This window comes from Paenibacillus sp. 01T424 (assembly GCF_056398745.1).
Genome location: NZ_JBFTPZ010000010.1, coordinates 1 through 57,671, shown reverse-complemented (window position 1 = coordinate 57,671; position 57,671 = coordinate 1). Strand labels below are relative to the sequence as shown.

Annotated in this window: 50 protein-coding genes (1 of these 50 running past the window's edge); 41 read left to right on the top strand and 9 right to left on the bottom strand. The window is 45.6% G+C overall.

What is annotated here, in order from left to right; translation table 11 throughout:
* The 5 genes from AC1DPK_RS10605 to AC1DPK_RS10585 form a co-directional block, all read left to right on the top strand.
* Window positions 1-129, top strand: the 3' end of a protein-coding gene (locus AC1DPK_RS10605; protein WP_477510263.1) for a HEAT repeat domain-containing protein. Its footprint begins 921 nt before the window's first position; only the last 129 of its 1,050 coding nucleotides appear in the window; its start codon lies beyond the left edge, outside the window; the stop codon is at window positions 127-129.
* 36 nt (window positions 130-165) lie between these two features.
* On the top strand, window positions 166-1,596 hold the full coding sequence (locus AC1DPK_RS10600) for a glycosyltransferase family 2 protein (protein ID WP_477510262.1): 1,431 nt from the start codon (window positions 166-168) through the stop codon (window positions 1,594-1,596).
* A 501-nt stretch (window positions 1,597-2,097) separates the two neighbouring features.
* Window positions 2,098-3,027: an ABC transporter permease gene (locus tag AC1DPK_RS10595; protein ID WP_372239018.1), complete on the top strand. Its 930-nt coding sequence runs from the start codon at window positions 2,098-2,100 to the stop codon at window positions 3,025-3,027.
* Window positions 3,028-3,045: 18 nt separating this feature from the next.
* On the top strand, window positions 3,046-3,954 hold the full coding sequence (locus AC1DPK_RS10590) for a carbohydrate ABC transporter permease (RefSeq protein ID WP_477510261.1): 909 nt from the start codon (window positions 3,046-3,048) through the stop codon (window positions 3,952-3,954).
* Window positions 3,955-3,995: 41 nt separating this feature from the next.
* Entirely contained in the window at window positions 3,996-5,609 is a 1,614-nt protein-coding gene (locus tag AC1DPK_RS10585; protein ID WP_477510260.1) for an extracellular solute-binding protein, read from the top strand.
* Between the two features lie 84 nt (window positions 5,610-5,693).
* Here AC1DPK_RS10585 and AC1DPK_RS10580 read toward each other — a convergent pair whose 3' ends face one another.
* A complete protein-coding gene (locus AC1DPK_RS10580) occupies window positions 5,694-7,994 on the bottom strand; it encodes a helix-turn-helix domain-containing protein (protein WP_477510259.1) in 2,301 nt (766 codons plus the stop codon).
* 135 nt (window positions 7,995-8,129) lie between these two features.
* On the opposite strand from AC1DPK_RS10580, the gene AC1DPK_RS10575 reads away from it, so the two are divergent.
* Genes AC1DPK_RS10575 through AC1DPK_RS10550 form a run of 6 tightly spaced genes read left to right on the top strand, consistent with a single transcriptional unit; the run spans window position 8,130 to window position 16,499 of the window.
* Window positions 8,130-9,515, top strand: a complete 1,386-nt coding sequence (locus AC1DPK_RS10575; protein ID WP_477510258.1) for an alpha-L-fucosidase — start codon at window positions 8,130-8,132, stop codon at window positions 9,513-9,515.
* A gap of 19 nt (window positions 9,516-9,534) precedes the next feature.
* Window positions 9,535-10,821, top strand: a complete 1,287-nt coding sequence (locus AC1DPK_RS10570) for an alpha-L-fucosidase (protein ID WP_477510257.1) — start codon at window positions 9,535-9,537, stop codon at window positions 10,819-10,821.
* 33 nt (window positions 10,822-10,854) lie between these two features.
* Window positions 10,855-11,733, top strand: coding sequence for a sugar phosphate isomerase/epimerase family protein (locus AC1DPK_RS10565; protein ID WP_477510256.1), 879 nt, complete (start codon window positions 10,855-10,857; stop codon window positions 11,731-11,733).
* Window positions 11,734-11,784: 51 nt separating this feature from the next.
* Window positions 11,785-12,810 (top strand): carbohydrate-binding family 9-like protein, encoded by a 1,026-nt coding sequence (locus tag AC1DPK_RS10560; RefSeq protein ID WP_477510255.1) that lies wholly within the window; start codon window positions 11,785-11,787, stop codon window positions 12,808-12,810.
* A gap of 6 nt (window positions 12,811-12,816) precedes the next feature.
* Window positions 12,817-15,462 carry a transglutaminase domain-containing protein gene (locus tag AC1DPK_RS10555; protein ID WP_477510254.1) on the top strand — a complete coding sequence of 882 codons (2,646 nt, stop codon included), beginning with the start codon at window positions 12,817-12,819 and terminating at the stop codon, window positions 15,460-15,462.
* Window positions 15,462-16,499, top strand: coding sequence for a glycoside hydrolase family 18 protein (locus AC1DPK_RS10550; protein WP_477510253.1), 1,038 nt, complete (start codon window positions 15,462-15,464; stop codon window positions 16,497-16,499). Before AC1DPK_RS10555 ends, AC1DPK_RS10550 begins: the two co-directional genes overlap by 1 nt.
* A gap of 794 nt (window positions 16,500-17,293) precedes the next feature.
* Here AC1DPK_RS10550 and AC1DPK_RS10545 read toward each other — a convergent pair.
* The 4 genes from AC1DPK_RS10545 to AC1DPK_RS10530 form a co-directional block, all read right to left on the bottom strand.
* Entirely contained in the window at window positions 17,294-18,199 is a 906-nt protein-coding gene (locus AC1DPK_RS10545) for an ATP-dependent DNA ligase (protein WP_477510252.1), read from the bottom strand.
* Window positions 18,199-19,032 (bottom strand): non-homologous end joining protein Ku, encoded by an 834-nt coding sequence (ku, locus tag AC1DPK_RS10540; RefSeq protein ID WP_477510251.1) that lies wholly within the window; start codon window positions 19,030-19,032, stop codon window positions 18,199-18,201. The genes AC1DPK_RS10545 and ku overlap by 1 nt, the downstream gene beginning before the upstream one ends.
* A gap of 144 nt (window positions 19,033-19,176) precedes the next feature.
* Window positions 19,177-19,485: a hypothetical protein gene (locus AC1DPK_RS10535; RefSeq protein ID WP_441877200.1), complete on the bottom strand. Its 309-nt coding sequence runs from the start codon at window positions 19,483-19,485 to the stop codon at window positions 19,177-19,179.
* A gap of 150 nt (window positions 19,486-19,635) precedes the next feature.
* Window positions 19,636-19,878 (bottom strand): hypothetical protein, encoded by a 243-nt coding sequence (locus tag AC1DPK_RS10530; RefSeq protein ID WP_339207313.1) that lies wholly within the window; start codon window positions 19,876-19,878, stop codon window positions 19,636-19,638.
* A gap of 106 nt (window positions 19,879-19,984) precedes the next feature.
* On the opposite strand from AC1DPK_RS10530, the gene AC1DPK_RS10525 reads away from it, so the two are divergent.
* The 10 genes from AC1DPK_RS10525 to AC1DPK_RS10480 all read left to right on the top strand — a co-directional run bounded on the left by AC1DPK_RS10525 (window position 19,985) and on the right by AC1DPK_RS10480 (window position 36,242).
* Window positions 19,985-21,904 carry a sensor histidine kinase gene (locus tag AC1DPK_RS10525; protein WP_477510250.1) on the top strand — a complete coding sequence of 640 codons (1,920 nt, stop codon included), beginning with the start codon at window positions 19,985-19,987 and terminating at the stop codon, window positions 21,902-21,904.
* On the top strand, window positions 21,897-23,417 hold the full coding sequence (locus AC1DPK_RS10520) for a response regulator (RefSeq protein ID WP_477510249.1): 1,521 nt from the start codon (window positions 21,897-21,899) through the stop codon (window positions 23,415-23,417). The genes AC1DPK_RS10525 and AC1DPK_RS10520 overlap by 8 nt, the downstream gene beginning before the upstream one ends.
* Window positions 23,418-23,612: 195 nt before the next feature.
* Window positions 23,613-25,079, top strand: coding sequence for an ABC transporter substrate-binding protein (locus AC1DPK_RS10515; protein WP_076269713.1), 1,467 nt, complete (start codon window positions 23,613-23,615; stop codon window positions 25,077-25,079).
* 80 nt (window positions 25,080-25,159) lie between these two features.
* Entirely contained in the window at window positions 25,160-26,098 is a 939-nt protein-coding gene (locus AC1DPK_RS10510; protein ID WP_179089866.1) for an ABC transporter permease, read from the top strand.
* Between the two features lie 50 nt (window positions 26,099-26,148).
* Complete coding sequence (locus AC1DPK_RS10505) at window positions 26,149-27,063, top strand: carbohydrate ABC transporter permease (protein WP_076269714.1); 915 nt, start codon at window positions 26,149-26,151, stop codon at window positions 27,061-27,063.
* A 32-nt stretch (window positions 27,064-27,095) separates the two neighbouring features.
* Window positions 27,096-28,415: a glycoside hydrolase family 125 protein gene (locus AC1DPK_RS10500; protein ID WP_076269715.1), complete on the top strand. Its 1,320-nt coding sequence runs from the start codon at window positions 27,096-27,098 to the stop codon at window positions 28,413-28,415.
* Window positions 28,412-31,543: a beta-galactosidase gene (locus AC1DPK_RS10495; RefSeq protein WP_477510248.1), complete on the top strand. Its 3,132-nt coding sequence runs from the start codon at window positions 28,412-28,414 to the stop codon at window positions 31,541-31,543. Before AC1DPK_RS10500 ends, AC1DPK_RS10495 begins: the two co-directional genes overlap by 4 nt.
* Window positions 31,544-31,563: 20 nt before the next feature.
* Window positions 31,564-34,302, top strand: a complete 2,739-nt coding sequence (locus tag AC1DPK_RS10490) for an alpha-mannosidase (protein ID WP_477510247.1) — start codon at window positions 31,564-31,566, stop codon at window positions 34,300-34,302.
* Between the two features lie 252 nt (window positions 34,303-34,554).
* Entirely contained in the window at window positions 34,555-34,794 is a 240-nt protein-coding gene (locus tag AC1DPK_RS10485) for a YolD-like family protein (RefSeq protein WP_076269718.1), read from the top strand.
* Window positions 34,795-35,009: 215 nt separating this feature from the next.
* A complete protein-coding gene (locus tag AC1DPK_RS10480) occupies window positions 35,010-36,242 on the top strand; it encodes an aminopeptidase (RefSeq protein ID WP_477510246.1) in 1,233 nt (410 codons plus the stop codon).
* A 357-nt stretch (window positions 36,243-36,599) separates the two neighbouring features.
* Here the strand turns inward: AC1DPK_RS10480 and AC1DPK_RS10475 are convergent, their stop codons facing one another.
* Window positions 36,600-37,010: an ImmA/IrrE family metallo-endopeptidase gene (locus AC1DPK_RS10475; protein ID WP_339207322.1), complete on the bottom strand. Its 411-nt coding sequence runs from the start codon at window positions 37,008-37,010 to the stop codon at window positions 36,600-36,602.
* A gap of 8 nt (window positions 37,011-37,018) precedes the next feature.
* The gene (locus tag AC1DPK_RS10470; protein WP_076269721.1) at window positions 37,019-37,444 is read right to left on the bottom strand and encodes a helix-turn-helix domain-containing protein; all 426 of its coding nucleotides are present in this window, start codon (window positions 37,442-37,444) and stop codon (window positions 37,019-37,021) included.
* Between the two features lie 256 nt (window positions 37,445-37,700).
* On the opposite strand from AC1DPK_RS10470, the gene AC1DPK_RS10465 reads away from it, so the two are divergent.
* The 19 genes from AC1DPK_RS10465 to AC1DPK_RS10375 all read left to right on the top strand — a co-directional run bounded on the left by AC1DPK_RS10465 (window position 37,701) and on the right by AC1DPK_RS10375 (window position 53,325).
* Window positions 37,701-38,321, top strand: coding sequence for an ECF-type sigma factor (locus tag AC1DPK_RS10465; RefSeq protein ID WP_339207323.1), 621 nt, complete (start codon window positions 37,701-37,703; stop codon window positions 38,319-38,321).
* Window positions 38,322-38,499: 178 nt separating this feature from the next.
* Window positions 38,500-38,688, top strand: coding sequence for a hypothetical protein (locus AC1DPK_RS10460; RefSeq protein ID WP_339207325.1), 189 nt, complete (start codon window positions 38,500-38,502; stop codon window positions 38,686-38,688).
* A 3-nt stretch (window positions 38,689-38,691) separates the two neighbouring features.
* Window positions 38,692-40,008: a phage tail sheath family protein gene (locus tag AC1DPK_RS10455; protein ID WP_477510245.1), complete on the top strand. Its 1,317-nt coding sequence runs from the start codon at window positions 38,692-38,694 to the stop codon at window positions 40,006-40,008.
* 1 nt (window position 40,009) lies between these two features.
* On the top strand, window positions 40,010-40,468 hold the full coding sequence (locus AC1DPK_RS10450) for a phage tail tube protein (RefSeq protein WP_076269725.1): 459 nt from the start codon (window positions 40,010-40,012) through the stop codon (window positions 40,466-40,468).
* Window positions 40,469-40,500: 32 nt separating this feature from the next.
* Complete coding sequence (locus AC1DPK_RS10445) at window positions 40,501-40,923, top strand: phage tail assembly chaperone (protein ID WP_076269726.1); 423 nt, start codon at window positions 40,501-40,503, stop codon at window positions 40,921-40,923.
* A 229-nt stretch (window positions 40,924-41,152) separates the two neighbouring features.
* Window positions 41,153-43,366 carry a phage tail family protein gene (locus AC1DPK_RS10440; RefSeq protein ID WP_477510244.1) on the top strand — a complete coding sequence of 738 codons (2,214 nt, stop codon included), beginning with the start codon at window positions 41,153-41,155 and terminating at the stop codon, window positions 43,364-43,366.
* Window positions 43,363-44,028 (top strand): LysM peptidoglycan-binding domain-containing protein, encoded by a 666-nt coding sequence (locus AC1DPK_RS10435; protein WP_477510243.1) that lies wholly within the window; start codon window positions 43,363-43,365, stop codon window positions 44,026-44,028. Before AC1DPK_RS10440 ends, AC1DPK_RS10435 begins: the two co-directional genes overlap by 4 nt.
* A 4-nt stretch (window positions 44,029-44,032) precedes the next feature.
* The gene (locus AC1DPK_RS10430) at window positions 44,033-45,001 is read left to right on the top strand and encodes an XkdQ/YqbQ family protein (RefSeq protein WP_477510242.1); all 969 of its coding nucleotides are present in this window, start codon (window positions 44,033-44,035) and stop codon (window positions 44,999-45,001) included.
* A complete protein-coding gene (locus AC1DPK_RS10425; RefSeq protein ID WP_477510241.1) occupies window positions 45,001-45,303 on the top strand; it encodes a DUF2577 domain-containing protein in 303 nt (100 codons plus the stop codon). The genes AC1DPK_RS10430 and AC1DPK_RS10425 overlap by 1 nt, the downstream gene beginning before the upstream one ends.
* Window positions 45,300-45,701, top strand: a complete 402-nt coding sequence (locus tag AC1DPK_RS10420; RefSeq protein WP_477510240.1) for a DUF2634 domain-containing protein — start codon at window positions 45,300-45,302, stop codon at window positions 45,699-45,701. The genes AC1DPK_RS10425 and AC1DPK_RS10420 overlap by 4 nt, the downstream gene beginning before the upstream one ends.
* Window positions 45,694-46,731, top strand: a complete 1,038-nt coding sequence (locus tag AC1DPK_RS10415) for a baseplate J/gp47 family protein (RefSeq protein WP_477510239.1) — start codon at window positions 45,694-45,696, stop codon at window positions 46,729-46,731. The genes AC1DPK_RS10420 and AC1DPK_RS10415 overlap by 8 nt, the downstream gene beginning before the upstream one ends.
* A gap of 3 nt (window positions 46,732-46,734) precedes the next feature.
* Entirely contained in the window at window positions 46,735-47,148 is a 414-nt protein-coding gene (locus AC1DPK_RS10410; protein ID WP_477510238.1) for a phosphoglucomutase, read from the top strand.
* Entirely contained in the window at window positions 47,149-48,171 is a 1,023-nt protein-coding gene (locus tag AC1DPK_RS10405) for a DUF2793 domain-containing protein (RefSeq protein ID WP_477510237.1), read from the top strand.
* Window positions 48,172-48,183: 12 nt separating this feature from the next.
* On the top strand, window positions 48,184-48,678 hold the full coding sequence (locus AC1DPK_RS10400) for a tail fiber protein (protein ID WP_477510236.1): 495 nt from the start codon (window positions 48,184-48,186) through the stop codon (window positions 48,676-48,678).
* Window positions 48,679-48,681: 3 nt separating this feature from the next.
* Window positions 48,682-49,299, top strand: a complete 618-nt coding sequence (locus AC1DPK_RS10395; protein ID WP_477510235.1) for a putative phage tail protein — start codon at window positions 48,682-48,684, stop codon at window positions 49,297-49,299.
* Between the two features lie 28 nt (window positions 49,300-49,327).
* The gene (locus tag AC1DPK_RS10390; protein WP_477510234.1) at window positions 49,328-50,341 is read left to right on the top strand and encodes a hypothetical protein; all 1,014 of its coding nucleotides are present in this window, start codon (window positions 49,328-49,330) and stop codon (window positions 50,339-50,341) included.
* Window positions 50,342-50,344: 3 nt separating this feature from the next.
* A complete protein-coding gene (locus tag AC1DPK_RS10385; RefSeq protein WP_477510233.1) occupies window positions 50,345-51,826 on the top strand; it encodes a hypothetical protein in 1,482 nt (493 codons plus the stop codon).
* Between the two features lie 334 nt (window positions 51,827-52,160).
* A complete protein-coding gene (locus AC1DPK_RS10380; RefSeq protein WP_477510232.1) occupies window positions 52,161-52,646 on the top strand; it encodes a phage holin family protein in 486 nt (161 codons plus the stop codon).
* A 55-nt stretch (window positions 52,647-52,701) separates the two neighbouring features.
* On the top strand, window positions 52,702-53,325 hold the full coding sequence (locus AC1DPK_RS10375; RefSeq protein ID WP_477510231.1) for a peptidoglycan recognition protein family protein: 624 nt from the start codon (window positions 52,702-52,704) through the stop codon (window positions 53,323-53,325).
* A gap of 40 nt (window positions 53,326-53,365) precedes the next feature.
* On the opposite strand, the gene AC1DPK_RS10370 is transcribed toward AC1DPK_RS10375, so the two are convergent.
* Window positions 53,366-53,743: a PH domain-containing protein gene (locus AC1DPK_RS10370; protein ID WP_076269741.1), complete on the bottom strand. Its 378-nt coding sequence runs from the start codon at window positions 53,741-53,743 to the stop codon at window positions 53,366-53,368.
* Window positions 53,744-53,922: 179 nt separating this feature from the next.
* Between AC1DPK_RS10370 and AC1DPK_RS10365 the strand changes: the two genes are divergently transcribed.
* A complete protein-coding gene (locus AC1DPK_RS10365) occupies window positions 53,923-54,084 on the top strand; it encodes a sporulation protein YjcZ (RefSeq protein ID WP_179089868.1) in 162 nt (53 codons plus the stop codon).
* A 137-nt stretch (window positions 54,085-54,221) separates the two neighbouring features.
* Here AC1DPK_RS10365 and AC1DPK_RS10360 read toward each other — a convergent pair whose 3' ends face one another.
* A complete protein-coding gene (locus tag AC1DPK_RS10360) occupies window positions 54,222-57,467 on the bottom strand; it encodes a LamG-like jellyroll fold domain-containing protein (RefSeq protein ID WP_477510230.1) in 3,246 nt (1,081 codons plus the stop codon).
* Window positions 57,468-57,671: the final 204 nt, after the last annotated feature.

Sequence of the window (57,671 nt, the reverse complement as noted above, 5' to 3'; positions counted from 1 at the left end):
GTAAGACATCATGCCGCCAGTGCACTTGTTCTCATTCCTGGAGGTATTGCTTACGCTTCAAGGATCATCGATGGAGACGATAAATTTGCTCGGGATGCCGTGATTAGTGTGATCGAAATGACTTCCTAATGACAACTTAGAAAAACGAGGATGGTTTTTAACAACATGTATATTCTCAGAATGTTTATTATTTATTTCAGCGAGTTTTGTATGCTGTATACGATTGGAATAAACATCTTTTATAATGGGCAAATGCTGATCGCTTCGCTAGATATGTTTAGTTATTTACGAAAAATGAAAGCTTCGGATTATAAAAGATACATTGATTCAAAAAATATGATCCCGATTTCTATCATTGTCCCTGCGTACAACGAGGAGAAAACGATAGTTGATAATATTAAATCGCTGCTCGCTTTAAATTATTTTGAGTATGAGATTATTATTGTGAATGACGGCTCTACCGATTTCACAAAAGAAAAGATCATAAACGAGTTCAATTTAAAAAAGGTAAACCAGCCCATTATGCAGAGCTTGCCTACGAATGAAGTAGCTGGCATTTACCGGAGCAACCAGTACGAGCGATTAATATTTGTCGATAAAATAAACGGCGGCAAAGCGGACGCTCTTAATGCGGGCATTAATGTGTCTGTCTATCCTATTTTTGCATGCATCGATGCCGATTCCATCTTGGAAAATGATGCCCTTATCAAGCTCACGATGTTATTTGTGGAAAATCCCGAAACGATTGCTGTTGGAGGGATCGTCAGAATTGCCAATGGCTCGATCATTAAAGACGGCAAGCTTATGGAGATGAATATTCCGAAAAGCAATATGGCGAAATTTCAGATTATAGAGTATTTCCGAGCTTTCTTGACTGGCCGTACGAGCTTCAGCAAGCTTAATTCCATACTCATTATTTCCGGTGCATTCGGTGCGTTTAATAAGAGGGTCGTTATTGAGTGCGGCGGGTACAAAGTGAATACGATCGGTGAAGACATGGATATTATCGTTAGACTTCATAAGGCGATGAAAGACCAGAAGAGAAAGTACAAAATACAATTTCTAGCGGACCCGATTTGCTGGACTCAAGCTCCAGAAACAATGAAGGATCTAAGAAGCCAGCGGAGAAGATGGCAAATTGGTCTTTTTGATACGCTGATAAGCTATAGGAGAATGCTCTTTAATCCGAAATACGGCAAGATTGGCATGGTGACACTGCCTTATTATTGGATATTCGAATTAATCGGGCCAATTGTTGAGGCACTCGGCTATATCTTTATCCCACTTGCCTATTTATTTGGCTTGCTTGCATTTGACAGCTTTATTACTTTTTTTGTTATCGCGTTTTTACTCGGTACTACTTTATCAATGGGCAGCATCTTACTTGAGCAAATTACATTTCGCAAATACAGCTCGCTTAAAGAAACTTTGCTGCTTGTGCTGTTCGGCGTGTTGGAGAACTTAGGTTATCGTCAGCTTACTGTTCTGTTCCGTGTTGAAGGTATTTTTAATTTTAGAAGAGGCCGTCATTCATGGGGAGCAATGAACAGAAAGAAATTTGTTTCAAGCAATGAGAAAAAAGATAACGATAAGTGATGCTGAAATGGCAATGGAAGAGTAGCTGCGTGCAGATGCGGATGCTCTTTTTTTTTGCAATTGAACGATAGGAAATTCTCTAAATCGGCAACTGCAATAAGAAAAAGGATCAATGGGCTTAGAAACAATGAAAACGCATACATGTTATTCTTGAATAGACCACTCTTTGAGGGGGTTTGGGCTTGTATGGGGGGCGAAAATCGATTGGTAAATCTTGCGGTTGCCGATAAATAGGCGATTTATCAACAAAAATGACACATTTGAGAAGTTATCTGAATAGTCGCAGTAGTTCGCGAATTGATGTTTCCTCATAAATATAAAGCGCTATCATGCGATACGGGAAATGACATATTTACGAGAATTGTTATGTTCCGTATTGTTGTGAATGTAAGCGATAGCATTTCCGAAATTCCTGTCGCTAATCACCAAACAAAAGCAATTATAACGAAACGGGAAAGGAGTGATTTTATGCAGGAAGCAAGTCCAATGAACGCACCAAATATGCTTCCGGAACCGACGAAAGAGAAGAGCAGAATGTGGAAAAGACTCCTTCAAAATTGGGAATTGTACTTATTCATTGCACCCGCATTTTTCTACTTTCTAATCTTCTCTTACGGTCCGATGTACGGCATACAAATCGCATTTAAGAACTTCATACCAACGAAAGGGATTTTCGGAAGCCCTTGGGTCGGTTTCGACCATTTTGTCCGATTTTTTCATTCTTATTACTTTTGGGACTTGATATGGAACACGTTAAGTATTAGCCTGTATGAACTCGCTATTGGGTTTCCGATACCGATTATACTGGCGCTTGCCTTCAATGAGCTGAAGGGTGGTTCCTTCAAGAAAATGGCTCAGACCGTCACTTATGCGCCGCATTTCATTTCAGTCGTTGTTATGGCAGGCATGATCATTACGTTCTTGTCGCCTTCATCGGGAATAGTGACACATCTTATTGAGTGGCTTGGATTTGATGCTCCAGATTTCTTGACGGACCCGAAGTGGTTTAAGACGATGTACGTATTCTCTGGTGTTTGGCAAAGCGCAGGATGGGGAACAATCATATATTTGGCTGCGCTTTCAGGAGTAGACCCGGGTCTGCATGAGGCAGCCATTATAGACGGAGCTTCACGCTTCCAACGGGTGCTTCATATTAACATTCCGACGATTATCCCTACGATGACCATTCTTTTAATTCTGAACATGGGAAGCTTGCTTGGGGTTGGATTTGAGAAGATATTGCTGCTCCAAAACTCGCTTAACATGGGAGCATCCGATGTCATTTCAACCTTCGTATACCGATCAGGGCTTGTCGATGCCCAGTATAGCTTCTCGACGGCGATCGGCCTGTTCAATTCCGTCATTAACGCCATTATTTTAGTGCTTGTCAATCAGATCGTAAGACGCACCAACGAAAACAGCCTGTGGTAGAAGAAGGGGGTATGACCGATGATTTCCGCCGTTAAAGAGTCCGGAAGAGATAAAGTGTTTCTGATATGCAACTATATTTATGTATTTCTCGCTTTTATTGTAGTCGCCTATCCTGTCATTTATATGATTAGCGCTTCGATAAGCGATCCGAAATTGGTGGGTTCCGGCGAGATGTGGCTGTGGCCAAAAGGCATTACGTTTGAAGGTTATAAGAGGGTGTTCCAAAACTCCAGCATATGGACAGGTTACGGCAACACCATTCTTTATACGGTAGTAGGTACGTCGATCAATTTATTCGTTACGCTGCCTGCTGCCTACGCTCTAAGCCGCAAAGACTTTATGGGACGAAACTTTTTTATGGGGATGTTCCTCGTCACGATGTTTTTTGGAGGAGGGCTCGTACCAAGTTACTTGCTCATCAAGGAACTCGGAATGGTGAATACGATATGGGCGATCGTCATTCCTTCGGCCGCTTCAATCTGGAACATCATTGTAGCGCGCACGTTTTTTCAATCCTCTATACCAAAAGAACTGCAAGAGGCTGCCCAAATTGACGGGTGCACCAACCTGCGGCTGTTCGTCAAAATCATTTTGCCGCTGTCAATGCCAATCATTGCCGTTATGGCTTTGTTCTATGGTGTTGGCAACTGGAACAGCTACTTCTCGGCACTCATCTATTTGAATGATGCCGCAAAATATCCTTTGCAGCTCGTGCTGCGGCAAATTCTTGTGTTGCAGGAGATGTCGGCTCAGGGCGGGGGCGTAATTGATGCTTCATCAGCATCAGCTCTTAATAACAAAGCTGAAATCGCTGCGCTGGTCAAATACGCTGTTATTATCGTTGCGACAGCACCGATTATCGCCGTTTATCCATTTCTTCAGCGTTACTTTGTGCAAGGTGTCATGATTGGTTCCGTTAAGGGCTGATTTTGCTCATAAATAATTTTAAAAAAGGGAGAGGGTTTAGGATGAAAAAGCTAAAAAAAGCATCATCTTTGTTACTCAGCATTACGCTACTTGCTTCCGTATTAGCGGCATGTGGTTCGCCGAACAATGAGGAGAAAACGAATAGCAGCAATACAGGTTCCAAAACGTCCGCGTCCAATACGGCTGACGGGGTTAACAAAGAAGGGTTTCCGGTTGTCAGTAAACCGATTACCTTGAAGATGATGTCACAGGACGTTGGCGTTGCTGACTGGAACAAAATGCCTGTACTACAAGAGATGGAGAAACTGACAGGCATTAAGCTGGAATACCAGAACGCCCCGATCGACAGCTTTGCGACCAAGAAAAATCTAGTATTTGCAAGCGGAGATTTGCCGGATATGTTCTATGCAGCGGATCTGAAACCTGCAGAACAAGTCACTTACGGAACTCAAGGTGTTCTTATTCCTCTTGAAAAATATATTGATGAAGGCTACGCGCCAAATATTAAAAAGATCTTTGATGATAATCCGGACATCCGCAAGTCGTTCACCACGCCAGATGGACATATTTATGCGCTGCCGAACGTTGACTTAGCAGCAGTCTGGTACCGCGGTCCGATGTGGTACAACGGCAAGTTCTTGAAAACTCTTGGGGCAACAGAGCCTAAGACAACAGAAGAGCTGTACGCCTATCTGAAGCGTGTTAAGACTGAAGACCCGAATGGAAACGGTAAGCAGGATGAAATTCCGCTCACATCCGACAAACTGAACGATTTGCGCATGTACTTCCTCGGTTTCTGGGGCATTTATGATGAGGTCGTTTATGCCGATAAGGATGGCAAAGTACATTACACGCCACAAGAAGAGGGTTACAAAGGATATTTAACGTTCCTCAACCGTCTATGGAAAGAGGAATTGCTGGACCACGAGACCTTCTCGCAAACAGGTGAACAGAAGAAAGCAAAAGGGAAAAACAATCAAATTGCTTTGTTCAACGACTATTACCCTTACTTTACGCTAGGCGGCGAACCAAGCGAAGACAACCCGTTGATGACGCCAGTGAAAAGTGAAATTGCTGATTCTCCTGTCTATGGCAAGCACCCTGGTATTTCAGCGAATGGTACCTTCGCCATCACAAGCAGCAATCCGGCTCCAGAGGCAACTATGCGTTGGGTAGATTACCTATACAGCTATGAGGGCGCTACCTTGTTCAATCAAGGTCCTGAGAACCTTCTGTGGAAATATAAAAACAAGGAAACGCATGAAAAGGAATGGCTTCCTGTTCCAGGCGGCATCGACCGTGAAGAATACCGCGGAACGATGACACCAAACTATGGTATTCTAACGCCGGGTATGAACTCAAGCGATGTTGCCGTAGGCCTTCGTAGCGAATTCGATCTATGGATCGATAAGCAAAATGCAGAGAAACTTACACCAATCGCAAAACCGCCTTACCCTAACGTTTATTTGACAAATGAAGAGCAAACTGAGGCTTCTGCTTTGTTATCTGATCTGAACACTTACGTTACACAGATGGAAGCGAAGTTCGTAACGGGCCAGGAGCCGCTCTCCAATTGGGACAAGTATTTAGAGCAAATTAAAAAAATGGGCGGAAATCGGATTGCTGAGCTTTACCAAAGCGCATACGACAGATAATTGACAGATAAATAAACGAACAAGAGCATGAACCCAGAAACAGCAAAAACCCGGTCATGCGAAATGCTGACCGGGTTTTGTTTATTATTCATCATCTGAATCAGAAAGCAATTGCGCCTGTTCGTTCTCCCAGAATTGCTTGCGATATTGACCAGGCGTATAGCCGGTTTCTTTCTTAAATTTGCGTATAAAGTTAGGCGTATCCAAATAGCCGACTTGAATAATGATGTCCTTAAGCGGTGCGTTTGTCGTTTTCAGATGATGCATAACCTCTTCCATTCTTTTTTGCCAAATGTATTGGATGAAGTTAAGTCCCATCTTTTCCTTAAATGAACGGCTCACATGTGATGGCGAGATGGCATACTCATATGCAATCGTTTCTAGACTGAGCGTATGATCTCTAAAATGCTCATCGATGTAGGAGACGATCCGATCAATCTGTGATTGCTCCTCCTTCTGATTGTTGCGCTCCACTTGATTGCAGATTCGGGAGGCGAGATTCAGAAAGCCAGTCTCAATTTCATCCAAGGAATGGCTGTAAATCATATTAGGAGCCATGTCTTGAATCACATTTTGAATGCCAAGCTCGGATGCGGTTTTTAGCATCGTATTCAAAATGTCAAAGCATATGCAGCGTTTGAGCAGGGCAGACAGCTCGGATGATTGCAGGCTGCGGATCGATGGGCTGATCATTTGTGCAGCTACATCATAGCTTCCTTGCTTTAAGCTTTGAGAAAGCTTGAGCAATGAATTATTCGGTATCCAAAAGGTATGATCCGGTGTATCTTGCAGCTTCTCGAAATAAGTGATCGTGCCATGACCGCTTGTCGCTTGCAGTTCAAAAGCTGAGCAAGCTTCAATAAAGGACTGATTCAGCTGGTCAGGGCTTGAATAGCAGGTTCCAACGCCAATCGTAGGCGTAACATCAAACGTCTCTAGTATCGTGTAGAGCACCGCTTCAGCAATGTGGCGCACAGGAACCAATTCCTGCTCGGCTTGATCCCTATTAAAGCTGATAATGAGTGCAAGCTGATCCAGCTGAGGGAGCTCTACGCCATAGGCATGAGCAGCCAGCTCCGGGAATTCGATTTGGGAGAGCAGCTCTATCATTTCTTGCCGCTCCTGTCGTTCTTCTTGCGTATCTTCGATTTCATCCCATCCAATCACCATAACAAAGTGATGAGATTGGTCGAAATGAAGATCGAAGGCCTCTTGCAGCTCTGGTGAAAGACTTTGCGCATTCCCATATTTCAGGAGCATGGACAAAAAGTGATTGCGAGCGTATGGCTCTTGAAGATCAACTCGCGAGCTGTATTGCTGCAGCGCTGTTCGTATTCGATCAAGCTCGTTCCCGTTTTCGGTTGATTGATCAGCGGAATGCTTCGGCTTGGATTTGGAATTTGCGAACTCTACAAGCGTAGAAATCGGCAGGTATTGCATTCTAGCAAGCACGAGGGCAATCGCCGCTCCAACGACCACAACGATGAGGAACAGCATGACGATGAAGCTGCGGACATGCACTACGCTGCTAAGAAACTGGGAACTTGGCATGACGGTGACATAAGTCCATCCATTATTTTCCGATTTTACGGATACGATGGAATGCGGCTTGCCATTTAAGGTTTTATCGTGAATGCCTGGCGCGAGACTATATAGAGACTGCGCCTCTGCATTCGTTAAGGCTTCTCCCTGGCGATTGTCTACTAGAATTTGACCTTTGTTGTCCAAAATATAAGTCAAGCCTTGATAATTGCCTAGAATAGAATCAATTAAACTCGTAAGCTCTGATTCTTTAATTAGATACATAATCGTTCCATGTGGATTAGGGTTGTACGGCGTAATGGGAACAAGATAAGCGAGCATAGAATCCTGCAAATTAGCGCTTAGGACTACGGTGTCAGCTGGACGCATCGTTGGATATTTAACCATATTCAAATCTTGAAAAATAGTGTCTTTGCTCCAATTGTGAAAGGTAAAGGTGTTTGYGAATACATCCATGCTCGATAGACCCTTCGCGGAATAAATATTTTCATCCTTGTGAAAATACAAGAACATCTCGCTAATGATAGAGCTGGTCGCTTTGTATTGATCCAGTGCTTGTATCGCTTCACCGCTGTAATAAGAATCGTGAACCCGAAACGGAGTCAGCCTCTTGTCATACGAGACGCGTGAAGCAATTTCACTTAGCTCCTTCATCCGGCCGTCAACAATAACTTTGGCTTGCGTGAGCTGGCCGAGGCGAGATTGCTCAATTTCAGTACGTAGATTGGACACTGCGTTTTGATAGATAAATATCGTCATAAGTACTAATGGGATAAGCAAAATAAACAAGTAGRACCAGATGTATTTTAAAAACAGTTTGGATTTGAAGTAGTTTCGTTTCATATCGTCTGCCCCCTATGATCGATCAATCCTTTTCGTCGCTACTAATCATAGCAACAAATTTACAATTTGGACATAGAGCAGAAGAAGGCAATGAACGTACCGCTTACAAAAGTCCTACTATACTTGGAGGTAACCATGAGCGAAATAAAGACGACAGAAGAACTAGAGCAAGTTGTTGAGCAGGGTGTCCACAATTACAGCAGTGAAGAGCAATGGGTGAAGCCAGAGGACCCGCTTCTGCAGGAGCGGCTAGAGTGGTTCAAGGATCAGAAGCTGGGCCTTATGATGCACTGGGGGCCTTATTCACAGTTAGGTGTAGTTGAATCATGGGCGCTGAGTGACAAGGATGAGGAATGGTCACGCGATGGCATCGATTGGAATGTAGACGCAGAGGAATTGAAGCGGCAGTATTTTGGGCTAAACAAAACCTTTAACCCGCTTCGCTTTCAGCCTGAGCTATGGGCAGATCTTGCTGCGGAGAATGGCTTTAAGTATTTGAATTTTACAACCAAGCATCATGATGGCTTCTGCATGTGGGATACCCATACGACGGATTACCGGATTACGAGCCCTGATTGTCCTTTCCATTCGCATAAGTACGCCGATATTTGCAAGCAGCTGTTTGATGCTTTCCGCGCAAAGGGCTTAGCTATATCAGCATACTTCTCGAAGGCAGATTGGCATACGCCATATTACTGGGCGCCAGGCATGGAGCGTGGGTCGTTTACCGCGCGGGGGCCTTCCTATGACCCGAAGCAATATCCACATTTGTGGGAGCAATTCGTGCAGTTCACCCATGCGCAAATTATGGAGTTGATGACGAAATATGGCCGCATCGATATGTTATGGCTCGATGCAGGTTGGGTTAACGATTACCGCGATCAAAACATCCGATTAGGCGAGGTGGTTGAGAAGGCGCGGGAAATTCAGCCTTGGCTGCTCTCGGCTGACCGCACGGTCGGCGGCCCTTATGAAAATGTCATAACACCAGAGCAGACATTGCCTGAGCGTCCGCTTAACGTGCCTTGGGAGAGCTGTATTACAATGGGCACCTCATTCTCCTTCCGTTATGAGGACAAGTACAAGACGGTTCGACAGCTGATCCATCTGCTCGTTGAAATCGTTGCGAAAGGCGGAAACCTGGCATTGAATGTTGGTCCACAGCCTGACGGCAGGTTGTCGACTACAGCCATTAGCCGTATCAAAGGGATGGGCGATTGGTTGAAGGTTTATGGTGAGGCAATCTATGGAACACGAATTTGTGAGCCTTTTTCTGCTGACAATTGCCACTTTACGAGAAAAGGAGATACGGCTTATGCCTTTTATTTGTACAAGGATGAAAAAGAAGCTGTGAAAGAGGAATTATACCTCCCTATACAGAAGTCTTTCAGCCAGATTGATCTCGTAGGTGGACAAGACCATTTGCAGTACAGCCAAGCAGAAAACGGCATTATTGTCCGTTTGCCAGTGAATGAATACTCAGAACAAGCACCAATCGCGCATGTGTTTCGGATTCGTTAATCGAGAGGGGTAGTCTGCTATGCAGCAATGGTTTAAGGAAGCTAAGCTAGGTATTTTTATACATTATGGTATTTATGCAGTAGATGGTGTATCGGAGTCATGGTCGTTCTATAACGGAAGAATGAGCTATGACGATTATATGAAACAATTGGACGGCTTTACGGCTTCGAAGTTCGATGCGGACAAATGGGCTGATTTAATTGAGCAATCGGGAGCGAAGTACGCAGTGCTTACGACCAAGCACCACGATGGCGTAGCATTGTTTGATACACAGTACAGTGACCTTAGCGTTGTGAAAAAAACGCCGGCAAAGCGGGATCTGATCAAGGAATATGCGGAAGCCGTCACGAAAAGAGGGATTCGACTTGGGATGTATTATTCACTTATCGACTGGTCGCATCCCGATTATCCATCTGTGTTTGAAGGCGGCAAGGTGCCGGATGACTTGTCTAAGGTTAACAAATTTTCGAGCCCGATAGATGGTGTTCAGGATGAAGAAAAGTGGAATGCTTTTCTGAAGTTTAACAATGATCAGCTGCGGGAGGTTTTAACGAACTATGGGAAGGTTGATCTTCTTTGGTTCGACGGCGATTGGGAACGCAGCGCTGAGCAGTGGAATTTGCCCGAATTCAAGCAATATCTGCAATCGTTTAACCCAGACATTATTATCAACTCGCGCCTGCAAGGTTACGGGGATTACAAGACACCGGAGCAAGGGATTCCGATAACGCGGCCGGAGGGGCCTTGGGAGTTTTGCACAACCATTAATAGTTCGTGGGGGTATGTGCCGACGGACGATAAATATAAATCATTAAATCAAATCATTCGAATGTTCTGTGATTGCATTACCTTGGGAGGCAACATGCTGCTTGATATCGGGCCGATGGAGGATGGAACGGTAGATAAACGGCAAGAGGATATTTTGCTGGGATTAGGCGAATGGATTCGAACGCACGAAGAAGCGGTGTTTGGGACTGATGAAGGCATTATGACCCGCTATTATTTGGGCGGCAGCACCATATCCAAAGATAAAAAGTCATTGTATCTGTTTGTGTATGATGATCCGAAAGAGAATGTATGCCTAAAGGGATTATGCAACAAGGTCAAAAAGATTACGGTGCTGCATTCCGGCAAAGAGCTTACGCATGAAATTCATGGCGGGGTGCCGTGGTTCAATATTCCGGGGACGACATGGATTCATCTGACAGCGGAAGACACTCACAAGCAAGTGACCGTGCTTAAGCTGGAATTTGATGAGGAGCTTGATATGTATGGTGGTTCAGGCGCAGTTGTAACGCATAACTAATCAAGTGATCTGTCTACTTAGGAGGAAGAAACGATGAAAATTGGATTAAGTTCTTACAGCTTGCTAAGCGCCATAAAATCGGGAGAGATGAGCATTCTTGATGCCATCTCTTGGATAGCCGATAACGGCGGCGAGCATATGGAGATTGTTCCATATGGCTATACGCTCGTTGACAACCCTGAGCTGGCGGATGCTGTACGCGAGAAAGCAAAGGAGGTTGGCATTGCCCTCTCCAACTATTCGATGCCGGCGAACTTCGTGCAGGATACGGAGCAATTGTTTGAAGAGGAGGTCGCGCGGGTCAAGCTGCATGTTGATCTTGTGCATCGACTCGGCATGAATCATATGCGGCATGATGTAACCGCCTTCACCATTCCGCCGGAGAAGATGACGATTCAGTGGTTCGAGGAGAACCTTCATCTCATGGTGAAGGGCAGCCAGCTCATCGCGGACTATGCCGCGCAATACGGCATTACAACGACGATAGAGAATCATGGCTTCAGCGTACAGTCCAGCGACCGGGTTCAACGTGTTCTTTATGCGGTAGACCGGCCGAATTTCAAGACGACTCTCGATATTGGCAACTTTATGTGCGTAGATGAGAATTCGATCATCGGCGTTAAGAAAAACTTGCCTTATGCATCGCTTATCCATTTCAAAGATTTCTACTTCCGTCCATATGATCAGCATCCGGGTGACGGTGATTGGTTTTTGACCTCGAACGGCAACTACCTGCGCGGGGCGATTGTAGGTCAAGGGGATATTGAGATCCGTAAAATCGTCAAGCTTATTAAGGAATCGGGTTACGATGGTTATATGACGATCGAATTCGAAGGCATGGAAGAGTGCAAATCCGCCTCCCGCATTGCGATGGACAACCTGCGCCGCTTCTGGCATGAATGTGTACTTTAAGCGAGCTTCATCGTTTTCAAAGATTCATAGTAATTCAAACGGAGGGATAACATGAATTTAAGCGGATTGCAGGAGCCGAACATCGAATATGCACCCAAACATTATGTATGTCGCCGCGCGGCGGAGCCGCTCATTCTTGACGGGCGAGTAGATAAGCCGTTCTGGGCAGCAGCGGACTGGACGGACGATTTTGTAGATATCGAAGGCGATCTTCGGCCAAAACCTGCGAAGCAGACCCGCGTGAAAATGCTGTGGGATGACGACTATTTCTATTTTGCGGCAGAATTGATTGAAGACGAGATTTGGGCGACATTGACGGAGCGGGATTCGGTCATTTTTTATGATAATGATTTTGAAATATTTATTGATCCCGATGGCGACAGCCACAATTATTATGAGTTTGAAATTAACGCGCTGAACACCGTGTGGGATCTGCTGCTGGTTAAGCCATACCGTGACGGTGGTCCGCCGATTAACGGCTGGGACATTAGCGGGCTTCAGACAGCTGTACATATTGACGGCGAGCTGAATCGGCCGGAAGCAGCGAATCGGAAGTGGAGCATTGAAGTAGCGATGCCTTGGAAAAGCTTGCGCGAATGCGCGCCTGAAGGCAGAGCGCCAGTAAATGGCGAGTTTTGGCGCGTCAATTTCTCCCGCGTTGAATGGCGCGTTGAAGTGAAGGATGGCGAATACCGCAAGATCATCAACCCGGATACGGGCAAATCCTATCCAGAGGACAACTGGGTATGGTCTCCGATGGGACTTGTTAATATGCATTATCCTGAGCTATGGGGTTATGTCATGTTTGCAGGGGAAGATGGTCCTGATTCGTTCGCACAGCCGCCGGATGAACGCATAAAGTGGGAGCTGCGCAAGCTCTATTATCGTGAGCGCAATTACTTTGCAAGTCACGGTGAATTTACTGCTGATGCGGAATCGCTGATGCATGGCGGAGAGCAGTGGAGCATATTGCCTGCCATTGAGACGACCCGCTCCATGTTCCAAATCACAACGCCGTCTAGCGACGGGAAGTCGAGCTTCTGCATTAGGCAAGACGGAAAGCTATGGAAGGAGTGAGTACGCATGACATTGCAAACCTCTGTATTCTCATTAGAGCAAGCGTCGATGGAGCTGATTGAACGCAAGTTTCGTGAGAAGCAGCTGCTTGCTAAGGCGAGAGAGCATGAGCTGTTTGATATTTTTCAGCAGCCGCTAACGGATGAAGAGACATGGGCGCTTAAATATTTGTACGCCTATATGCCTGTAAATGATATGGCTGATTATGACGGTACGTTATTTCTAAGCCATGTGCGGCAGACGCTGGACATTCGGGGAAAAGTGCCTTGGGGGAAACGGGTGCCGGATCATCTCTTCCTGCATTTTGTGTTGCCCTACCGTGTGAACACGGAAAACATCGAGGATTCACGCGGTATCTTGTACAGTGAACTGGCGGAGCGTACTGCGCATTTGTCGATGGAGGATGCGATTCTGGAGACGAACTACTGGTGCCATGAGAAGGCGAACTACATTGGCAGCGATCTGCGGACGATCTCGCCGCTTACGATGATTCGAAATGCTCGAGGCCGGTGTGGTGAGGAATCGACACTTGCTGTTGCAGCGCTTCGGAGCATTGGCATTCCTGCTCGCCAAGTGTACACCCCGCGCTGGGCGCATTGTGACGATAACCATGCTTGGGTAGAAGCTTGGGCTGACGGGCAGTGGCACTATATCGGCGCCTGTGAGCCGGAAGCTCGCCTTGATCAAGGCTGGTTCACTCCTCCAGCGCGGCGGGCAATGCTGATCAATACTCGGGTATTCGCAAATTACCCGGGCCCTGAGGATATTACGCTTGCGGATAATTGGTTTACAGAAATTAATTTGCTTGAGGGTTATGCGCCTACTCGAAGCATTACTGTCGCTGTGAAGGATGAGCTGAACGAACCGGTCAGCGGCGCGAATGTTTATTTTGAGCTCTATAATATGGCTGAATTTTATCCGATTGCTGAGCTGAAGACAAACGAACTGGGTGAGGCTGCGTTTAAGACAGGCTACGGAGATCTGTTGATTCGTGCTGTGATGGATGGCAAGTGGGGAGAAAAGAAGGTTACAGTTAGTGATCGTGTGCGCTTCGAGATCGTTCTGGATCAAGTGCAGCAGCCCGAAGGGATAACTGACTTTGATATGGTTCCACCTCCTGAACGTAATGGCAAAGCTCTCGATGTGCTTTCCGAGGAGAAGGTTCAGCGGCATAATAGCCGCCTGGAAGAAGGCACGGGCATCCGCAGCGGCTATGAACAAACATTCCTAAGCGAAGCGCAGGCGTCGGATATTGCCGCGGCTGCTGGTCTTCCGCAGGAGCGAGTGTGGGATGTGCTGCGCAAGGCACGGGGAAATAGCCGCGAGATCGCAGCTTTCTTGCAGGAACGCTCTGCTGAATTTGGAGAATGGCCGCTTAAGCTGCTGGAGAGCTTGAACGAGAAGGATCTTTCCGATACGTTCCGCAAGGAGCTTGACGATCATCTAATCGGTTCTCTGACACAGCGCGGTGAGCTTCCCGAAGACATCTTCTCGCGGTATATCCTTTGTCCGCGAGTGTTATATGAAATGATCGTACCTTATAAGCATTTTTTCCAAGAGGTGTTCACTGAAGCACAAGTGGCATTGTACCGGCAAAATACAGCTGAGCTTGTACGCCATCTGGATTCAGAGTGGTCGTTGTGGGAGGATCTTCCTAATCTGAAGGGCAGAGGCAACCCAGTTGGAACCTTTAAGATCAAGAAAGGGGATCAGGCTTCTCTCAATATTATGTTTGTGGCGATCTGCCGTAGCATAGGCATTCCAGCACGTCTGCATCCAAGTGAGCAAAAGCCGCAATACATGGCGATGGCTAACGTTGGCTGGCAGGATGCATTATTTGCAAATCGAGCGTTGCAGCAATTGGAGCAGAAGGTAAACGGCAAGCTGCGGCTTCTTAAAGATAACGAGTCATCCGATGAAGCTAAGGCAGCTTCGTACTCTGAGAACTTCACGTTCGCCCGGCTGGAGAACGGCATATATAAAACGCTAGTTTACCCTAATGGTAAATCTGATGTTTACGATGAGCTGTTCGAGCTTGCGCAAGGCAGCTATCGATTGACCACAGGTATTCGGTTAAAAGATGGTACCGCATGCGTTCGCTTTACCTATTTCGAGTTGCGTGCAGGAGAACAAATGGATATTCCGCTGACTTTCCGAAGTGCGAAGCAAGGTATTCCAGTACTCGGGGCGCTAAACAGAAACGATACGTTTACGATGCTCGATGGTTCAGACCAATCGATTGGTGAGCTTATCGGCATGAATGGGGCAATTGTTGCTTGGCTGGAGCCGGAGCGCGAGCCTACCAAACATTTATTCCGTGAACTCAGCGAGCTTGCTGAGCCGTTGACCGAACTTGGAGCGCCGATTGTGCTTGTCGTAGGTGATTCCGAATGGACGGCATCTTTTGATCCTTCTCGTTATAAGGGGTTGCCTTCGCGTACCGTGTTTGTTCGTGATTCCACTTACGCGTCTTTGCCGGACTTTATAGCAGTGCCGCCAGCTAGCGAAGCGGGTTTCCCGCATCTGCTCGTACTGGATGGCCAAGATCAAATTCGTTATACAGCATCAGGATACAAGATCGGTACAGGGAAAGAAGCATTGCAGATTCTCACTAGCATATGGCAGCAACCAACGAAACGGAGTGATACGTAATGGCAAGTCGAAAATATATTGTGGCGGGTTATGCATCAGATTCAAAGCTTCCAGACATGACGCGTGAAGATTTAACGAAGCTTACCCATTTGAATGTGGCATTTGGCCATGTGCGCAATGATGAAATTATTACAGAGCATTTGCAGCATATTGATGTTCTTCGCAAGATTAAACACGAGCATCCAGAGCTGACCATATTATTGTCTGTTGGCGGTTGGAGCGCAGGCGGGTTTTCTGAAGCTGCATCTACTGCTGAAGGGAGAAGCCGCTTCGCAGATTCGGCGGTTCGTGTATTAACCAACTATCCATTTGATGGAGTCGATCTCGATTGGGAGTATCCTTGTTATGGTGAAGCGGGCATAGCGTCGAGTCCAGATGATAAGACCAATTTCACTCTGCTGCTCAAAACCATCCGCGAAGCTTTGGACGAGAAGGGCGCAAGTGACGGAAAACATTATTTGCTTACGATTGCGGCAGGCGCGGACCAATATTATGTAGACGGTACAGAAATGGATCAAGTCCAGCAATACTTGGATTTTGTTCAGCTGATGACCTACGATATGCGCGGTGGATTTCAAATTTTAACGGGGCATCATACGAATCTGTATACACCAACCGGAGATTTATTCCGCATCAGTACGGATGCATCCGTTAATTTGTTCATCCGAGCAGGCGTGCCGAAGGAAAAGATCGTTATAGGCGCGGCGTTTTATACTCGGGTTTGGCATAACGTTCCTAATCGCGCAAATGGGCTTCATCAAATGGCGGGCAGCACAGGCGGATATGGACCAGATTTCACCAAGCTTGCAGCGGAATACATCAATAAAAACAATTATGTTCGATATTGGGACGACGAAGCGAAGGCGCCATACCTCTACGACGGAAGCAGCTTTATCTCCTATGACGACGAACAATCGCTGCATCATAAATGCGAGTATGTTAAGGCGAGTGAGCTTGGCGGCGTAATGTTCTGGGAATACAGCTGCGATGAAACGCACCGTTTGCTCCACGCGATATATGAAGGACTTAAGGAGTAGCTGGATTGGGAAGTTGCTTTGTGGTATCGGTGTGGCTCTAGTTAGTTTAGTGGACGCATGCGCATGAAGCACAGGTGGAAGTCTGTCATTCAAAATAAGACTATTTTCTAGACCTATTTCCGCGAAAAGCTAATGTTTGTTGAAAATAGGTCTAGATTCTAGCGCTATTTTTATTGAATCGACGTATAGTCGGGCATTTGGCGGGTTATGAGTGGAAATAAGCCTAGGTTCTAGTTCTATTTCCGCGAAAAGCTGATGTTTGTTGAAAATAGGTCTAGTTTCTAGCGCTATTTTTACTGAATCGACGCATAGTGGTGTATTTGGTGGGTTATGAGTGGATATAAGCCTATTTTCTAGTCCTATTTCTGCGACTAGCTCAAGTTTGTTGAAAATAGGTCTAGATTCTAGCGCTATTTTTACTGAATCAACGTATAGTGGGGCATTTGGCGGGTTATGAGTGGAAATAACACAATTTTCTAGACCTATTTCCGCGAAAAGCTCAAGTTTGTTGAAAACAGGTCTAGATTCTAGCGCTATTTTTACTGAATCGACGCATAGTGGGGCATTTGGCGGGTTGCGAGTAGAAATAAGCCTACTTTTTAGTCCTATTTCCTTGAAAAGCTCATGTTTGTTGAAAATAGGTCTAGATTCTAGCGCTATCTTTACTGAATCGACGCATAGTGGGGTATTTGTCGGGTTTGGGCGGAAAAGTGTAAGAGGAGGTTGTCCCGCAAGTAGTATGACCTTGTGGGGCAACCTCCTCTTTAATCGTCCGATTAAACTTTTCATCAGCGCTAAACCTCGCCGTCTCCCGCACCGAAACCTAGCAGTTTCGGTTGGCGAAGCAGGCCCGTATCCGTAAACTCGAGTGCGGTCACCCTGCATGGGAAATGTACGGCAAGCCAGACTACGTCGGATTTCTTCATGCCTTGCGAAAGCGAAGGGAAGGGGCAATCTCCCGGGTGGTCATGCATAAACTGGAGCAACAGTTTTTTTGATGCATTGTCGAGCCCCGACACATGCCCAATATATTTATTTTCATATTGCAGCACGAGGCTCGACACAAGGCCATCCCTTAATTTCACCCCAACAACGTCCGCGACGATTCGTACTTCCTTTCGTTTCTTGAACCAATCCTTATGGCCTTTGCCCTCGCTGTAAGGACTATCCAGACGCTTCGATATGAGCCCTTCCCACTCCCGTTCGATAAGCCATTCCCATAAGGACTGACCATCATCAAACAAGTCGGTGACGAACAGGCGCGGCGATTTTTCAGGAAACTTGGCAGCAAGCCGGCTGTAACGATCACGGAAGGGAAAGCTGCGCAAATCTTCACCGTTATCATTGAGCATATCAAACATGACGAATAAAAGATCATCTTTGCCTGACCTTTTCTGTACACCTAGGCGGCTGCGCTGAAAGTTTGGACGAGTACCGTCAAAATAGACGATTTCACCATCAAGGATGCAAGGCCCAACACGCAGCGGCGACAAGAGAGCTACAATTTCAGGGAAAGTGGTATTTCTCGGCTCTACTCGTTTGGAAAATAGTTCAACACCGCCGCTGCCATCTAATCGAGCGAGCGTGCGAACGCCATCCCATTTGATTTGATATCCCCACTCCGAGCCAGTAGGGATATCGGGTGAAGTAACTGGTGCCATGGGCACCTTCGGCAGAGGAAGCAAAGACATCGTGTTCATTATCCGGCATCCTTCGCTTTTCTAGTAGTGCTCTTCCTTTTCTTTGGAGCAGCAGGCGGTGTTTTGGCAGCTTCGAGGGAAGCTTGCAGCGCAGCCAGCAAGTCAATGACATTCGTCCGTCCAACAGCCGGAGCCGAAACCATATCAACGCTTTCGCCCGCCATTTTATGCTGAATAGCTTCAAGCATGGCAGCCCGGTAATCATCGGTATATTTTTCAGGATGAAACGGTTCAGACAGCTGCTCAATGAGCTGTTTTGCCATTTGCAGTTCCTTTTCATTGACATTAGCAAGCCCAGGTAGGTTAGGCACTTCTGCTAGCGGCCGAATTTCATCTGGATAATGCATTGTCTCCATGCATAAGCAGTTTCCGACAACGCGGATCGCGGCCAAGCTGCTTTTGCTGCGGATCGATATTTTGGCGATGCCGATTTTACCTGTTTGCTTGATCGCTTCAAGCAGCAGCGTATAAGCTCCAGCCCCTGACATGTCGGGAGAGAGGTAATAAGCTTTTTGATAATAGAGAGGATCGATATCCGTTAAATCGACAAAGTCGAGAATTTGAATAACCCGTGCAGATTCAGGCTTTAGCGCTTCAAGCTCCTCTTCATTAAAGAGGACAAACTTGTCCTTCTCGTATTCAAAACCTTTAGCGATATCCTCTGGTTTAACGGCTTCATCGCAGTGAGGACAAGTCTTCACATAGGAAATAGGCATGCCGCAAACCTTATGTATTTGGCGGAAATGAATATCCTTATCTTCTGTTGCTGTAAACATTTTTACAGGCACATGAACCAATCCAAAGCTAATCGCACCTTTCCAAACTGTATGCATACAATCCCCGCCCTGCTTTTTTTCCATAGGATGCGCGCGTTTGGTTAAAGTATACGAGGAATGGACAATCTCACCATATCAAGCCGATAACAAAAAGACCCTTCGCAAGCTCATTTGAACTTGTGAAAGGTCTCTATGCTAAAGCTATTTTTCGCTTTTTTGCTCGTTTTTGGCAAGCTGCTGCCGAAGCTCTGCATTTTTTGCAGCTAATTGTTTAGTTAAAGCAGCCTGCGAAGCATCAATTCTGGCTACTTCTTCGTTTAATTTCGTAATTTGAGTCATCTTGCTGCTAAGGTCGGTGGGGGAAGAGCTCATTTTGATGTTTTTTTGCAGTTGTTTTATTTTAGAGAGAGCTTTCTCTTTTTTGCTTTTATCGTTGCTGGTTTGCTGTTGCATGTCAGCGATTTCTCTTTTTAAGCGGCTGATAATGGATGTTGTGAAGCTAATGGACATAAGGGCACCTCATAATCGTATAGTGTTGCATCGCCCCATTTTACTATAAATCGCTCGTTTAAGCGAGAAAGAAAGACCCGGAAGAATGCCACCAAAATAAGGTGCTCTCCCGGGTCTCCGTTCATGCAAACGGTTTAGGCTGCTGTTAGTTTATTGATTGAGCTCTTGTTTGTGTTCCTGACTGTCCATGCTGTTCACGCTGTTCATGCTTTTCTTGCGAACGGTCGGTCTAATAAATCGTCCAAGAAGCATAAATAATGGCGAGGTTTCGAGTTCGACAAGATTGAGCATCTCCGCCCAGTTAAAGATGACCAGAAACGGCAGTAACCCAATGGCCAGTATGCCGAATATCAGTCCGACGGAAACATTTCGAAGCATTTTACCAATTGTCATGCTCTCATCTCCAATCTTGCGGATTCTCTCACCTTTACATTATACGCCCCTTCCGAGGCGCCATTCAACCGTACCCTTCAATTGCCGATTATTAAGGAGCATACTTGTGCCAGCAAATCATACTGAAGTATTATTAAACCTTGTACCCCATATCGTGAACTCCGATCAACCTATAGAGCAACGATCATTCACGGGAAAGGAGCTTATTTTGAAGGCAAAAAGCTTGTACCACAACTATGTCAAAAATAATCTTTTCATGAAAATGATTTTGTTGTTTGCATTGATCACAACAGTGACGATCGTAACCTTTTCGTATTTTATGTTTAATGTCATGTCAGAATCGATTGTACGCAATGAGCTTGAAAATCAGAAAAAAGCGATCGATAGCGTGAATAGCTACATGGCTCGTAAATTTGAATCGGTGGAGTCCATTATGCTTGATGTGTATCGGAATGAAGCCTTATCCCTTCATCTTACTTACTTTCTTCAAAATCCATTCGAGGATTACATCAATTATCAATTGGATCAGTATGCCTCTTCTATTAATATCGACATGCCGAAGGGGCTGGATTATTTTGAAAATAAGGTTGAAAATGATGCCGATATCGAGAACCTGCTGCTATACAGCTCGGAAAAGCAGTTTTTGTACGCATACAAGCAGGGGCATGTAACGAAGTTAATATCTACGAATGCCGCACATTCCTATATCCCGGATGCCATGGCGATGGAAGCAAGTAAAGTAACGCTGCCGAATGCATGGGTACGAACGGCAATTGGACAGCAGGATCCAAAGCTATTCGCGATACGTGTCCCCATTACGGACAAAAATACGTTGAAAAACCTAGGGCAGCTGCTCGTTTATTTCAACTCAGAACGGATTCAAAAAGCACTTGAGAGCTATAAAGAGCAATTAAAGGGCTACATTCTTGTCCTCGGACCAACAGGGGAAGTGCTCTTCGATTCCTCAGACAACTTTTATGGTAAACGGTACCCTTATATCGATAAAATTGATTCCTTAAATGACACTGTGATGCTTGAGCAGGAATCTTATGTCAAGATGTTCACGCAAACCGAAGCGGGTTATACCGTAGTTGGTGTAGCGCCAAAGGCGGAGGTAGCTGCTGCCTATCAAGGCTTGAAGCACACGATTACATTGATTAGTATCATTTGTATCATTATGGTGCTGCTAGTTCCGACCTTGGTTGTTATCAATTTCGCGAAACGAACGAATAAAATAATACGATTTATGCGCAAAGTGGAGAACGGCGACTTGTCCGCACGCATCCAAGACGAGAAAGAGGACGAGCTTGGGCAAATTTCCAGAAGCTTTAACGATATGCTCGGCGAGCTGACAAAGCATATCGACCGCGTCTATAAAGCGGAGATTAAACAAAAGCATACAGAGCTTGCTGCTCTGCAGGCTAGAGTGAATCCGCACTTTTTGTACAATACGCTCGAAGTGATTCGGATGCGGGCCGTATCGCAAGGAGCGAAGGACGTAGGCGAAATGATATACAGCTTATCGGTGTTATTCAAAAGCTTCGTTCAGCCCAAAGGTGAAAACACGCTCAAGGATGAGCTAGAGACTTCGCGCCTCTATTTGGAGCTGTTTCGGATTCGTTATAAGGATAAGCTGTCTTATGAAATTCATTGCGATCAGAGCTTGGCAAGCAAAAATATAATGCGAATGGCACTTCAGCCGATCATTGAAAATTACGTTGTACATGGTCTAGAAGCGCGCAGGCCGGATAACCAAGTGAAAATAAATGTTCGGCAGATAGAGGATCGCATACAAATTCAAGTCGAGGATAATGGCAGAGGTATAGCGTCTGGGCGACTCGCGTCCATTCGTGAGTCGATGGACACGCTGGAGGAAAGCGGCGATTCCTTTGGTCTTCGCAGTGTGCATGAGAGACTGAAGCTGCTGTATGGAACGGAATATGGTGTTGAAATTAACAGCACGCCAGGCGTCGGAACGATCGTAACGATTGAATTCCCAGTGCTAGAGGAGGCGCAGCATGTATAGAGTATTTCTTGTAGATGACGAGCCGTTTATTATAGAAGGCTTGTACGACATTATTGATTGGGCGGCGTTTGGCCTTGAAATCGTCGGTTCAGCAGAAAATGGCCAAGATGCGCTTGAAGCGTTGAAGGAGTCATCAGCTGATATTTTGCTTACGGATATTTCAATGCCTGTGATGGACGGCTTAACTTTGATTCGGGAAGCACGGCAATTCCGGCCGGATTTGAAGGTCATTATTTTGAGCGGCTTCAACGAATTTGACTATATCAAGTCAGGGCTTAAGCTTGGTGTGGAAAATTATTTGCTTAAACCGATTAATATTGACGAGCTKCAGGAGACGCTGGCTAATACAATCGACAAATTGAACACAACAAGGCCAGACCGATTATTTAGTGATTATGATATTCGCATTCTTAGGGATAATATATTGTATCGGTGGCTGACTGGACGCATTGCGCCAAATGAGCTGATCGAACGTACCGATATGCTTGAAATCCGGCTGGATGCGCCTTATCTTGTGACTGCGATTATTCGAACGGAAAGTCAGTTCGAGCCGTCCTATGAAGCCGTACAGCGGCTTGCCATGGAAGATCCGTCGATGCTGCCGTTTGTGGACATTGATGGCGACTTGGTTATCGTGTTTATGCTGGAGGACAAGGAGCAGGGTAAGGAAAAGGCGATAAGCATGCTTGAAAATATGCAGAAACGGTTCGCTCCGAGCCCGATGCGTATTTCACTTGGCAGTGTGGAGGCGGTAGGCGAGGGAGCGCCGCAAAGCTACGCGCATGCGAAGAAAGCGCAGGAATATTTCTTATTATCCGACGAGCCGGCTATTTTGGACTATAGCTTGTTATCGGAGAAGAACAGCATTGAGAATGTAACGTCGCAGCCGCTGAATTGGTCCTTATTCTCGAAGCTGATTAAGGCGAAGGAACTAGAGCAGCTTCATGCGGCAATCGATGCTGAATTTGAGCATTATCAGACGCTGGACGGCGTTACGCCGGAATATATTCAAAGTATGGCCATTGAGATGATGATACGGTTCAAAATGGAGCTCAAAGAAATTAAGCAGGCAGATCAGCCTGAGCTGTTCAAAGCAGGTTTCACGCAAATCATGCAAGCCGAGACGATTGAAGGGCTCTCCTCCGTCGTCAAAGAAGCAGCTACCTTGACGGTGGATTCGCTTATGCGCGACGTGAAAAGCCCGATCATTCAGCTGCTGCTTGGATATGTGCATGAGAACTATGCACAGGCGCTGTCGCTCAAATCGCTCAGCCAGCAATACAACATCCATCCTGTTTATCTCGGACATCTGTTTCAGAAAGAGACAAATGAAACCTTTACCGAGTACATAAACAAATATCGAATAGGCAAGGCTAAGGAAATGTTGAAGGAGACGAATCTGAAGGTGCAGGAAATTGCGCTTCAGGTTGGCTACTGGGAAACTGGATATTTTTACAAGCAATTTAAAAAATATGTTGGCATTTCGCCGACTGATTACAAAGGACTACTCTAATGCAAGATGGAGTTGTCCTTTCTTTCTTTAATTTGTACACCATACCTTTAATTTGTTCCCTATTTGAAAACCGTTACATCCGTTATTTTTAAGTTAGCCCTAAAACGCATCGCGAATTAAGGTCAGAGCAATAAAGTAAGCGTATGCTTACGCAATTGAATTGTGCTTCGTAACTAGACATAGGGAGGACTTACAATGATTAGAAACAAAAAGAGATTTATGCCGGCGCTTGCGCTGATGCTGGTCATGTCAATCGTGCTTAGCGCGTGCGGCGGAAGCAAAAACGAAGGTGAAGGCACTGCAGAGAAACCAGTAGAACTGCTCTGGTACACAATTGGTACGCCTCAAAAAGATGTGGACAAGGTTATGCAGGAAGTAAGCAAATATACAGCAGAAAAAATTGGTGTTACGGTTAAAATGAGCATGATCGACTGGGGCGATTACTCACAGAAGCTGCAAGTTATGACGGCTTCCGGTGAAGCAGTAGACATTATGTTTACGTCTTCATGGGCGTTTGACTACGTGCAGAACGCAAGAAAAGGCGCATTCATGCAAATCGATGATTTGTTGAAATCGCACGGTCAAGGCATCGTCGATACACTTGATCCTGCCTTCCTTGAAGGTTCCAAAATTGACGGCCACAACTATGGTATCCCTGCTAACAAAGAGCTGCCAGCACAAGAAGTATGGCGCTTTAACAAGCAGTATGTAGACAAGTACAAAATCGATATTTCAAAAGTAAACACACTTGAGAGCCTTGAGCCATTGCTCAAAACGATCAAAGAAAACGAACAAGGCGTATATCCTTTCGCGGTTGATAAAAACCAAATGCCTTACGTGCCATATGACTATGTAATCGAGAAGCTTCCAATGGCTGTTTCCCTTGATACAAAGGATTACAAATTGGTTAACGTTCTAGATACACCAGAAATGAAACAAGCGTTGACTACAATGCACAAATATTATAAAGCAGGCTACATTCCAACTGAAGCAGCAACAATGGATTCGATGACAGATGTTCAAACGACTGGCAAATGGTTCTCAGACCGTGCGACAACTCAGCCTTTCGCTGACAACCTATGGTCTGCAAGCTATGGCTACCCAGTAGTTTCAACACCAGCAAGCAAAGCGCTTATTTACAACTGGTCTGTTATGGGCTCGATGCAAGCTATTTCGGCTAACTCGAAATATCCGGAAAAAGCAATGGAATTCCTAAACTTGCTTAACACAGATCCAGTGCTTCGCAACATGATTGATTCCGGTATCGAAAACGTTCATTACAAGAAAACAGGCGACAATGTTATGGAAAACCTTGATGAGTCAAAAAACTATGACATGCCAACATTCTCACTCGGTAACGTAATGCTTACGTACTTGAATACAACAGATCCTACGAACAAGTGGGAAGAGTTCAAGAAGTTTAACGATGCAGGAACACCAGCACCTCTTCTTGGCTTCAACTTCGATCCGTCGAAAGTAACGACTGAAATTGCTTCCGTACAAAACGTAAGAGAAGAGTTCTGGGCACCGCTTATGACAGGAACAGTTGATCCTGAGACTTACATCAAACGTGCAAATGAGAAATTTAAAGCAGCTGGACTTGATAAAATCATGGCTGAAGCACAACGTCAGCTTGACGAATGGAAAGCGGCGAACAAGTAAACATGCGGGAGGTATGAAGCGAATGCACGGCATTCGTTTCATACCTTTGCTCATTAATCTGACAACTGAGAGGTGATCACGTGGGAGCCATAGGACGGTTTTTTAAAGATATTAATAAAAATAAAGCGATGTTGATTATGGTGCTGCCAGCAACAATCTGGTTCATATTCTTCTCTTATTTGCCGATGGCCGGTATGGTTATTGCGTTTAAGGAGTACAGATACAGCCGGGATGGATTTCTTGCCAGCATTATCGAGAGTAAGTGGGTAGGCCTGCAAAACTTTAAATTTCTATTCAGTACCAATGATGCTTACATCATTACACGCAATACCGTCGTTTATAACATCTTCTTTATCGTGCTTGGTCTAGTCATTGCCGTTGCAATGGCGATTATGCTCGCTGAGATTACGAACAAGAAATTAGCAAAAGTATATCAAACAGGTATGTTTCTTCCATACTTCTTATCATGGGTTATCGTCGGTTATTTCGTATTCAGCTTCCTGAGCTTGGATAAAGGCGTTGTGAACCAAGTGTTCAACTGGTTCGGCATCGATCCGATAAACTGGTACTCTGATCCAACCTATTGGCCGATTATTATCGTCGTCGTTTTTCTTTGGAAATCAGTCGGCTACAACAGTGTCATCTATTTGGCAGCCATCATGGGTATTGATAAATCCCTTTATGAAGCGGCAATGATCGATGGCGCAAATAAATGGCAGCAAATTCGCAGCATTACGATCCCGATGCTTACACCGCTCATTACAATATTGACGCTGCTTGCAATCGGTAAAATCTTCTATGCGGATTTCGGACTGTTCTATCAAGTGCCAAGGGACTCTGGAACACTCTACAGCGTAACGAATGTTATCGATACTTATGTGTATCGCGGATTGAAATCAACTGGTGAAATCGGTATGAGTACAGCAGCAGGCTTGTATCAGTCGATCATTGGATTTGTACTCGTTATTACATCGAACGGAATTGTTCGTAAATTCAACAAAGACAATGCTTTGTTCTAGTCTAAAGGCTTTACTGCTGGAACAAGCATTGCGCAGGGAGGAAAACCGCTATGTCCGCTCAAACGAAAACCCGCGACTTTCATAGGTTGACGCCCATTTGGAATATAGGATTCCATTCCGTGGCTGGTATTTTTGCATTGTTATGTGTATTTCCTTTTCTATTCGTCACCATCATTTCGTTTACGGATGAGGCGACGCTAGCTAAAAACGGCTATTCGCTTTTTCCTGAAAAATGGAGCTTTGAGGCTTACAGCTATTTATTTAAAGCGGGGGATCAACTGCTTCGCTCTTATGGGGTAACGATAGCTGTTACCGTTATTGGTACTGTCATTGGTGTTGTATGTACAGCGCTTTTCGCTTACGCAATCTCACGTAAAAGCTTTAAATATCGCGGTTTCTTCGCATTTTTCGCCTTTTTTACGATGCTATTTAACGGTGGTCTCGTGCCGTCTTATATTGTAGTTACACAGCTGCTTGGACTTAAAGATTCCATTTGGGCGCTTATTTTACCGCTTGCGGTCAACGCTTTCTACATTATGATCCTAAGGACATTCTTCTCGACCATGGTGCCAGATGCTATTATAGAATCAGGCAAAATCGATGGTGCGGGAGAATTTGGAACCTTCTTCAAGCTGGTGCTGCCTTTGTCGCTTCCAGGGCTTGCAACCATCGCTTTGTTCAGTACACTAGGCTATTGGAATGATTGGTTTAACGCCTTGCTGTACATTAACACGCCGAATTTAGTGCCGCTTCAGTCGATGCTGATGCGGATCGAGAATAGTATGCAATTCATTATGCAAAACTCGCAAAATGCGTCGCTCAGCACCGGTTTGCTGCAGTCGATGCCGCAGGATACTTCGCGTATGGCGATGGTAGTGCTGGCAACAGGCCCAATCGTATTCGCTTATCCGTTCTTCCAAAGATATTTCATTCAAGGCTTGACGGTTGGTGCCGTTAAGGAATAATTACGAATCATATTTCTAAAGGAGCAAATACGATGGAGCAATTTAGATTACCGAAAATTCCGATGCCTGAGCTAACGCTGCCGCAGGCGATTCAAGACGTGCTGAAGGAAGCGGAGCAGAAGCTGGCACATCGCCCGAAGCTGCTTCAATTGTTCAAAAATTGCTTTCCGAATACGCTGGAAACAACGACAAAGCTGATGGACGATGGTACGACATTTGTAATCACGGGCGATATCCCTGCGATGTGGCTTCGTGATTCCGTCGAGCAAGTGATGCACTACGTTCCATTCGCGAAACATGATAAAGATTTGCAAAGAATTCTTAGTGGTTTGATTAAACGCCATATTTCCTATATTCAAATCGACCCTTATGCGAATGCGTTCAATGAGTCCGCTAATGATTGGCACTGGAATACTACGGATGAAACGGATATGTCTCCATGGGTATGGGAGCGCAAGTTCGAGCTTGACTCCATTTGTTTCTCCATGCGTCTCGCGCATGCTTACTGGAAAGAAACGGAGCTGACGGATATTTTCGATTCCGGCTTCAAAGCTGCGATGCGCCGCATTGTAGAGCTTTGGAAGACAGAGCAGCGCCATTTTGAACAATCGCCGTACCGTTTTACTCGTGATAATGGCATTCCAACTGATTCACTTCGCAATTCTGGTCTAGGCATGCCTGTAAACTACACGGGTATGATTTGGTCAGGGTTCCGTCCAAGCGATGATGCATGTGATTTCCATTACAACATCCCGGATAACATGTTTGCGGTTGTTACGCTTCGTCAAATGGAGGAAATAGCGGAATGGGTATTCCGTGACATGGATTTCCTGAAAGAATTGAAAAAGCTAGAAGAGGATGTCAACCATGGCATTCAGCTTTACGGTATTTATCAGCATCCGGAATTCGGACCTATTTATGCTTATGAAACGGATGGTTTCGGCAACTACTGCCTGATGGATGATGCAGGAACTCCGGGCTTGATCTCGATCCCTTACCTTGGTTATGTGGATGCGGAAGACCCGATTTATGTGAATACGAGAAAGTTTGCTCTAAGCAAACATAATCCTTTCTACTATGAAGGAACGGCAGCAAAAGGTATCGGCAGCCCGCATACGCCTCCAGGCTACATCTGGCATATGGCATTGTCGATGCAAGGCATTACAGCTACTAGCAGCGAAGAAAAGCTAGATTTGATTGCGATGCTGGAAGCGACTGACGCGGACACAGGCTACATGCACGAAGGTTTCCATGCGGATGATCCAACTGTGTTCACGCGCAAATGGTTCGCTTGGTCGAACAGTCTTTTCTCACAGCTTGTCTATCAAGCGATGAAGGATGAGATTCTATGAGCATGATTATTTTCTATGATCCATCGTTTCCAATCGATTCTCGCATAAGCTCGGATGCGGAAGGACAGCTTCTGCAAATCGGCAGCGTCGTTCGCGCGAATAATCTTGGAGCGGCACTCGCTGCTGCAGATGGCGGAAGCTTTATAAATATGCATGCACCGTATTTCCCTAAGCAAGCATGGTCTGAAATTTTAGCCTACTTAAAGCGCGGTGGAGGTTTAATCAGCATCGGCGGCGTTCCATTCAAAAAACCAGTTTCGAAAAACGAAGCTGGCGTTTGGGAGCCAGAATCTGAGCAAACCGCCTATCACCGCGAGCTTCATATTCATGAGGCTTTGCCTGTAGATGCAGCACCGATTATGAAATTCCGTGCAATGGAAGATTTTCCGTTGATGCAAGGCAAAGAATCCATGTTTGAGGTTTCAAGCACTTGGAATCTAGTGCCGCATGTAACCAAAACGAGTGATTTGCCGCATCAGATGGGTTCCGCTGGACCGATGGATGCACAATTGTACCCGCTTCTAAAGGGTGTTTCATCTGAAGGAAGAGAAGTAGCAGCACCTGTCGTACTATGGGAGAACACGAAGGGAATGTTCGCAGGCGCGCGCTGGTTGTTCGTAAATCAGCCGTTAACGGAGCTATTCTGGCAAAGCGGAGGAGCGGACGAGCTTCGCCGCTGGTCGGAATTCTGCTCAGCAGGCGTAACAGAGCTGTGGCTGAAACCTAATTATGCGTCCTTCGAGCTGGATGAGCGTGCGATGCTGACGCTGCAAGTACAACAGCTTAGCCGTTATGCTTCTGCGACAGATTTGCCAGCTGTAAGTTGGAACTTTTCGATTACGATCCAGCATGAAAGCAAGCCAGATGAGCGGTGGACGAGCAGCATCAAAGCGGAAGCGGCGAGCAAACAGCTTATCGTTCGTATTCCCGTTCCTCTAGCAATCGTGAGCGGTTACTACAAGGTGGATTGTATCGCGGAGTCAACGGATGGAGAAGTTCGTATTCTTCGCCAAGGCTTCTGGGGTTTTGATGCTGAACTGCTTGCAGAGGGAACTCCGGTTACGAGCGAACGCGATTATTTCGTAAAAGATGGCAGACCGATGCCGGTTGTCGGCATGACCTACATGACATCGGATGTTGCACGCAAGTTTTTATTTTTGCCAAACGCATCGGTATGGGATCGTGATATGGCTCAGATGCGCAAAGCAGGCATCAACTGGATTAGAACCGGCATATGGACAGCTTATCGCAATATTATGCAGGTTGATGGCCATGCATCAGAAGAAGCGCTTCGCTCCATTGATGCGTTTCTGCTTACGGCCAAACGCCATGATTTGCAGGTAACCTTTACTTTCTTCTCATTCACTCCGGAAACTTGGGAAGGCCAAAATCCTTATCTCGATCCGCGGAGTTTAGAAGCACAGAAACGGTTTATCCGCTCGATCATTTCGCGCCACAAACAATCGAAGCATGTCGATTGGGATTTAATTAACGAGCCGTCAATGTTTGATCCTCCTCGTATTTTTTCTGATGGACCAAGATCAGCACGCGATCCATTCGAGCAGGCGGCCTATGCAGCTTGGCTTAAGGAACGCCACGAATCTGTGGAGAAGCTGCAGAAGCTATGGAATATGACGCCAGAGCAGCTGCCGAGCTTTGAAGCGGTGAAAGTGCCTGAGCCAGAGGAAATCAACTTTGACGTTCAAGATATGCATCAAGGCAAGAAGGGTACGCGCTGGCTTGATTATGTATTGTTCTCCATGGATATGCACAATCGCTGGGCACAGGAGCTGTACCAGGCCATTAAAGAAGAATGTCCGGATCATATGGTTACGGTCGGACAGGATGAAGCGCTTGGCGCGCAGAGGCCTTCACCATTCTTCTATGGCGAGGCTGTCGATTATACAACCGTGCATTCCTGGTGGTTGAATGATCATTTGGTTTGGGACAGTATTTTTGCTAAGACGGCAGACAAACCGAATTTGGTGCAGGAAACGGGCATTATGTACGTGGAAACACCAGAAGGACGCGCGAAACGTTCGGAAGCAGAACTACGCGATATTCTTGAGCGCAAATATGCCTATGCTTTTGCAACAGGTGGCGCAGGTGCGGTGCAGTGGATTTGGAATACGAATTTCTATATGGACAATGCGAATGAATCGCACATTGGCGCACTTCGTGCAGATGGCACGGAGAAACCTGAGGCAAATGTATCTTATGATTTCGGACGCTTCATGGGTGAAATCAGAGATTTGTTCAGAGGGCGGGAGCTTGAGGATACCGCAGTCGTTTTCCCTTATTCCAATGATTTCTCCAATCGCAAGCTGGCGTTTGATGCAACAACTAAAGCAACGCGAGTGCTGGCGTATGAGCTGAACAAGCCATTCCGCGGCGCTTCGGAATATCACCTGGACGAGCTGGAAGCAAATCCGGTTAAGCTTGTTATTGTACCAAGTGCCCATAATATAGAAGATGCTGCAATGAACCAGCTGCTTAGCTACGTTGAACGTACAGGAGCAACTTTGCTGCTGACTGGTCCAACAAGCCTTGATGCATACTGGCGTCAAGTCGATCGTCATGATGAGTTGTTTGGATCAAGAGAGCTTGTCAATGTACGCCGCGAAGAACTGCTTCGCATCGGTGATCGTTTGCTGCCTGTTTCTTATGGCAATCGGAGAATTGCTCAGGTATGGAAGGAAGCGCAAAAAGGAACGTCTGCAGCTGAAGTCGATCAGCTTATCGAGCTATCGCACGGCAAAGGAAACATCCTTTGGTGTCCGCTGCCAGTAGAGCTGAATGATCGCATTGAGCCGATCTCAGCCATTTATGAGTTTGCGCTCACCTATGCAGGCTGCAGCGTGGAGCTGGATTGGATTAAAGGCGGACAACTGCCAGGCGTTTATGGTCGTAAACTGTCCTTCCAAGACGGCGCGTTATTCACATTTGTATCCGAGTTCAGCTTGGATGTTGATATTGAGGTGAAAGACCCTGTAACCGGCGTTTCCTACGCTTTTACGCTGGAGAAGGAACGGTCTGTACTCTTTGCAGTGGATAAAAACGGTCAGCTGCTGTCCGTTTACCGACCTGATCAGGTGAATGTGAACGTAATTCCTGCAAACAACGATTAACAAGAAGAGGTGTTCTAGTGATGAAAGACAAACGAACAGCCCATATCATCTCGCATACCCACTGGGATCGGGAATGGTATTTGCCATATGAGAAGCACCATGTATTGCTAGTGAAATTGATGGATACGCTGCTTCATACACTCGATACGGATCCGGACTTCAAAAGCTTTTATTTGGATGGCCAAACGATCATTTTGGAAGATTATTTGCAGGTTCGCCCAGAGAATCGTGAGCGCCTGGAACGTTATATTAAAGAAGGCCGTATTCCGATCGGGCCTTGGTATATTTTGCAGGATGCCTTCCTGACAAGCAGTGAAGCGAATCTTCGCAATCTGCAAATCGGGCATCAGGATGCAAGCCGTTATGGAACGATTGCCAAAGTTGGATATTTTCCAGATACGTTCGGAAATATCGGCCAAGCTCCGCAAATTTTGCGTCAAGCCGGCATCGATAATGCGGTATTTGGCAGAGGCGTGAAGCCAACGGGCTTTAACAATACAGTAGCAGATTCCGATTATGAATCTTCCTTCTCTGAGCTGATTTGGGAAGGGCCAGACGGCTCGCAAGTGCTGGGCGTATTGTTCGCCAACTGGTACTGCAACGGCATGGAAGTGCCTACAGATGAAGCAAGCGCCAAGGAATATTGGGAGCGCAAGCTGGCTGAGGCAGAGAAGTATGCTGCTACAGGCCAATTGCTGTTCATGAACGGATGCGACCATCAGCCGATTCAGCAGGATCTGTCTACTGCGCTGAAAACAGCAAGAGAGCTTTTCCCTGATACAGAATTCATTCATTCGAATTTCCAAGATTATTTGGCGTCGGTGAATGCTTCGCTTACACGCGAGCTGTCTGTCGTGAAAGGCGAGCTTCGCAGCCAACGTACAGACGGCTGGTCAACGCTCGTGAATACAGCTTCCGCACGTGTTTACTTGAAGCAAATGAATCAGCTTGGTCAAGCCATGCTGGAGAAGGTAGCGGAGCCGCTTGCTGCGCTTGCTTATTCACTTGGCCACGAATACCCGCATCACTTGTTTACTTACGCTTGGAAAACACTGATGCAGAACCATCCGCATGACAGCATTTGCGGCTGCAGCGTGGACGAGGTTCACCGTGAGATGGTGACTCGCTTCGATAAGAGCCGTCATATAGCGGAAGCGATTATTGACGATAGCAAAGTGATAATTGCCGATGCGGTTGACACTTCCATATTTGAACAATATGGTGAAGATGCACTGCCGTTTGTTGTGTATAATACAACGGGCTGGGATCGCAGCGGAGTAGTAGAGGTTGAGCTGGACATCGCTCGCATTTACTTCCGTGATGGTTTGTCGCTGGATGAGATGAACAGGAAAATGTATGCTGTCGATGTAACGGGCAGAACGCTTGTTAATTCAAGCGGCGAAGCCATTGCGCATACAGCTTCTGATATGGGGCTTCAATTCGGTTATGATCTGCCAGATGACAAGTTCCGTCAGCCATATATGAGCCGCAAAGTGAAGCTGACATTCGAAGCAGCGGAAGTTGCTGCGCTAGGCTTGGCAGCTTATGGCTATGTTCGGAATGCGAAAGCAGAATTGCAGCCATCACAATCGCTGGTTGCTTGCGAGCATGCGCTTGAGAACGAATGGCTTCGAATTGATATCGCACAGGACGGATTGTTTAACTTGACCGATAAACGCAGCGGTCAAATCTATCGCGAGCTTGGCGTGTATGAGAATACAGGCGATATCGGCAACGAATATATGTACAAGCAGCCAACCGGCGAGCAAACGTTGACAACGAAGGGTGTACCTGCAAGCATTCGTCTAATCGAGAATACGGCATACCGTGCGGCATTCGAGATCGTTCATGAATGGGCAGTTCCTGCTTCAGCAGAACCATACTTCGAAGTTGAGAAGCAAGAGGCTGTTTATTTCCCTGAGCGGAAGTCACAACGTACAGAAACAACAGTTCCACTTACAATTCGGACTGAAATTGCAATAAGCCGCAAAGGCGAAGGGGTAGAATGGAAATCCTCCTTCAACAACCAAGCGAAGGACCACCGGGTTCGCGTATTGTTCCCAACAGATTTGGAAACAGCTGTTCATCAAGCGGACTCCATCTTTGAGGTTGCAACGCGTGATAACGAGCCGGCAGCAGAGTGGATCAATCCTAGCAACGCACAGCATCAACAGGCGTTTGTCGATGTGAGCGGCGAGCAAGCTGGTTTGACGGTTGCCAACCTTGGCCTAAATGAATACGAAGTATTGCGCGATGGACGTAACACCATTGCGATTACATTGCTTCGTGCAGTTGCTGAGCTTGGCGATTGGGGCGTATTCCCTACACCAGAAGCACAATGCTTGGGTGAGCAAAGCTTCAGCTTGACGATCCTTCCGCATAACGGCGACGGAGTTGCATCCGGCGCATATGCAGCGGCATATCAGTTCCAAGTGCCGTGGACGGTTAGCCAGACAGGCGTTCATGCCGGCAAGCTTGCTCCAAACGGCGCTTTATTCGCTTGGGACGGCAGTGGACTAGCATTCTCCTCCATGAAGGTGAATGAGCAATCTGGCGATTTCATGCTTAGATGGTATAATATGAAGCCTTCTGAAACGGCGCTTAAGCTGTCAGAAGCAGCAGCTGTGTCACTTGAACAAGCTTATAAAAGTAATGTGCTTGAGCATGAAGTCGAAAATCTTGCTGTAGATGGACAATCGCTGCTTGAAGTATCGGTTGGTCCTTGTGAGATTTTGACCATTGGGATTAAGCATTCATAAATAGTAACGAAGCCCTCTGCTATGGACTGCCATACGGAGGGCTTCTTTTTATTCAATAGAGAGGTTCAGGCTATGATCTCGCATTCCAATAATTGTTGCTGAAACTCTCGCAATATCGCTAACAGAGAAAGTTGCGGCATGCTATAATAGATATATTCGCGTAACTTAGATCGATAGGAACAGGGTCTCCTCGAGCGGAGGGGCCCTTTTTTATTGAAAATACGGGTACATACCTAGCAGGAGGGGAACAAGGTGGCAAAAGGACCAAAAAGGCCTACTAGAGATGAATTTGAGCTGGAAGAGCTGGGCGAGCGGCTGGTTGAAGCAAAGCAAGAAGGCACAGAGCTGCTTCTTACGATATGGGCTGCAGAGCAAGTAAGAGGTGTCATTACGGTGCTCGATTCAAGAACAAAAAAGGTTCATGTGGAATACATGGGCAGCGTAACAAAGGTTCCTTTCATGGATATTATGAAGGTGGAAAGCCCTTATTAATATCATAACCGGGCAGCAATAACATATGAGCTTTCTATAAAAGGTTTCCCTCGTTCATTCGTTGAGCGTTGGGGGCCTTTTTTTAAGCTGGAATATTGCCTAGATGGATATGTTCGAGCCTGCATCATTTGAGCAATTGTCCTTGGAGGATTATAATAGAAGAAGGTTATGGACGATGCAACAAATGAACTGATTATGAAGGAGGATTTACATACATGTATCCAACACCGCAACAATTAGAAAATTACGCAGAGCTGGTCGTTAAGGTTGGCGTCAACGTGCAGCAGGGACAAACGGTTGTTGTCATGGCACCAATTACAGCAGCTCCACTCGTACGGCTTATTGCATCTGAGGCTTATAAAGTAGGCGCAAAAAATGTCCATGTGGAATATAACGATGAGGAGCTTTCCCGCATCAAATACAAGCAGGCTCCTGAAGAGGCTTTCTCGGAGTATCCGATGTGGCGTGCCAAAGCTTGGGAAGAGTTTGTGGAAAATGGGGCGGCATTTATTACGATTTACTCTCCGAACCCAGACTTGCTTAACGATGTAGATGCGAAGCGCGTTGCAACAGCATCAAAAACAGCTTCAACTGCGCTTAGCGGCTATCGCGGTTCACTAATGAATCATACGAATGCTTGGTCGCTTGTATCCTATGCTACTCCGGAATGGGCAGCTAAAGTATTCCCGAATCTCTCACAGGAAGAAGCGGTGCAGAAGCTTTGGGAACGCATTGTTGATGCTACCCGGATTGGCCTTTCAGATCCTGTTCAAGCGTGGAAAGCGCATAATGCCAAGCTGCTTCAGATGGTTGAGCTGCTGAATGGCAAGCGCTACAAACAGCTTCAATATGAAGCGCCAGACACGAATCTGACGATAGACCTGCCGGATGGACATATTTGGTTAGGCGGCTCCAAAGCAAATGCAAAGGGCGTTTATTTTAATCCGAATATGCCAACGGAAGAAGTATTCACTATGCCAAATAAGGATGGTGTGAACGGAACGGTTCGCAGCACCAAGCCTTTGAATTACAACGGTCAAGTCATTAATGGCTTCAGTTTGACCTTTAAGGATGGCAAAGTAGTCGATCATTCCGCTGAGCAGGGATATGAGGCGCTCACTAATTTGCTGAACACGGATGAAGGGGCAAGACATCTCGGTGAAGTAGCGCTAGTGCCGCATGATTCACCGATTTCGAACTCCAATGTGACGTTTTTCAATACACTGTATGATGAGAACGCGTCCTGTCATCTTGCACTGGGTCAAGCGTACCCGGTCAATATCCAAGGCGGTACAAAAATGTCACCTGAGGAGCTTCTCGCTCATGGTGCAAACAGAAGCCTTACGCATGAAGACTTCATGATCGGCTCGGCTGATATGAATATTGACGGTGTGACGCAGGATGGCACTCGCGAGCCTATCTTCCGCAACGGCAATTGGGCGATTTAATTGTTTTGATTTCATGACGTCTATGTAAAAAGGCTCCTATTCCGCAGCATTGGCTGTGGTATAGGAGCTTTTTGTGTTTATTGGTGCAGCTGGGAGTTCGTATGTGATTTGTACTCGAAGTAAAGGGGAAAACTCCTGTTAAATAATCAGCTTTGCTCATTTAATGCCCGTTAACAGGAATTTCTCCAGCTAATTCAGCCAATCGCAAGTACTTAAGGCTGTATTCACGATATTAACAGGAGTATTTCCAGTTAAACGCGGTAAATACGCCAATTTCAGCTGGATTAGCGGGAGCTTTTCCTGTAAGTGTGAATTTGCACAGCAGCACATTCATTGAATGAAGCAGAATACAGCTAATTAAAAATAAAACTTCTGCATTTCCGTAGGCACGCCATTTCTTCTTAGCAGCTCTTCAAGCGTCTCGCTGGGAGCAGGAGAATCGCCTGCTGTCAGCAGCCTTACGGCAAACTTGCTAGCTTGTCTCTCATATTTTCCAACATTAAAAAACGATTGCTCATCCAGCCAAAAACGGTTGAAGCCAGGATGCAAGCGGTCATGCCCGAGCTCATGCGCGCATACGAAGCGGCGCCAATTATCCGGAAGCGAATCGTGAATGACAATAAACCGGCGGCGCAGTTTTTTGAAATAGAGACCACGCGTGCCTTCTCCGAGGTCGGCGTAACGGATATGAATGCCAAGGCCCTCAGCGATGATGAATGGATCGTTAGTCTTATATTTTCGAATGAGCTTCAAAATCATTTTATCCATAGCAACACCTACCCTTTGGCATCATCAGGAGCATCGTTAGTCGGCTCGGTCTTTTTTTTGTGCTTATTCATATGCTTAGCTTCCCAGAACAACCCTGTAAGCACATCCATGACGCGCTGACGATCGGTAGCACTAAGCGGCACGCCGTCAAACATAATTTCCCCGTCTTCCTCAAGCAGCTTTTTAAAGTCGCGCTTATCTTTATACGTAGCCCACTCAGGTATAGTTGCCGAGGCTGCATCGCGGCCAAGCAAATAATCGGTTGTTGTCAGTAAGATATCCGCCATTTTTTGCAAATCTTCACTTGTTGGTGTTACCCGATCATTCTCGATATGACCAAAGTTAGAGCGGCCCATCTCGAGCTTTGCGGCGACATCCTGCTGCGTTAATCCGCGCTCAACCCTCAGTTGTTTAATTCGTGCACCCAATGACATTATAAATACCCTCCGTTTTTGAATATCCGGTATTTTAAATACTTGACGGTAATTAAAATACCAAATACAATGAGATTCATCAGACGAACACTTAAAGAAATGTATCAGTAGATCATAATCGCTATTTTAACTACTTAAAAGTAAGTATATTTTTGATTAGGAGTATTGTCAATACCGGAGAAGTCGCTATTTTTTTTTGTTGTGAGTGGTATTTTAAATACTCAATATTCATTAAAACCTAGGGGAGGTTATTTGAATGAATGCAGAACAACAGGTGATTGATCAATTACATGCGTATAAAAGGCTAAAAGCGAGAAAGAAACAGCTGGAGGGTACCTCGGTAGGACCAGGCATGAGGCTAAGTGCAGTATCTGAGGATGATCATTTGCAGGAGCTTCATCGGCAGCTGCGCAAGCTGCCTTCCTATATGTACTTGGATGAGCAGGATCAGCGTATCGAAGCAGCGGCGCATGCGAATCTATCGAAATATCCTATTGGAACGAAAGCGCAGCTAAACGAAGTAAAGAAAAGCCGTGCTACAGCAAGTCCAGCGGATGAAAAGCTGCTGCGAGAGCTGGAGAAAAAGATTGAGAAGGTGCTTGAAGCGCGAGAAGGCTCGGGCGGCTTTGAAGGTTATATGGGCGTCATCGATAAAATAAGCGAGCTTCAGGATATAGAGAAGCAGCTGCAATCTATCGATCAAGCGCTTGAAGCGTTAGAAGCATATGCGCCCGATTACGCTCGGCTGCTGAAGCTTCGTTTTATAGAAGGAAAGCCTACAGAGTTTGTTGCTTCGGAGCTGGGTATCGTTGATCGCACGTTCCGAAGATGGAAGCAAAAGGCGCTTCAAGAAGTTGTCCGCTTTCTGTCCGCCTAATGTCCGTTTTCGCTCAAATAACCGTGATATTATGATATTGTACCAAAGATCATAAACGGGGACGAGCGGTGGACGACACCGAGCGTCCCTTTTGTCTTATCCAGATGAGGAGGTGGCTCAGATGTGAGCGCGGGTGGGTGAAATGGTGCAAATCGTAAGAGGGCGGAGGCAGAACAAAATGAACAAAAGCAGATTGCAGGAAGCTGAGCTGGAACCAAGGTTCAGCAAGGAGCAGCTGAAGTCGGCTAGACGGTATACGCCTTCCCAGAAGGATATACTATCCGCCGTGCTGTTGGAGCAAGAAACGTATACTCACGAACAAGCGTTATCGATGATAACAGCCTATTTGAAAAAGGAGGTCATGTAGAACATGGCAGGAGGAACTTATACATCACAAAATAAGGTGCGCCCCGGCGTTTACATTAACCTGGTTGGCGAGAAGAAAACGGTAGGCAGCATGGGAGAGCGCGGAACGGTGTCCGTACCGCTAAACCTTAACTGGGGGCAGTCGAAGGCCGTTATTGCGATCAACGCTGGCGATGATCTGCGAAGCTTGCTTGGTTATGATCTAAGTGCGCCTGAGCTATTGCTGGTACGCGAAGCATTCAAGAAAGCAAAAACACTGCTCTTATACCGACTAAACGAAGGAACAAAAGCGACGGCTGTCGCTGGCAGCCTAACGCTTACAGCTAAATTCGGCGGTGTTCGAGGCAATGACATCACCGTTGCGGTCAAACAAAATGTTGACGATGAAGCACGATTTGATGTCATCACTTTTGTAGCTAAAGAGGCAGTTGACTCACAAACAGCAGCGAATATCGCAGAGCTGAAATCGAATGCCTTTGTAAGCTTCGGCGGTACAGGAGCATTGACGTTAGCAGCAGGCGTTCCACTTGTTGGCGGCTCCAATGGTACCGTAACGAATCAAGACCATACCGACTATTTGGCGCAAATTGAGCTGAAGGATTTTAATACCATAGCGCTAGTATCCGCCGACTTGTCCTTAAAATCGGTATATGCCGCTTTTGCCCGCCGTCTGCGCGAGGAAGAAGGCCGCAAAATTCAGGTCGTGCTGGCGAATTATCCGTCTGCTGATTCTGAAGGGGTCATCAGCGTCAAAAACGGCGTCAAGCTGCTGGATGGAACGGTTCTTGACGCACAGAAGGCAACGGTTTGGGTTGCTGCGGCAACTGCCGGAGCACCGATGAACAAATCGCTGACCTATGAAGCCTATGAGGAAGCTGCTGATGCGGACATTCGTTATACGAATTCGCAAACGGTAGAGGCGCTGCAAGCTGGTGAGTTTCTGTTCACGGTAAGCGGCGGCAGAGTCATTGTTGAGCAGGATATTAATACGTTCACTGGCTACTCGCCAGAGAAAGGCAAAGCCTTCTCCAAAAACCGAGTCATTCGTGTGCTGGACGGCATTGCGAACGATTTTAAACACATTTTCGAGTCGTTTTATATTGGGAAAGTTGATAATAACGCAGATGGCAGAAGCCTGTTCCGCAACGAGTGCTTGAAATATTTGAACAATCTTCAGTCGCTCAATGCTATTCAAAACTTTGAAGCCCAAGCCGATTTGTCGGTTGCAGCTGGTGTCGATACGGACAGCATTATTATTGAGGCTCATATCCAACCGGTTGATAGCGTAGAAAAAGTATATATGAAAGTGACGGTGAAGTAATATGGCATTTTTGAACGCAGGAGATACGATTTCGGGCCGCGAAGGACGGGCTTATACCATTATTAATGGTTTGCAGGAAGAGATGTTTTATATCAAGACGCTGGAGGCAAGCATTGAGAAGCAAAAGGCTGAGATCAAGACGCTTGGCCACCGCGGTTTGCAGCATAAAGCGACGGGATGGTCGGGTACAGGTACGATGACCATCTATTATGTAACGTCAAAATTCCGCCAGATGATGCTGGATTATGTGAATACCGGCGTGGATGCTTATTTTGATATTTCCATTATTAATGAAGATCCGTCTTCGGCTACGGGCAAGCAGACGGTTTTCCTTCATAAGGTGAATCTGAATAAGGTCATTATCGGTAAGCTGGATACGGAAAGCGAAGCTCTTGAAGAAGAGTTGGAATTCACTTTTGAAGGATTGGATATTGCGGAGCAATTTTCAGCTCTTTCTTAAGGCGAAATTAAAAATGATGGAGGCAAGAGACAATGAGTGATTTAAGTGTATTTTTTGCACAAAATGCGGCTGTGGAGTCAACGCAGCCGTTTATCGTATCGGATCGGTTTAAGGATGCAGAAGGACAGGCTGTCGCTTGGGAGCTGCGCAGCATGACGGAAGCGGAGAACGAGGAGTGCCGCAAGTCATCTACCCGCAAGGTAAAGGGGAAAAATGGCGCATTCACTCCAGAAACCAATACAGACGAGTATTTGGCTAAGCTTGTTGTCAGCAGCATTCAATTCCCGAACCTAAAGGATGCAGATTTGCAAAAATCGTACGGCATCATCGGTGCTGAGAACCTTTTGCGCAAAATGCTTCTCCCTGGCGAATATGCCTCACTCGTACAACGAGTGCAGGAAATTAATGGCTTTAACCAAAGCCTAAACGATTTGGCAGATGAAGTAAAAAACTAATAAAAGAGGGCGACGGAGAAGCGAATTACGCTTATTACGCCCTCCACGAGCTTCGTATACTTCCGCATGAGCTCATGACCATGACTCGGCGGGAGAAAGCGGCGATCTATGCCATGATCGACGTTCGTATCGAGAACGAGAAGAAACAGCGCGCCAAAGCAAAACGAAAATAAGGACGGGCCGCGCTCCCATGAGGGAGCGCTTTTGCCCGTGTGAAGGGGGTGGAAGGATGGCGAGTAATTCCCCTGCTATCATTGAGAATGGCGGGTCTGCCAATACAGGTTCAGCCGAAGCCTTTATTAATTTCATGAATCGTTTGAATGCTGCTTTTATTGAAGCAACAAAGCAAGGCGAAAAATTAGTGAATGCTTTTGATAAAATGCGTGTTGAAACCGTTCAGCTGGACACTGAATTGACGAAGGCAACTTCCTCTATGAATGAGTTTACTGAATCGGTTAAAAGATTAAGAGAAGCAGCAGTTCCTCCGGGTGGTGATTCAGGAGATTCTGGAAATCCTGATGGTTCAGGAAATCCAGACGGTTCTGGTGAAGGAAGGCCTAGACGAGGGTTTCTGGATTTTGAACCTCTTGATATATTAAAAGGTGCTTTTTCTGCTGTACAAGCTTTTAATACGATCATGGAGATGTTTCAGAACAATGAAGCAAATCCAGCTGACCCAGCAGGTGGTGAACCAGCACCTGACGCAATCGTTGATGCCGCTCAAGAGGGGGCATCATTATGGCAATCTGCAATACTCGGCGCTGGACAAAAGCTTACACAAATGATTGGCATGGCGATTTCCGGGGCTATGGAAGAGAGCAACTCAAAAGYGTTGCTGCTTGCTCGTTCCGGCGGTACTAAAGTTGGAGAGCCGCTATACGAGAATATACGTGGAAATGCGATTGAAAATGGCGTAGATGTAAACGAAGCCATAAAGACTGCACTGTCACTTATGCCAACTGCTCAAAATACGGGACAGCTGGATCGGATGACCAATATGGCGATGGAGTTGTCTACCTTAGATCCAAACGGTGGCAGCTCGGAGGATGCAGCAGGTGCAATAAAATCAGCTATGCAAGGCGATTATTCCGGATTAATGGATCAATTTAATATTAGTGAAGAAGCTTTTAAAGATGTTGGTTTCGAAAAAGCCAAGGATATGGATGGTTTTCTTAATGCGCTCGATGCGATGAGAGAAAAAGCAAATTTGGGAACAGAAGCTTTAAACACAGTCGGCGCTAGCCCAGTAAACCAAATCGCCAAGCTGCAAAATACGATTCAATCTGGTTTTGCTGCTGCAGGTATGGGGGCAGTCGCGGCAATGTCACCGCTGCTGGATAAGCTTAATGAACTAGTAGAAAGTGAGAAGTTTCAAGCCTTTTTCACTCTTTTTGGAGACGGATTAACGTTCGTAGCCAATCAGCTTGCCATAGTCGGCGAGGGGGCACTGTGGTTGTTTAGTCAGTTTTTGGACAATTGGCCGTTTATCGCTTCTATTCTTATGCTCGCTGGAGCAGTACTGCTGCCAACCATACTTACAGCCTTATGGGCAATGATTGCCCCCATTTTGGCACAAGCAGGTGCTTGGCTGCTGGCACTTTGGCCTATATTGCTCATTATCGCGGTGATAGGTTTATTGGTAGGTCTATTTCTATACTTTGGCGGTACGACGGAGCAGGTAGTTGGCTTCGTTTCCGGCTTATTTTTCGGATTATTTACGGCATTGAAAAATGGCTTCGCCTATTTGTGGAATATCATTTTATCGGTTGCTGAGTTTTTGGTTAACATTTTTATTGACCCTGTATATGCGATTAAAAAGCTTTTTTTTGATCTCACCCAAAATGTGGTTGGTTTCTTTGGCGGGATGATTAACAGCTTTATTGATGGAATAAACTGGGTTCTTGCTAAATTGAACAAGATTACTGGTAAAGATTATGAAATAAAAGGCAGATTCGACACGAGCCAAATCGATAAGTTTAAACCAACGAGCGATAAAAATGTTGTGGATTTCTCTAAATACAAAATGGCTCAATCTGACCTTGGAGAAGCCTTTAATAATGGATCGAGTTATGGTAAGGGATTTATGGATGATTTGCAGAAAAAGAAAAACAATACAAGTTATGATTTAAATAAGGAATCAGGCTTCCTTAAGCCAACTGCTGATGCAGGCAGTGGATTTGGAGCAGCAAGTCCTAACATCGACCGAGTCGGCGAGGTTGGTAAAATCAACGATAGCGTCGAGATTTCCAGCGAGGATTTGAAGACGATGCGGGAGCTTGCGGAGATGAAGAACATTCAGAACTTCGTGTCGCTGCAGCCTACGGTCAGCGTGCAAACTGGTGATATTAACAATGGCTATGATATCGATACGATTATCGGGCGTATCGAGCGTTCATTGAACGATGAAATTGCCTCATCTGCGGAAGGGGTGTACAACAGATGATTTCAAATGCGCATTATGATTATGAAATCTGGCTTAGCTACAATGATCAAAAGCAGGGCTTCCAGCTCCCGGTCAATCCTCCAGAAATTAAAATTAATGATGGTGCTGGGGGCAAGACCTACGAGGTGTCCGGTTTAGGCGAAATCAATCTCATTCAAAGCTCGAAGCTCACGACGATCTCCTTTGAAAGCTTTTTCCCAAAGACGAACTATCCGTTTGTCGTCAGCAAAACATGGATAGACCCTGCTTTTTATGTCATGGTTATCCTCGATTGGATGGAGAAAAAGTGGCCGATCCGTTTTGTTTATACCGGGGCAACCTTCGATATTAATTTGGCGATGAGCATTGAAAAATTCGAATGGAAGGAAGCGGCGGGCTCTGGGGATATTGAGTACAGTATTTCACTGAAAGAATTTGCTTTTTATGGTGCTAGGCCCGTAGTGATTAAAAAGGGAGCGGCAAGCGTGAAGCCTAACTCACGGCCATCGGATAAGCAAGCTCCAAGCACCTATAAGCTGGTTGCCGGGGATACGCTTATTAAAGTAGCTCGCGTTCAGCTTCACAAAGAAGAGCGTTGGCGGGAAATTCAGAAGCTGAACGGTATTAAGGATGCACAGCTCAAAAAGCTGCCCATCGGGATGACGCTAAAGCTGCCGAGGTGATAATATGCTGGAAATATTAATTGATAACCGCAATGGTAAAGTGTGGAATATTACGAGTCTTGTTCCTTCGCTGACCTACAAGACGAAACGAATTGGAGCGGCGTCTAGTTTGGATATGACGGTGCTTAAAGGAAGTCCATTTCAAAGTGCTTCATTTGAGGTGAACAATGGCGATGTCATTCGTGTCCTCAAAGATAATATCAATGTATTTTACGGATATGTATTTGAAGTGAGTACCGGTATGGATGAGAGAATCTCGATAAAAGCCTATGATCAGATTCGCTATTTATTAAGCAATTATTTTTATAAATTTCAAGGGGTTACCGCCTCTCAAATTGTAAAGAAAATTGCCGATGATTTTGGCTTGGAGACAGGCGTGCTCGTGGATACCAAGTACAAAATTCCATCCATGCTGGAGGATAATAAAAAGCTGCTTGATATTATTTGTAAGGCACTTGATCTAACACTCATTCATTCAGGAGGAAATTTTATACTTTTGGATGATTTCGGAAAGCTTTCCTTGCGCAATGTGGAGGAGATGAAGGTTGATTTTGTAATTGGCGATTACAGCCTTATGTTTGATTATGGAATGAAGCGATCGATTGACGGCGATACCTATAACCACATTATTATTTTTGAGGATAATAAAGAAGCAGGCATACGTAAGCATCATCCCAAGAAGGATGACGCTTCAATCGCGAAATGGGGACGGCTTCTGCTTTATCAGCAGGCGGATGAGAAAATGAATGTGGCACAAATAAATGAACAGCTTAATCAGCTGATGAAGCTGAAAAATCGTGAGCAAAAGAGCATCAGTATTGATGCCATTGGTGATTTGCGAGTTAGAGCGGGATGTTATGTACCCGTAGTGATTGATGAGCTCGGCATTCACCACTATTTTCTCGTAGATGAATGCTCGCATAAATTCGAAGCGGATTCGCATACGATGAAGCTGGAATTGAGGGTGATTTAATGGCATTATTGGAGTCGATCAAGAAAGCGGGAGCCGCAGCCTACGCTGCAGGGAATCCGCTAGCCGTCATGGTAGGAAAAGTCATTCAAATCAATCCTCTGGAAGTAAACGTCGATCAACGTTTTACTTTATCAGAGGATTTTTTAATTATACCGGAAAGCCTCGTTAAGTATGAAATTGAGCTGCAAACATCTGAAAAGCTGGTCATCCGCACAGGCTTGGAAGCGGGAGATGCGGTGTTAATGCTCCGCGTACAAGGCGGTCAACAATTTGTAGTACTCGATAAGGTGGCTAAGCCATGATTCCACAGGGAGCAAATGTTGCGGAGGTCACGACAGTAGAGGAGCTCGAAACGAGCAAGACCTATAAGCTTGATTTAGGAAGCAAACGGATCGTAGGCAGGACTGACGGGTTAGAAGCGGTAAAGCAGGCTGTATTTAAAATATTGCAAACAGAGCGGTACCGCTATTTTTGCTACAGCACCAATTATGGTACTGAGCTGGAAAGTTTACTTGGAGGATCGCCATCTTATGTTCAATCAGAGCTAAAACGCAGCATTCAAGAGGTGCTTTTGCAAGATGAGCGGGTGAGTGATGTCATTGATTTTCAGTACGACGTTAAAGATGAAGCTATCGTTGTCCAGTTTACTGTCGTAACGGAGTTTGGAAGCTTTGGAGAGGAGGTAAGCCAAAATGTATGAAAACATGACCTTTAGCTATTTGCTCCAGCGAATGCTGGATCGTGTACAAGGGAATGTAGATAAGCGGGAAGGCAGCATTATTTATGATGCGCTGGCTCCGGCGGCTGCAGAGCTTTCTGAGCTGTATGCTCAGCTGGACGTCAATATTGATTTAGCTTTTGCAGATACATCGAGCGGGGAATATTTGTCTAGGCGTACAGCAGATTTTGGCGTCAATAGGCAAGCGGCTACGAGAGCGAAGCGGCTCGGTAAATTTTATGGCTCCAGCGGAGCGGCAATGGACGTGACGATTGGAAGTCGTTTTTCGGCAGAATCGGTTAATTACATCGTAAGAGAGAGATTGAAAGTGGGCTCTTTTGTTCTTGAAAGTGAAACAGAGGGAGCAGCTGGCAATCAACAGTTTGGCGATATGCTGCCTATCGATTATATTAGCTCGCTTGCTCGTGCAGAGCTAGTCGATGTGCTGGTGCCCGGTGAGGACGAGGAGTCGGATACACAGCTGCGCAGCCGTTTCTTTGCCGAGGTTCAAAATCCAGGGACGAGCGGCAATGTATCCGATTATATGAGATGGGCGTTGTCGGTTCCCGGTGTTGGCGGTGCAAGAGTGATGCCCTTATGGGATGGTCCGGGGACCGTGAAGGTTGTTATCGTCAATTCGGATAAGCAGCCAGCGAGCGAGGTGCTGCAGCATGCGGTGCTTGATTTTATCAATGAGAACRGGCCAATCGGTGCAGAGGTTTCAATCGTTTCGGCTTCGAGTGTGCCTATTCGCATCAAGGCTAAGGTTACACTTGCAGTAGGATATACGATTCAACTTGTGAGCGCGGCTTTTGCTAAAGCACTCACTGCTTATTTAGATGAAACGGCGTTCCGCATTAATTATGTGAGTATCGCTAAGCTCGGTACTTTGCTCTTAGGAGTACCCGGGGTCTTAGACTACGATCGACTTTTACTGAATGGCGGAAGCGATAATATCGGACTTGAAATTGATGAAGTACCTATTGCGGGGCTTGTTGAATTGGAGGTGTAGCCTATGCGATATCCTGCGGAGGTAGATCAATTTACGGTGAAGCTGAACAAAAAGGAAGGCAGCGAGCTGTACGTTATAGAAGAGCAGCTTGCCGTTTTTGGAGGGGTATTTGAGGGAGAACTTGCACATGACGACATACGCAAGGAAAGCATTCAGGTCTATACAGGACCCGGCTTATCGGGTGAGAAGATACAGAATTATTTTCTAACTGTACCGGCTGAGACGCCTTGGAGGCTCCGAATTAAGCTTTTTGCTCAAGCTGAAGCTGTCTTTGTTACCTACGAGACGCCCGGCGATCGGGTGGAAGCAGCAGATATTAATGATTTGCAGGTTAGTATTTCTGCAACACAATTAGAAGTGGAAAGATACAAGAAAAGCGGAAGTATCGATGGCGGATCATTTTTGAGGAGGAATTAAATGTCACAGACGATTCAGATCAAGCGTGGAACAAAAGCAGAGCTATCTGCATTCGGTGCTTTATTGGCTGGCGAAATGGGATTTTGCACAGATACGAAGGAAGTTTATGTCGGTGATGGGACAACAAATAGCATGGTAGGTCGCGCGTTATCCGGCACAGAAGCAGCTAGACCAGCCGCAGCAGCCATGGGTAGGTTGTATTACGTGAGCAGCGGTACAAACAATGGTTATTTGTATGCTGATGATGGAACCGCATGGAGAAGAATCAATGCGCAGAAGGTTACCGATTTGACGGGAACGCTGGATGACATTTCAGAAGGTGCAACCTATGCAAAGGTACTAAAAGCTAACGTTACCAGCGGCAATGTAAACAAGGTGTCCGATGGTGTGAACGTGAAAACAGCTGCTGAGATCAAGACGCATCTGGACGATCCAACCAAGCACAGGCTTATTAATGATGCGGGCTTGGCTATAACCGATTTGTGGTCAGCGCAAAAGATTAGAAATGAAATTGAGCTGGCGAAGCATAATATCGAGCCGCAAGCTTCGGTTAAGGATAAGGACTTAGTGACCCCGCCGACTTCACCTGTTTTAGCGGATCGTTATTTGATTCCTGCAGGCGCAACTGGCGTTTGGGCCTCGCAAGTTAACAAAATTGCCGAGTGGAACGGTACAGCTTGGGATTTATACACGCCGCAAGTAGGATGGACATGCTACATCGATGATGAGCAGAAGATTTTTAGCTGGAACGGTACCGCATGGGTGCGAACTGGCGGTGCGCTTCAGACGATTACAGCTGGCAGCGGTCTTACTGGCGGAGGGCAGGCCGATACCGTCACCCTTAGCGTTGGAGCGGGGAACGGGATTGCGGTTGCAGGTGCAGCAGTTAGTGCAAAAGCTGGCAAAGGCGTGCTCGTTAATGCGACAGGCATAGAAGCAAATATTGATGCAGACAGCATCGTTTATGATGCTGCGAACGGAAATCGCTTAAGGGTTGCCGTCATTGATGGCGGTACGTTCTAAGGAGGCGAGCAGATGCCAAGAAAAGTACTCATTCAATTGAGGCGAGGTTTGGAAACGAGCATTGGACTGCTTGAAGTCGGTGAACTAGGGTACTGCACAGATACCCAGAAGCTGTACATCGGTACAGCAGGCGGGAATATTGTGCTTGCTGCAGCGCAGGCGACGGGCGACATGCTGAAAAGCATTTACGATACGAACAACAACGGAAAGATCGATAGTGCAGAAGCAGCGGACAGCGCGCCTTGGGCTGGTATTAGCGGCAAACCTGTAAGTTTTGCCCCGGCTGCGCATGCTCACGCGGCTGCAGATATTACCTCAGGTACCGTTGCCGTGGCCAGATTGCCTGCTGCGTCGGTAACTGCTGCTGGTGTTGTTCAATTAAACAATGCGGTTAACAGCACGAGTGTTGTACAAGCGGCGACGGCCAATGCGGTGAAACTCGCTTATGATCTAGCCAGCGGAAAGCTTGGACCGGGAGTAACCTGGAATCAGCTAAAGGGGGTGTAGGTATTGTCCTATAGTCTAGCTTTATATGGCGAACAGACGTATGGGGAAGATAGGGACGACGGGGAGGAGGCTCTCCATACGGAAATAGATCTCATGAAATATTTGCCTCCCTATTATTATGAAGTCGTTGAAATGCTAGCTATTCAATCTAAGCTTGGCGGAGAACTAGGGGAGCAGGCTGAGGCGATTGAAACGGCATTTGATCAATATTTTGTACATTCGGCTACATGGGGACTGACGCGCTGGGAAAATGTGCTTGGACTGAAAAGCGACTCCTCTTTGCCGGATGCTCGACGACGCGAGAGTATTTTAGCCAAGCTTCGCGGAGCTGGTACGACGACTAAAGTTAAAATTATCCAAACGGCTATCGCTTTCTCTGGCGGTGAGGTGATTGTAATTGAATATCCGGCAGAGAGCCGTTTCGAGGTCGTATTTGTTGGGACGAAGGGGATTCCGCCCAATATGGCTGGCTTTATTCAAATGCTAGAGGATATTAAGCCCGCTCATTTAGCTTTTGCTTTGAAATACACCTATACAGTGTGGAATCAGATAGGAACGATGACATGGAATCAAGCGCGAAGCAAGACATGGAGTGAATTAAGAGTTTACGAGGGAGTGTGAAAATAYGCAAACGACAGGGAATTTAGGATTGAAAAAACCGGAAGGAACAGATGTTGTCGATATTGCGGATTTGAATGGGAATGCGGATATTTTGGATACTGCGGTTAGCAACAAAGTAGATAAAGTGGCTGGGAAGCAGCTATCTACAGAGGACTATATGACAGCGGAGAAGACCAAGCTGGCAGGCGTTGCTGCGGGGGCTAATGCATATGTGCATCCGGCTAATCATCCTGCATCCGTTATTACTCAGGATGCGAGCAATCGATTTGTGACTGACGCTGAGAAAACGGCTTGGAATGCAAAGGCGAGCACGGCTGCAGCCACCACTTCCGCAGCTGGTCTTCAGTCTGCGGCTGATAAGGTGAAGCTGGATGGGATTGCTGCTGGGGCAGGAAGCGTAAATAGTGCAACGGATCCCGTAATAGGTACACGAACGATTGATGATACGATAACAGCTGCAGCAGGTGCAGACACGCCTACACGGTTATGGTCGAAGTTGGCTAATATGATTAAGGGCATAACGGGTTCTTCGAACTGGTATACATTACCTTCAATGACGATTACATCTATTACAACTGCTTTGGAAACGAAAGCTAATTTAGCTTCACCAGCATTTACAGGAACACCTACAGCTCCAACGGCGGTAATAGGAACAAATACAACACAGTTGGCTACAACTGCTTTTGTTAAATCTGCTACAGATAGCTTGAACATCGCTAGGAAGGCGCAAGCAGATGACACAACAATTACGACAACGTCAGAAACGATAATAGCAACTTTTACTCCAACGTCTAATGGGAATTTTTTGATTGGTATTTATATGCGAGCATTAACTGCTGCTACAATAACAATAAGGGTAACTTATGCAGATGTAACAGGAGCACAATCAACGATACTATTAAATGCACAAGCTGTAGGAGTAGGAAGCTATAGCTTGTTACCTTGTTATATAAATGCAGTAACAAGTACGCCAATTGCAGTTAAAGTTACTTCAAACATCGCAAGTCAAGTTGAAGTATCAGCGACTATTATGGGGGTATAGAAAATGGGGCAAATTATAGTAACAGGAAACGTAAGAGCTGAGGAAGTTCTAGAGGGTAAAAAATTTTCAGCTGGACTCATTTATGATGGAGCAGGAAAAATGCTCAACAGGTCATTATCGGTCTTGGGTGGAGGATATGCTCATTCTATATCAGTCAAACCAGACGGAGGTGGGAATCTTGTATTCGAACCACCTACAGGATATTATACTTCAGGGTTAAACGTAAATGGTTATGGCTCTTTACTTGCAAATGATCCTGATTTTATCGCATCGAATATACGTTCAGATAAGAATATTTTCGGACTTCAAGGAACAATGCCATACAGATCTGGGGTTATACAAGCATCTGGAACGTCTCAATGGGGCGACGGACAATTAGCGGTATATTTACCTGAGGGTTATTATGGTACATTGGGCACTTCGGAAGCTAGAGTGTCCCTGTCGCAGTTGCAAGCTGCTGAGCCTAAGTTAGTTTCTAAGAACATTAAGAGCGGTGAGGTATTATTTGGTTTGACTGGGACCGCTAAAACTATTTCATCAGCATATACAGGAACTGTATTCACACATACTTCGGCACCTGGTTACTTAAGTTATAGACCTGAAACTAGTGCGTATTCCTGCACAAGCTATGATGCTTCCGTCGTTTACTATTTAGGTATGCAAGGAGGGGGGGCGGCTAGGGTTTATAGATATACTCCTATTAATGGTATTACTGAGATTACGGGTATGTCACATCAAAGTACGACGGCTATTTGTACCAATTCCGATGGAGATTATTTCTTTGCTTATTGCATGTATAACGGAGTCCCTGTTATTTATCTTCGTCGTAATAGCTCTGGCGGAACAACTTCATGGAATGTTCCAGAATGGGTAGAAACAAATTATGGTTCGGCGGGAATTGCCTGCACCGCTGATGGTCGATTCGTGTTTACTCATAATTGCCAGAGAACCAAAATCTATCGTTTAGATGTTGTTACTAGTACGTGGACTATTATTTCCAATACATTTCCGAATTTATACTTAGGCACCATTAAATGCAGTGGAGATGGTCGCTATGTATATGATTCTCAGTATACTGCTCCTGGTACTATTTACGTAACAGATACGCAGAATGGAAACACTCGAACTGTATTTTATCAAGCACCCGCAGGTTATACTCTAGTTGACTATGATGTAGCTAAAGATAATCAAAATGCAGCCATCACAATTGAAGATTCGAATTATACTAAATTTTATTATTCCTATGTTGGTGGAATTGCTACTGAGTATTACCAAACAAGAACAACGATACGTATGTCTAAAATATCGGCAAACGGTCAAAGATGGCTTGGTTGTGATAGATTTAGAGCATCGAATGGTACAGTCACACCAACAAATGTACCCTTTGTTATAGGTCTAAGTAATGACTTATCAACATTTATCGATGTTTTATGGAACAATAGCACAAACTATGTGGATGGGCTTCGAACAAACATTATTGCTTAAAAAAATTGAGCTATATGATAGGTTCTTTGTCAATTTATTTTGCTTAATCTCTTATAGTCTAAGTAAGATGGATTTTTGTAGTACATCATTTTCTAAGTATAATTTCATGCATCTTCAGTTTAATTATATTTATACATATTAAGACAAGAAGAGGAGCTTAAAACTTCTATTTTTGTCTTTTTATTTGTAAATAAAAAAGAAATAAATTATGAGCAAATATCATGATTATAAACCAAATATTTTCAATATAAGACAATCTTAAAAGTAGAGATATTTAAATTAATTTAAATTATTTAAGCTTAGTTTTCAAAGAAATAAGAAAAGAGGAATAGTTATGCTTAAATATATTTTTTCATTGGATATTACTCCAAGCAAGACACTAGCTGCAGGAGTTGGAGCGGCTGCTGCACCTTGGATAGATCTTTTATACGGAGAAGGGAGAATGCTTCCTATCATGCTACTCTTATCTACCATAGTTATGGACTGGATAACAGGAGTAGCAGCGTCGTTAAAGGATGAGACTTATAGCTCGGAATACGGACGTCATGGTATTTTAAGGACTGTTTTTTTGTTGTTATTTCCTTTCCTGGCGAATTTACTTGACTTGATGCTCGGAACGCCAGGGCTCTTATTCTATGCAATAACTCTAGGTTTAGTCTATCATACATGGCAGTCACTTACTGCYAATGCTTATCGTGCTGGATGGGAGAAGTGGATCCCTGACATTGTCATCAAGCATATTGAAAGTGAGTTGAAGGCTAAAGTACTTCGAGCGACGCAGCGCGGAGCCGATTCGGAAGGAGAGGGTAGTAATCCTTAAATATCTTACAGACCACATCCCCCCATCCACCCCCAACAATCGCCGCCCAGGCCATTTGCTTCTGCCGCAATCCATTACCATTCACAACACAGGCAACCCTACCAGCTCAGCGAGAAATGAAAGGGCGTGGCTAACGAACCCGACTAATAATCGCACCGCATCCTATCATCTTGTTGTGGACGAGCATGAGGTCATTGAGTGTTTGCCGCTGAATGAGAATGCGTGGCATGCGGGTGACGGGAGCGGCGCTGCAAGCGGGAATCGAACATCGATTAGCATTGAGATTTGCGAGAGTGGAGACTATGAAAAAACACTTTCCAATACTTGCGAATTAGCAGCAAAGCTACTGAAGCAGTACGGCTGGGGAATCGATCACCTGCGTCGCCATTACGATTGGAGCGGGAAGATTTGCCCAAGATTGATGTACGATAATGGCAAGTGGACAGGCTGGGACCATTTCAAACAGAAGGTACTGGAGAAAATGAAACGGCCAACCGACAATCGAAAGTCAGATCTGAATCTATCAGAAGCAGAACAAAGGCTTTTAATTAACACCCTCGGACAATTTACGGATCAAAAGCTTCTACAGGACACCAAATGGAGGGAGAAAGCGGAGCAAGGTACGTTAACGCTCTCGGAGCTGGCATGGCTGAATACAATGATACTCTCGCGAAAATAAATGAACCCCGCCGACCTCTACGGTCTGCGGGGTTCATCATTTATTTTAAGACATATTCAGCCAAAACCTTCTGAAGATCGTAGATGTTCAGGTTCTTGTTGAATGTTTTTTGGATGGGCGCGACGCTGCCTGATATCCAAATCTTCAGCTCGGCATCCAGATCATAGTTTCCGGCTGTTTCGATGCTGAAATGAGTAATGCTTTTGTAAGGATAGGAATGGAAATCGATTTTTTTGCCGGTTATTCCTTGTTTATCAATGATGATGAGGCGTTTGTTCGTAAAAATAAACATGTCGCGAATGAGCTTGTACGCTCTTTCTACATTCTCCGATCTACTGAGCAAGTTGCCAAATTCCCTTTGCGCCTCGTCAGGATTTACTTCAGAGGCGTTCCCCATTAATGCGTCCAAAAAGCCCATTTTAACACCATCCCTCTAATTCCATATGTACCTAAAAATAGTTCCTTCGTTTACTTTATGCGCAGACAAGCAATAATAGATGGCTTTTTTAGGCATCTGCTCATTTCCTGCAAAAGCCCATACACTTTTGCCCCAGAATCATAGGATACTGTGTAAGTTAACAAAAAGGAGATGAACAAATGAGCTATGGAGTAGCAGGTGCTAATGTAGGTCCTGGAAACTGCGCACCTTACCCAGTTGCAGGAGTAGGCGTAGGCTGCGGCGGTGGCGGATTCTCAAGTATTGGATTTATTCTTGTCCTTTTTATCCTTCTTGTCATCATTTCTCGTTCTTGGCTGTAAGCAATAATTAAGCCAAAGCGTAAACGCAAGGCTTTCCAAACGCTTTCTAACTAAATGAAAGTATAATAACATCCCCATAGCCCTGAGCCATGGGGATGTTATAGTTTATCATATGGGACAAGTTGCTAATGATATTATTATTCTACAATGGAGCGAGCGACGAGAATAAGATCTAATAGATCGATGACACCGTCTTTGTTGACGTCAGCTTGTTTAATTTGTTCCCAATCCGCTGAGCCTTCGCGTTTGCCGTAATGAATAACGATGAGGGCCAAATCCGAAATGCTGACTTTGCCATCTTGGTTTTGATCGGCAGGGTTTGTCGTTTCTTTTGGCGTTACTTGGATATTTAATGTGTATGGAGCAGCATTAACTTCAGTTTCGCCGTTTGAAATTAAGATCGAATCCGCAGTTACTTTACCTGTAGTAACCGTTTGTGTTTCTTTTGCTTTAAAAGTAAGCTCCACAATCTGTTTACTGCCGGTAACCGCGTTTTCTACCCCTTCGCTAGCAAGAATGAGTCGGAGTTTACCTTTCTCATCATGGATGGTATTCACAATTTGAACCTTTTCAAGAAGTGAACGGCTAGCTACATATTCAAATGCATTCGGGTCATAGTTAAATGAGATATCTTGTGCATAAACGTTGTCCGAAACATCATTCAAGCCTAGCTTAATCGTAAAGGTTGAACCGGATACGACAGACGTTTTTCCTTCCAATACAGCAGTTGGACGGGATGTTACTGTCCCTTCTTCTTTAACGGAAGCGGTGAAGTTAGGCAATGACTCTTTTCCTTGTCCACTTGCGATCATCGCTTGATGAAGCACCGCAGATGCACCGTTATTTTGGGACTGCGTTACTAACCGTACAATAGGCTGATCCGGCGAGATGGCGGAATCTGCTGTAAGGACGATTCTTGTTTTTCCATTGGCACTTTCATTTCGTAATACGGTAACGCCAGCTTGAAGCGGCTTAATCGATTGGACAGTTAGTTCGCCAGTCTCTAATTCGATATCCAAGGCTTTAGCATCTGTGTTCAGATGACTAACGGCGAGTTCATAACCTTTTAATTGTTTAGAAGTGGTGTCAACAATTTTGGTTAACTGAAGATTCGGAGCATCCGGTTTGTTCTGATCCTTCTGAGGGACGAACATGCCATCAATCGTCTTGGAATCGCCAATCGGCGAATCGACCTCCAGTGCAGCTAATATCGTTGCAGCGATATCCTTCGTTGTTCCTCCTTGCAAAAGCTTCTCCTTACCTACATCCGTTGCAATTGTTCTTCCGTTTGCTGCGATAAATACCGTTTTGGCAAGCGGCGAATCTTGTCCATGGGCAGTAGCACTGCCGAGCGTATGATCTGCGTTTTCTGTGCCGCCGCCATGATCGGCTGTCATTAGAATAAGCGTATCGTCCAGCAGGTTTTTGCTGCCGAGCGAGTCATAGATCGTTTTTACAAGGTTATCTGTTTCCATAAGTTTTGCGTAATAATCCTTCGTATAGAAACCGAGCGAGTGTCCGACACCGTCCACATCATCCAATTGGAAGAAAATAAGGGATGCATCGTATGCTCTGCCGTCTGCCGCATATTTTGCAAAAGCATTTACATTAGCTTTATCGCCCGCAGAATATCCTTCGGCACCAAGGGACGGTTCAATATGTCCATTAATGATGTTGGACCAGGTTGTGAAGGCAGCAAGCTTAGTCTCCGGGAATTGTTCACGCAATTTTTTGAAGACGGACGGGTAAGGCGATGTTTCACTATAGGTATTATTTGCGCTAATCGTATTGTCAATTTGATGCTTGCTGTAGTCCACACCATTTAACATAGCACCCCAGTTAGGAGATGAAACGGTAGGCAGCGTCGTTGTGACGGAATAACTAGCAGCACTTTTCTCGATGATGCCGCGCAGTGCAGGCAGATTTAATCGGTCGCCTACCGTTTCCTTCACAGAGCTTGGAGTTTCCCAGTATGGCGCATCCTTTGATACCGACATGCCGGCACCGTCGATGCCGATAACGACAACTCGTTTGTAAGGCATATATTTTACTTTATCAGCAATATTGGTTAGTTCTTGAACGGACTTCCCTTGAGCCAAGGCAACATCACCAATCGTAATATGACTGTCTTTGTTAATATCCTCAGATGCTTTTGTATTAATCTGAACAGTTTGCGCAGGCGTGTTCAACGTTTCCTTCACATATTTATTACCACCTACGAAAAATTCAGCAGAAGTCACTTGTATCGTGCCTTGTCCACTTGCATCCTTCGCAAAAAAGTAAACATCAGACAGCGTAGATGACGCGAATTCTAAAGGGTTGGTTTTGTTATATACACTTCCAGCTGGGAGCTCCAGCTTAACGATGCCTGGTGTTGAAGTGTCTACTTTCGTTGCTTTCGTTGCACGTGAGAATGTGAATTTGCTGCTGTCATAGGCAATTTCTACGCTCGCGCTGTCGATCGCGGTTGTCATGGAAGGGGTGCGCAGGTCGAGCATTTGCCTAAATTCTGTGCCAGGAGCTGTGGCTGTTGCACCTACGAATTTTAGCGTGCCATTGAATTTATCGCTGATTACAATGGGCGGAGCACTATTGAAAATTTCTATAACCTCTTCAGGGGTGATCGCACGATTCAAAATGAGAACCTCATCGAGCTGCGCTTCCAAAGCTGCAGAATATTTGCCAGTGCCATCATTGCCGAGCATTGTGGAAAGACCAGAATCGATCGTTCCTGTGCGACCAGTAATGCTAATGGCACTTGCGATATTATTGAATTTGGTCCCGTTCGAAGTAGAGACTGCAACAGGCACGCCATCTTTATAAAAATCTACGCGTCCGACGGTACGGTCATGCGAGATGACGATATGGTGCCAGCTCCCATTAGCGACGTTTGGAATATCAGCATCTATACGTGTTCCGCCTGCCGTGTTGAAATTCCATCTTAGCCTTTTATCGGATTGAAGAGAAAGGTTGTAGCCAACATTAGCACCGCTGTTCCAGTCTTTGTTGGATAGAATGGAAGGATCGGAATCTACGCCGGAGGACTTCACCCAGAAGGAGAAGCTGAAGCTTTTATCGACTCCGAATTGGAGCTGTGATGGCTTGCCTAGATTTACGTATTGTTTATTGGCACTAGTTGAACTTAAAGAAAGGGCTTGTCCGATTCTTCCGGGAACGAAAGTTGGAGTGCCGACGATGTCAGCCGAGAGATTGTTTGTGGAACTATCAGCGGCATTGTTCTCAAAGCTGAACTTTGCATGCAGGTCGGCATTCACAACAGCTGCAAAAGCGGTTTGGCTGAGCGGAACAAATCCTCCTGATGCGGTAATTAATGTAACGGCAGCAAGCGTGGATACAAATGCTTTTTTTATCGTCTTATTCATGAATAATAACCTCCAATTTTTCGAATAGGTGTCTCGTGAAATCGATTAGGGGACAGTAGATTTACTTTTATGGCATAGGGGCCATAATCCAACATCCTTCCCACACATAGATTAAAAACAAAACAAATAATGTCATTAAATAATGTGATTAATTGTTTTTGTGTGTTTTTGATTCTTCTTTATCATAAGGTTGTGTTGTTAAAC

What these genes read in the sequence shown, in the direction of transcription:
- AC1DPK_RS10600 (WP_477510262.1), top strand. Translation starts at nt 166, where the DNA reads ATGTATATTCTCAGAATGTTTATTATTTATTTCAGCGAGTTTTGTATG.
- AC1DPK_RS10595 (WP_372239018.1), top strand. Translation starts at nt 2,098, where the DNA reads ATGCTTCCGGAACCGACGAAAGAGAAGAGCAGAATGTGGAAAAGACTC.
- AC1DPK_RS10590 (WP_477510261.1), top strand. Translation starts at nt 3,046, where the DNA reads ATGATTTCCGCCGTTAAAGAGTCCGGAAGAGATAAAGTGTTTCTGATA.
- AC1DPK_RS10585 (WP_477510260.1), top strand. Translation starts at nt 3,996, where the DNA reads ATGAAAAAGCTAAAAAAAGCATCATCTTTGTTACTCAGCATTACGCTA.
- AC1DPK_RS10575 (WP_477510258.1), top strand. Translation starts at nt 8,130, where the DNA reads ATGAGCGAAATAAAGACGACAGAAGAACTAGAGCAAGTTGTTGAGCAG.
- AC1DPK_RS10570 (WP_477510257.1), top strand. Translation starts at nt 9,535, where the DNA reads ATGCAGCAATGGTTTAAGGAAGCTAAGCTAGGTATTTTTATACATTAT.
- AC1DPK_RS10565 (WP_477510256.1), top strand. Translation starts at nt 10,855, where the DNA reads ATGAAAATTGGATTAAGTTCTTACAGCTTGCTAAGCGCCATAAAATCG.
- AC1DPK_RS10560 (WP_477510255.1), top strand. Translation starts at nt 11,785, where the DNA reads ATGAATTTAAGCGGATTGCAGGAGCCGAACATCGAATATGCACCCAAA.
- AC1DPK_RS10555 (WP_477510254.1), top strand. Translation starts at nt 12,817, where the DNA reads ATGACATTGCAAACCTCTGTATTCTCATTAGAGCAAGCGTCGATGGAG.
- AC1DPK_RS10550 (WP_477510253.1), top strand. Translation starts at nt 15,462, where the DNA reads ATGGCAAGTCGAAAATATATTGTGGCGGGTTATGCATCAGATTCAAAG.
- AC1DPK_RS10545 (WP_477510252.1), bottom strand. Translation starts at nt 18,199, where the DNA reads ATGAACACGATGTCTTTGCTTCCTCTGCCGAAGGTGCCCATGGCACCA.
- ku (WP_477510251.1), bottom strand. Translation starts at nt 19,032, where the DNA reads ATGCATACAGTTTGGAAAGGTGCGATTAGCTTTGGATTGGTTCATGTG.
- AC1DPK_RS10535 (WP_441877200.1), bottom strand. Translation starts at nt 19,485, where the DNA reads ATGTCCATTAGCTTCACAACATCCATTATCAGCCGCTTAAAAAGAGAA.
- AC1DPK_RS10530 (WP_339207313.1), bottom strand. Translation starts at nt 19,878, where the DNA reads ATGACAATTGGTAAAATGCTTCGAAATGTTTCCGTCGGACTGATATTC.
- AC1DPK_RS10515 (WP_076269713.1), top strand. Translation starts at nt 23,613, where the DNA reads ATGATTAGAAACAAAAAGAGATTTATGCCGGCGCTTGCGCTGATGCTG.
- AC1DPK_RS10505 (WP_076269714.1), top strand. Translation starts at nt 26,149, where the DNA reads ATGTCCGCTCAAACGAAAACCCGCGACTTTCATAGGTTGACGCCCATT.
- AC1DPK_RS10500 (WP_076269715.1), top strand. Translation starts at nt 27,096, where the DNA reads ATGGAGCAATTTAGATTACCGAAAATTCCGATGCCTGAGCTAACGCTG.
- AC1DPK_RS10495 (WP_477510248.1), top strand. Translation starts at nt 28,412, where the DNA reads ATGAGCATGATTATTTTCTATGATCCATCGTTTCCAATCGATTCTCGC.
- AC1DPK_RS10490 (WP_477510247.1), top strand. Translation starts at nt 31,564, where the DNA reads ATGAAAGACAAACGAACAGCCCATATCATCTCGCATACCCACTGGGAT.
- AC1DPK_RS10480 (WP_477510246.1), top strand. Translation starts at nt 35,010, where the DNA reads ATGTATCCAACACCGCAACAATTAGAAAATTACGCAGAGCTGGTCGTT.
- AC1DPK_RS10475 (WP_339207322.1), bottom strand. Translation starts at nt 37,010, where the DNA reads ATGGATAAAATGATTTTGAAGCTCATTCGAAAATATAAGACTAACGAT.
- AC1DPK_RS10470 (WP_076269721.1), bottom strand. Translation starts at nt 37,444, where the DNA reads ATGTCATTGGGTGCACGAATTAAACAACTGAGGGTTGAGCGCGGATTA.
- AC1DPK_RS10465 (WP_339207323.1), top strand. Translation starts at nt 37,701, where the DNA reads ATGAATGCAGAACAACAGGTGATTGATCAATTACATGCGTATAAAAGG.
- AC1DPK_RS10460 (WP_339207325.1), top strand. Translation starts at nt 38,500, where the DNA reads ATGAACAAAAGCAGATTGCAGGAAGCTGAGCTGGAACCAAGGTTCAGC.
- AC1DPK_RS10455 (WP_477510245.1), top strand. Translation starts at nt 38,692, where the DNA reads ATGGCAGGAGGAACTTATACATCACAAAATAAGGTGCGCCCCGGCGTT.
- AC1DPK_RS10450 (WP_076269725.1), top strand. Translation starts at nt 40,010, where the DNA reads ATGGCATTTTTGAACGCAGGAGATACGATTTCGGGCCGCGAAGGACGG.
- AC1DPK_RS10445 (WP_076269726.1), top strand. Translation starts at nt 40,501, where the DNA reads ATGAGTGATTTAAGTGTATTTTTTGCACAAAATGCGGCTGTGGAGTCA.
- AC1DPK_RS10435 (WP_477510243.1), top strand. Translation starts at nt 43,363, where the DNA reads ATGATTTCAAATGCGCATTATGATTATGAAATCTGGCTTAGCTACAAT.
- AC1DPK_RS10430 (WP_477510242.1), top strand. Translation starts at nt 44,033, where the DNA reads ATGCTGGAAATATTAATTGATAACCGCAATGGTAAAGTGTGGAATATT.
- AC1DPK_RS10425 (WP_477510241.1), top strand. Translation starts at nt 45,001, where the DNA reads ATGGCATTATTGGAGTCGATCAAGAAAGCGGGAGCCGCAGCCTACGCT.
- AC1DPK_RS10420 (WP_477510240.1), top strand. Translation starts at nt 45,300, where the DNA reads ATGATTCCACAGGGAGCAAATGTTGCGGAGGTCACGACAGTAGAGGAG.
- AC1DPK_RS10410 (WP_477510238.1), top strand. Translation starts at nt 46,735, where the DNA reads ATGCGATATCCTGCGGAGGTAGATCAATTTACGGTGAAGCTGAACAAA.
- AC1DPK_RS10405 (WP_477510237.1), top strand. Translation starts at nt 47,149, where the DNA reads ATGTCACAGACGATTCAGATCAAGCGTGGAACAAAAGCAGAGCTATCT.
- AC1DPK_RS10400 (WP_477510236.1), top strand. Translation starts at nt 48,184, where the DNA reads ATGCCAAGAAAAGTACTCATTCAATTGAGGCGAGGTTTGGAAACGAGC.
- AC1DPK_RS10385 (WP_477510233.1), top strand. Translation starts at nt 50,345, where the DNA reads ATGGGGCAAATTATAGTAACAGGAAACGTAAGAGCTGAGGAAGTTCTA.
- AC1DPK_RS10370 (WP_076269741.1), bottom strand. Translation starts at nt 53,743, where the DNA reads ATGGGCTTTTTGGACGCATTAATGGGGAACGCCTCTGAAGTAAATCCT.
- AC1DPK_RS10365 (WP_179089868.1), top strand. Translation starts at nt 53,923, where the DNA reads ATGAGCTATGGAGTAGCAGGTGCTAATGTAGGTCCTGGAAACTGCGCA.
- AC1DPK_RS10360 (WP_477510230.1), bottom strand. Translation starts at nt 57,467, where the DNA reads ATGAATAAGACGATAAAAAAAGCATTTGTATCCACGCTTGCTGCCGTT.